This window comes from Baekduia sp. (genome assembly GCF_035685985.1).
Lineage (GTDB): Bacteria > Actinomycetota > Thermoleophilia > Solirubrobacterales > Solirubrobacteraceae > Baekduia.
Genome location: NZ_DASRZV010000022.1, coordinates 1 through 54579 on the forward strand (window position 1 = coordinate 1; position 54579 = coordinate 54579).

56 protein-coding genes, 1 tRNA gene and 1 riboswitch (1 of these 58 only partly in view) are annotated in these 54579 nt (G+C 73.7%); of the genes, 25 read left to right on the forward strand and 32 right to left on the reverse strand.

Going from position 1 to position 54579, the window contains the following annotated elements:
• Positions 1 to 93: 93 nt before the first annotated feature.
• Both VFG42_RS11500 and thrC read right to left on the reverse strand, forming a co-directional pair.
• Positions 94 to 369: a ubiquitin-like small modifier protein 1 gene (locus VFG42_RS11500; protein WP_324908461.1), complete on the reverse strand. Its 276-nt coding sequence runs from the start codon at positions 367 to 369 to the stop codon at positions 94 to 96.
• Between the two features lie 16 nt (positions 370 to 385).
• Entirely contained in the window at positions 386 to 1654 is a 1269-nt protein-coding gene (gene thrC, locus VFG42_RS11505; protein WP_324908463.1) for a threonine synthase, read from the reverse strand.
• Positions 1655 to 1726: 72 nt separating this feature from the next.
• A riboswitch (SAM riboswitch) is annotated at positions 1727 to 1817 on the reverse strand.
• Positions 1818 to 1949: 132 nt separating this feature from the next.
• Here thrC and VFG42_RS11510 point away from each other — a divergent pair.
• From VFG42_RS11510 to VFG42_RS11530, 5 genes are all read left to right on the forward strand, one after another.
• Complete coding sequence (locus VFG42_RS11510; protein ID WP_324908465.1) at positions 1950 to 2951, forward strand: magnesium transporter CorA family protein; 1002 nt, start codon at positions 1950 to 1952, stop codon at positions 2949 to 2951.
• Between the two features lie 15 nt (positions 2952 to 2966).
• On the forward strand, positions 2967 to 3812 hold the full coding sequence (locus tag VFG42_RS11515) for an LLM class F420-dependent oxidoreductase (RefSeq protein ID WP_324908467.1): 846 nt from the start codon (positions 2967 to 2969) through the stop codon (positions 3810 to 3812).
• Positions 3809 to 4228, forward strand: a complete 420-nt coding sequence (locus VFG42_RS11520) for a TIGR03668 family PPOX class F420-dependent oxidoreductase (RefSeq protein ID WP_324908469.1) — start codon at positions 3809 to 3811, stop codon at positions 4226 to 4228. The genes VFG42_RS11515 and VFG42_RS11520 overlap by 4 nt, the downstream gene beginning before the upstream one ends.
• A gap of 412 nt (positions 4229 to 4640) precedes the next feature.
• Positions 4641 to 5630, forward strand: a complete 990-nt coding sequence (locus VFG42_RS11525; protein WP_324908471.1) for a diacylglycerol/lipid kinase family protein — start codon at positions 4641 to 4643, stop codon at positions 5628 to 5630.
• A complete protein-coding gene (locus VFG42_RS11530; protein WP_324908473.1) occupies positions 5627 to 6271 on the forward strand; it encodes an MSMEG_1061 family FMN-dependent PPOX-type flavoprotein in 645 nt (214 codons plus the stop codon). Before VFG42_RS11525 ends, VFG42_RS11530 begins: the two co-directional genes overlap by 4 nt.
• Before the next feature lie 16 nt (positions 6272 to 6287).
• Here the strand turns inward: VFG42_RS11530 and VFG42_RS11535 are convergent, their stop codons facing one another.
• The 6 genes from VFG42_RS11535 to VFG42_RS11560 all read right to left on the reverse strand — a co-directional run bounded on the left by VFG42_RS11535 (position 6288) and on the right by VFG42_RS11560 (position 16159).
• Positions 6288 to 7424 (reverse strand): M24 family metallopeptidase, encoded by a 1137-nt coding sequence (locus VFG42_RS11535; protein ID WP_324908476.1) that lies wholly within the window; start codon positions 7422 to 7424, stop codon positions 6288 to 6290.
• A 44-nt stretch (positions 7425 to 7468) separates the two neighbouring features.
• A complete protein-coding gene (locus tag VFG42_RS11540) occupies positions 7469 to 9748 on the reverse strand; it encodes a bifunctional (p)ppGpp synthetase/guanosine-3',5'-bis(diphosphate) 3'-pyrophosphohydrolase (RefSeq protein WP_324908477.1) in 2280 nt (759 codons plus the stop codon).
• 77 nt (positions 9749 to 9825) lie between these two features.
• Complete coding sequence (recJ, locus tag VFG42_RS11545; RefSeq protein WP_324908479.1) at positions 9826 to 12351, reverse strand: single-stranded-DNA-specific exonuclease RecJ; 2526 nt, start codon at positions 12349 to 12351, stop codon at positions 9826 to 9828.
• Positions 12352 to 12452: 101 nt separating this feature from the next.
• A complete protein-coding gene (locus VFG42_RS11550; RefSeq protein ID WP_324908481.1) occupies positions 12453 to 12725 on the reverse strand; it encodes a hypothetical protein in 273 nt (90 codons plus the stop codon).
• A 2-nt stretch (positions 12726 to 12727) separates the two neighbouring features.
• On the reverse strand, positions 12728 to 15646 hold the full coding sequence (secD, locus tag VFG42_RS11555) for a protein translocase subunit SecD (protein ID WP_324908483.1): 2919 nt from the start codon (positions 15644 to 15646) through the stop codon (positions 12728 to 12730).
• A 63-nt stretch (positions 15647 to 15709) separates the two neighbouring features.
• A complete protein-coding gene (locus VFG42_RS11560) occupies positions 15710 to 16159 on the reverse strand; it encodes a hypothetical protein (protein ID WP_324908486.1) in 450 nt (149 codons plus the stop codon).
• 144 nt (positions 16160 to 16303) lie between these two features.
• On the opposite strand from VFG42_RS11560, the gene VFG42_RS11565 reads away from it, so the two are divergent.
• Complete coding sequence (locus VFG42_RS11565) at positions 16304 to 17224, forward strand: hypothetical protein (RefSeq protein ID WP_324908488.1); 921 nt, start codon at positions 16304 to 16306, stop codon at positions 17222 to 17224.
• Here VFG42_RS11565 and VFG42_RS11570 read toward each other — a convergent pair.
• From VFG42_RS11570 to ruvC, 5 genes are read right to left on the reverse strand one after another with little or no spacing between them, the layout of a single operon-like run.
• A complete protein-coding gene (locus tag VFG42_RS11570) occupies positions 17169 to 17576 on the reverse strand; it encodes a hypothetical protein (protein ID WP_324908490.1) in 408 nt (135 codons plus the stop codon). The genes VFG42_RS11565 and VFG42_RS11570 overlap by 56 nt on opposite strands.
• Positions 17566 to 18108, reverse strand: a complete 543-nt coding sequence (locus VFG42_RS11575) for an RNA polymerase sigma factor (RefSeq protein WP_324908492.1) — start codon at positions 18106 to 18108, stop codon at positions 17566 to 17568. The genes VFG42_RS11570 and VFG42_RS11575 overlap by 11 nt, the downstream gene beginning before the upstream one ends.
• Positions 18109 to 18168: 60 nt before the next feature.
• Entirely contained in the window at positions 18169 to 19188 is a 1020-nt protein-coding gene (gene ruvB, locus VFG42_RS11580) for a Holliday junction branch migration DNA helicase RuvB (RefSeq protein ID WP_324908494.1), read from the reverse strand.
• Complete coding sequence (ruvA, locus tag VFG42_RS11585) at positions 19185 to 19781, reverse strand: Holliday junction branch migration protein RuvA (protein WP_324908496.1); 597 nt, start codon at positions 19779 to 19781, stop codon at positions 19185 to 19187. The genes ruvB and ruvA overlap by 4 nt, the downstream gene beginning before the upstream one ends.
• Positions 19778 to 20269 (reverse strand): crossover junction endodeoxyribonuclease RuvC, encoded by a 492-nt coding sequence (gene ruvC / locus VFG42_RS11590; RefSeq protein ID WP_324908498.1) that lies wholly within the window; start codon positions 20267 to 20269, stop codon positions 19778 to 19780. The genes ruvA and ruvC overlap by 4 nt, the downstream gene beginning before the upstream one ends.
• Positions 20270 to 20400: 131 nt before the next feature.
• On the opposite strand from ruvC, the gene VFG42_RS11595 reads away from it, so the two are divergent.
• Positions 20401 to 21555 (forward strand): diguanylate cyclase, encoded by a 1155-nt coding sequence (locus VFG42_RS11595; protein WP_324908500.1) that lies wholly within the window; start codon positions 20401 to 20403, stop codon positions 21553 to 21555.
• 499 nt (positions 21556 to 22054) lie between these two features.
• Here the strand turns inward: VFG42_RS11595 and VFG42_RS11600 are convergent, their stop codons facing one another.
• Positions 22055 to 22654, reverse strand: a complete 600-nt coding sequence (locus VFG42_RS11600) for a TetR/AcrR family transcriptional regulator (protein ID WP_324908502.1) — start codon at positions 22652 to 22654, stop codon at positions 22055 to 22057.
• 22 nt (positions 22655 to 22676) lie between these two features.
• On the opposite strand from VFG42_RS11600, the gene VFG42_RS11605 reads away from it, so the two are divergent.
• A complete protein-coding gene (locus VFG42_RS11605; RefSeq protein WP_324908504.1) occupies positions 22677 to 23798 on the forward strand; it encodes an adenylate/guanylate cyclase domain-containing protein in 1122 nt (373 codons plus the stop codon).
• Here the strand turns inward: VFG42_RS11605 and VFG42_RS11610 are convergent.
• The 3 genes from VFG42_RS11610 to VFG42_RS11620 all read right to left on the reverse strand — a co-directional run bounded on the left by VFG42_RS11610 (position 23737) and on the right by VFG42_RS11620 (position 25969).
• A complete protein-coding gene (locus tag VFG42_RS11610) occupies positions 23737 to 24981 on the reverse strand; it encodes an MFS transporter (RefSeq protein ID WP_324908506.1) in 1245 nt (414 codons plus the stop codon). The genes VFG42_RS11605 and VFG42_RS11610 overlap by 62 nt on opposite strands.
• A gap of 91 nt (positions 24982 to 25072) precedes the next feature.
• Entirely contained in the window at positions 25073 to 25828 is a 756-nt protein-coding gene (locus VFG42_RS11615; protein ID WP_324908508.1) for a YebC/PmpR family DNA-binding transcriptional regulator, read from the reverse strand.
• Positions 25829 to 25840: 12 nt separating this feature from the next.
• Positions 25841 to 25969: a hypothetical protein gene (locus tag VFG42_RS11620; protein ID WP_324908510.1), complete on the reverse strand. Its 129-nt coding sequence runs from the start codon at positions 25967 to 25969 to the stop codon at positions 25841 to 25843.
• Between the two features lie 278 nt (positions 25970 to 26247).
• On the opposite strand from VFG42_RS11620, the gene VFG42_RS11625 reads away from it, so the two are divergent.
• Positions 26248 to 28575 carry a putative bifunctional diguanylate cyclase/phosphodiesterase gene (locus tag VFG42_RS11625; RefSeq protein WP_324908512.1) on the forward strand — a complete coding sequence of 776 codons (2328 nt, stop codon included), beginning with the start codon at positions 26248 to 26250 and terminating at the stop codon, positions 28573 to 28575.
• Between the two features lie 9 nt (positions 28576 to 28584).
• On the opposite strand, the gene VFG42_RS11630 is transcribed toward VFG42_RS11625, so the two are convergent.
• Both VFG42_RS11630 and VFG42_RS11635 read right to left on the reverse strand, forming a co-directional pair.
• Complete coding sequence (locus tag VFG42_RS11630) at positions 28585 to 29295, reverse strand: NAD-dependent epimerase/dehydratase family protein (protein WP_324908514.1); 711 nt, start codon at positions 29293 to 29295, stop codon at positions 28585 to 28587.
• Positions 29292 to 30032, reverse strand: a complete 741-nt coding sequence (locus VFG42_RS11635; protein WP_324908516.1) for a sugar phosphate nucleotidyltransferase — start codon at positions 30030 to 30032, stop codon at positions 29292 to 29294. The genes VFG42_RS11630 and VFG42_RS11635 overlap by 4 nt, the downstream gene beginning before the upstream one ends.
• A gap of 134 nt (positions 30033 to 30166) precedes the next feature.
• On the opposite strand from VFG42_RS11635, the gene VFG42_RS11640 reads away from it, so the two are divergent.
• The 4 genes from VFG42_RS11640 to VFG42_RS11655 are packed head-to-tail and all read left to right on the forward strand — an operon-like array spanning position 30167 to position 33658.
• Positions 30167 to 30820, forward strand: a complete 654-nt coding sequence (locus VFG42_RS11640; protein ID WP_324908518.1) for a hypothetical protein — start codon at positions 30167 to 30169, stop codon at positions 30818 to 30820.
• Between the two features lie 23 nt (positions 30821 to 30843).
• Positions 30844 to 32229: a phosphomannomutase/phosphoglucomutase gene (manB, locus tag VFG42_RS11645; protein ID WP_324908520.1), complete on the forward strand. Its 1386-nt coding sequence runs from the start codon at positions 30844 to 30846 to the stop codon at positions 32227 to 32229.
• Positions 32226 to 33206 (forward strand): MBL fold metallo-hydrolase, encoded by a 981-nt coding sequence (locus tag VFG42_RS11650; protein ID WP_324908522.1) that lies wholly within the window; start codon positions 32226 to 32228, stop codon positions 33204 to 33206. The genes manB and VFG42_RS11650 overlap by 4 nt, the downstream gene beginning before the upstream one ends.
• Before the next feature lie 5 nt (positions 33207 to 33211).
• The gene (locus VFG42_RS11655) at positions 33212 to 33658 is read left to right on the forward strand and encodes a GNAT family N-acetyltransferase (protein ID WP_324908702.1); all 447 of its coding nucleotides are present in this window, start codon (positions 33212 to 33214) and stop codon (positions 33656 to 33658) included.
• On the opposite strand, the gene VFG42_RS11660 is transcribed toward VFG42_RS11655, so the two are convergent.
• Together VFG42_RS11660 and VFG42_RS11665 are read right to left on the reverse strand one after the other, a co-directional pair.
• Positions 33645 to 34322 carry an MOSC domain-containing protein gene (locus VFG42_RS11660; RefSeq protein ID WP_324908524.1) on the reverse strand — a complete coding sequence of 226 codons (678 nt, stop codon included), beginning with the start codon at positions 34320 to 34322 and terminating at the stop codon, positions 33645 to 33647. The genes VFG42_RS11655 and VFG42_RS11660 overlap by 14 nt on opposite strands.
• Positions 34319 to 35479: a glycosyltransferase family 1 protein gene (locus VFG42_RS11665; protein ID WP_324908526.1), complete on the reverse strand. Its 1161-nt coding sequence runs from the start codon at positions 35477 to 35479 to the stop codon at positions 34319 to 34321. Before VFG42_RS11665 ends, VFG42_RS11660 begins: the two co-directional genes overlap by 4 nt.
• On the opposite strand from VFG42_RS11665, the gene VFG42_RS11670 reads away from it, so the two are divergent.
• The 7 genes from VFG42_RS11670 (at position 35467) to VFG42_RS11700 (ending at position 43448) form a co-directional block, all read left to right on the forward strand.
• Complete coding sequence (locus tag VFG42_RS11670; RefSeq protein WP_324908528.1) at positions 35467 to 36789, forward strand: hypothetical protein; 1323 nt, start codon at positions 35467 to 35469, stop codon at positions 36787 to 36789. The genes VFG42_RS11665 and VFG42_RS11670 overlap by 13 nt on opposite strands.
• Before the next feature lie 65 nt (positions 36790 to 36854).
• Positions 36855 to 38210: a hypothetical protein gene (locus VFG42_RS11675; protein WP_324908530.1), complete on the forward strand. Its 1356-nt coding sequence runs from the start codon at positions 36855 to 36857 to the stop codon at positions 38208 to 38210.
• A 102-nt stretch (positions 38211 to 38312) separates the two neighbouring features.
• Positions 38313 to 39467 carry a sensor histidine kinase gene (locus tag VFG42_RS11680; protein ID WP_324908532.1) on the forward strand — a complete coding sequence of 385 codons (1155 nt, stop codon included), beginning with the start codon at positions 38313 to 38315 and terminating at the stop codon, positions 39465 to 39467.
• Positions 39464 to 40069, forward strand: a complete 606-nt coding sequence (locus tag VFG42_RS11685) for a response regulator transcription factor (RefSeq protein WP_324908534.1) — start codon at positions 39464 to 39466, stop codon at positions 40067 to 40069. The genes VFG42_RS11680 and VFG42_RS11685 overlap by 4 nt, the downstream gene beginning before the upstream one ends.
• A 50-nt stretch (positions 40070 to 40119) precedes the next feature.
• Positions 40120 to 41334, forward strand: a complete 1215-nt coding sequence (locus VFG42_RS11690) for a hypothetical protein (RefSeq protein WP_324908536.1) — start codon at positions 40120 to 40122, stop codon at positions 41332 to 41334.
• Positions 41335 to 41426: 92 nt separating this feature from the next.
• On the forward strand, positions 41427 to 42857 hold the full coding sequence (locus tag VFG42_RS11695; RefSeq protein WP_324908538.1) for an MFS transporter: 1431 nt from the start codon (positions 41427 to 41429) through the stop codon (positions 42855 to 42857).
• Positions 42858 to 42860: 3 nt separating this feature from the next.
• On the forward strand, positions 42861 to 43448 hold the full coding sequence (locus VFG42_RS11700) for a helix-turn-helix domain-containing protein (RefSeq protein WP_324908540.1): 588 nt from the start codon (positions 42861 to 42863) through the stop codon (positions 43446 to 43448).
• Here the strand turns inward: VFG42_RS11700 and pdxT are convergent.
• From pdxT to VFG42_RS11715, 3 genes are all read right to left on the reverse strand, one after another.
• Positions 43412 to 43993, reverse strand: a complete 582-nt coding sequence (gene pdxT / locus VFG42_RS11705; RefSeq protein ID WP_324908542.1) for a pyridoxal 5'-phosphate synthase glutaminase subunit PdxT — start codon at positions 43991 to 43993, stop codon at positions 43412 to 43414. The genes VFG42_RS11700 and pdxT overlap by 37 nt on opposite strands.
• Positions 43994 to 44004: 11 nt before the next feature.
• Complete coding sequence (gene pdxS / locus VFG42_RS11710) at positions 44005 to 44889, reverse strand: pyridoxal 5'-phosphate synthase lyase subunit PdxS (protein ID WP_324908544.1); 885 nt, start codon at positions 44887 to 44889, stop codon at positions 44005 to 44007.
• 165 nt (positions 44890 to 45054) lie between these two features.
• Positions 45055 to 45942 (reverse strand): MurR/RpiR family transcriptional regulator, encoded by an 888-nt coding sequence (locus VFG42_RS11715; RefSeq protein WP_324908546.1) that lies wholly within the window; start codon positions 45940 to 45942, stop codon positions 45055 to 45057.
• A 259-nt stretch (positions 45943 to 46201) separates the two neighbouring features.
• On the opposite strand from VFG42_RS11715, the gene VFG42_RS11720 reads away from it, so the two are divergent.
• Complete coding sequence (locus VFG42_RS11720) at positions 46202 to 47329, forward strand: FUSC family protein (protein ID WP_324908548.1); 1128 nt, start codon at positions 46202 to 46204, stop codon at positions 47327 to 47329.
• A gap of 58 nt (positions 47330 to 47387) precedes the next feature.
• Here the strand turns inward: VFG42_RS11720 and VFG42_RS11725 are convergent, their stop codons facing one another.
• The 4 genes from VFG42_RS11725 to VFG42_RS11740 all read right to left on the reverse strand — a co-directional run bounded on the left by VFG42_RS11725 (position 47388) and on the right by VFG42_RS11740 (position 51766).
• Positions 47388 to 48428, reverse strand: a complete 1041-nt coding sequence (locus VFG42_RS11725) for a sensor domain-containing diguanylate cyclase (RefSeq protein WP_324908550.1) — start codon at positions 48426 to 48428, stop codon at positions 47388 to 47390.
• Between the two features lie 122 nt (positions 48429 to 48550).
• Positions 48551 to 48799 carry a hypothetical protein gene (locus VFG42_RS11730; RefSeq protein WP_324908552.1) on the reverse strand — a complete coding sequence of 83 codons (249 nt, stop codon included), beginning with the start codon at positions 48797 to 48799 and terminating at the stop codon, positions 48551 to 48553.
• Positions 48800 to 48923: 124 nt separating this feature from the next.
• Positions 48924 to 51284 (reverse strand): EAL domain-containing protein, encoded by a 2361-nt coding sequence (locus VFG42_RS11735; protein WP_324908554.1) that lies wholly within the window; start codon positions 51282 to 51284, stop codon positions 48924 to 48926.
• A 104-nt stretch (positions 51285 to 51388) separates the two neighbouring features.
• Positions 51389 to 51766 carry a VOC family protein gene (locus VFG42_RS11740; protein ID WP_324908556.1) on the reverse strand — a complete coding sequence of 126 codons (378 nt, stop codon included), beginning with the start codon at positions 51764 to 51766 and terminating at the stop codon, positions 51389 to 51391.
• Between the two features lie 16 nt (positions 51767 to 51782).
• Between VFG42_RS11740 and VFG42_RS11745 the strand changes: the two genes are divergently transcribed.
• Together VFG42_RS11745 and VFG42_RS11750 are read left to right on the forward strand one after the other, a co-directional pair.
• Positions 51783 to 52172: a cupin domain-containing protein gene (locus VFG42_RS11745; protein WP_324908558.1), complete on the forward strand. Its 390-nt coding sequence runs from the start codon at positions 51783 to 51785 to the stop codon at positions 52170 to 52172.
• Between the two features lie 9 nt (positions 52173 to 52181).
• A complete protein-coding gene (locus VFG42_RS11750; RefSeq protein ID WP_324908560.1) occupies positions 52182 to 52724 on the forward strand; it encodes a carboxymuconolactone decarboxylase family protein in 543 nt (180 codons plus the stop codon).
• Here the strand turns inward: VFG42_RS11750 and VFG42_RS11755 are convergent.
• Positions 52721 to 53185: a hypothetical protein gene (locus tag VFG42_RS11755; RefSeq protein ID WP_324908562.1), complete on the reverse strand. Its 465-nt coding sequence runs from the start codon at positions 53183 to 53185 to the stop codon at positions 52721 to 52723. The two genes, VFG42_RS11750 and VFG42_RS11755, sit on opposite strands and share 4 nt — an antisense overlap.
• 177 nt (positions 53186 to 53362) lie before the next feature.
• On the opposite strand from VFG42_RS11755, the gene VFG42_RS11760 reads away from it, so the two are divergent.
• Positions 53363 to 53533 carry a hypothetical protein gene (locus VFG42_RS11760; RefSeq protein WP_324908564.1) on the forward strand — a complete coding sequence of 57 codons (171 nt, stop codon included), beginning with the start codon at positions 53363 to 53365 and terminating at the stop codon, positions 53531 to 53533.
• Here VFG42_RS11760 and VFG42_RS11765 read toward each other — a convergent pair.
• From VFG42_RS11765 to VFG42_RS11775, 3 genes are all read right to left on the reverse strand, one after another.
• Positions 53530 to 53877 (reverse strand): DUF1883 domain-containing protein, encoded by a 348-nt coding sequence (locus VFG42_RS11765; RefSeq protein ID WP_324908566.1) that lies wholly within the window; start codon positions 53875 to 53877, stop codon positions 53530 to 53532. The genes VFG42_RS11760 and VFG42_RS11765 overlap by 4 nt on opposite strands.
• A gap of 73 nt (positions 53878 to 53950) precedes the next feature.
• On the reverse strand, positions 53951 to 54196 hold the full coding sequence (locus VFG42_RS11770; protein WP_324908568.1) for a hypothetical protein: 246 nt from the start codon (positions 54194 to 54196) through the stop codon (positions 53951 to 53953).
• 69 nt (positions 54197 to 54265) lie between these two features.
• Positions 54266 to 54339: transfer RNA gene (locus VFG42_RS11775), tRNA-Ile, on the reverse strand.
• 48 nt (positions 54340 to 54387) lie between these two features.
• On the opposite strand from VFG42_RS11775, the gene VFG42_RS11780 reads away from it, so the two are divergent.
• Positions 54388 to 54579 carry the 5' portion of a hypothetical protein gene (locus VFG42_RS11780; protein WP_324908570.1) on the forward strand. 174 nt of this gene lie beyond the right edge of the window, so only the first 192 of its 366 coding nucleotides appear in the window; the start codon lies at positions 54388 to 54390; the stop codon falls past the right edge of the window.

Sequence of the window (54579 nt, forward strand, 5' to 3'; positions counted from 1 at the left end):
CGGTGGTGGCCATGGACAGAGAGGGTAGTCAGACCGCGCCCAGGCGGGGCCCCGCGGCTGAACTCAAAGTCAGCCGCGGGGAGGAAGCGCTGCTCAGCGGCCGCCGGCCACGGCCGGGAGGATGGTCACCTCGTCGCCGTCGCTGACCGGGGTATCGAGCCCGGACAGGAACCGGATGTCCTCACCGCCCACGTAGACGTTCACGAAGCGGCGCAGACCGCCATCCTCGGCGATCCGGGTTCGCAGCTCTCCGTAGCGGTCATAGAGGGAGTCGAGGACCTCACCAACGGTGGCTCCGTCCACCTCGGCCACGGCCTCGCCGTCGGTGGCGGGCCGCAGCTGCGTGGGAATCTTGACGCTCACTGCCATGTGGCGCACATACTTATCAGGCTGCGACGACAAGACGCTCCCTGGCCGCCTCGAACGAGTCGGTCGAGGGCTCGATCTGCCAGGCCTCGAAGGTCCCCCGGGCGCATTCGAGCGTCTTCAGGCCCTCGCCGGTGATCACCGCCACCACCCGCTCGGAGCGGTCGATGTCGCCTCGCTCAGCCAGCTTGCGCAGCACGGCCACGGTCACGCCGCCGGCCGTCTCGGTGAAGATCCCGGTGGTGGTGGCCAGCAGCCGGATGCCCGCCCGGACCTCCTCGTCGGAGACGCTGTCGATCGCGCCGCCCGTGCGCCGGGCCAGGTCCAGCGCGTAGGGGCCGTCGGCCGGGTTGCCGATGGCCAGCGACTTGGCGATCGTGTCGGGCTTGACCGGGCGGCAGACATCGGTGCCCTCGGCGTACGCCGTGGCGACCGGCGAGCAGCCGAGCGCCTGCGCGCCGTTCATCGCGGGCGCGTCGCCCTCGATCAGGCCCAGCTCACGCCACTCGTCGAAGCCCTTCGCGATCTTGGTGTACAACGACCCGCTCGCGATCGGCGCGACCACGCGGTCCGGCGTGCGGAACCCGAGCTGCTCGGCGATCTCGTAGGCCAAGGTCTTGGAGCCCTCGGAGTAGTACGGGCGCATGTTGACGTTCACGAACGCCCACGAGTCCTGCTCGCCCGAGACCTCGGTGCAGAGCCGGTTGACGTCGTCGTAGTTGCCCTTCACCTTGACCAGGTTGGTGCCGTACACGCCGGTCGCGAGGATCTTCTGCTCCTCGAGGTCCGACGGGATGAAGACGTAGGACGGCATCCCGAGCGCGGCGGCCGCCGCGGCGACGGCGTTGGCGAGGTTGCCGGTCGAGGCGCAGGCCAGCGTGTCGAAGCCGAGCTCGCGGGCGCGGGCGGCGGCGACGCTCACCACGCGATCCTTGAACGAGTGCGTGGGGTTGTGCGCGTCGTTCTTGACCCAGACCTCCTTGAGGCCCAGGCGCTCCGCGAGGCGGTCGGCGCGCACGAGCGGCGTGCAGCCGGCCGGGAGGCCGACGCGCGAGAGGATCTTCGCGCTGGGGCCCGGCTGGCCGTCGACCAGCGGCAGGAAGTCGACGTAGCGCCAGATGTTCTGCGGGCCGGAGGTGATGCGGCGGCGCAGCGAGGCGACGTCGTCGGCCAGCGCGCTGTGGTCGTACTTGACCTCCAGCGGGCCGAAGCACTTGTGGCAGACGTACTGCGCCGTCAGCTCGTACGCGGTGCCGCATTCGCGGCAGGCCAGGTTGGTCACAGCCATGGGTCTTTGAAGCTCCTTGTTCTTCGCCGGTCGTGCCTGCGTGTGACGAAGAAGGTGTTGCGCTTCAAACGCCACACGTCTCCAGGAATTGGCACCATCCCGCACGAATGCGGAGGTTGCCGGGGCTTCATCGGGCCAGTCCCTCCACCCCTCTGGACGTGTTCAGCTATGTGGTCGGAACCATAGCACTAGGACTTGAGGTCGCAACCGGCCGTGCGCGGGAGGGCGACCGCTTGCCGGGTCGGTAAACTGGATGACGCCGTGATCCCGACCGTCGACGAGCCCCCCAGTCGCCATGCCGAGGCTGCCCCGCCCGCCTCTGCGTCGCGCTGCCCGCTCTCGAGCGGACGGATCGCTCGCGCACGTCGCTGAGCCCGACACCCCGAACGTCGACGAGGTCGAGTCCGAGGGCCTGCGCTGGATCAACATCGAGCGCCCGCGCGCGGTGGATCGCGCCTGGCTCGAGGAGCACTTCGACTTCCACCCGCTGGACTACGAGGACGTCTTCTCGCGCAACCAGCGTCCGAAGGTCGACGAGTACCCCGACTACCTGTTCGTGGTCCTCCACTTCCCGGTCTACGACAAGCGCGTCAACCGGCTCAACGCGGCCGAGGTCGACATCTTCGTCGGCCCCGACTTCCTCATCACGCTGCCCAACGAGCCGCTGGCGCCGCTGCAGTACGTCTTCGACCGCTGCCGCACCAACGAGGACGTCCGCGAGGACATGTTCAACAAGGGCGCCGGCTACTTGTTGTACAAGGTGATCGACGCGTGCGTGGACGCCTCGTTCCCGATGCTGCGCAAGATGGGGTTGAAGCTGGAGCGGTTGGAGGAGGCCATCTTCGAGGAGGAGGCCAACCGCGAGGTCGTCCGCGACCTCTCCAACGCCAAGCAGGAGATCATCAACTTCCGCAAGATCGTCCGGCCGCAGCGCGCCGCGCTGAAGGACCTGGAGCGCACGAAGCGCTACGTCACCGGCGAGCTGGACATCTACTTCGACGACATCAACGACGCGTCCGAGCGCGTCTGGGACATGTTGGAGAACTTCAAGGAGGTCATCGAGGGCCTCGAGGCGACCAACGAGTCGGTGTTGTCGCACCGCCTGAACGACTCGATCCGCGTGCTGACGGCGTTCAGCGTGATCATGCTGCCGCTGACGCTGATCGCCTCCGTGCTGGGCATGAACGTCGGCGTCCCGGGCGAGGGATCGATCCACGCCTTCTGGGTCACGATCGTGATCATGTTGTCGGTGTTGACGGGCATGATCCTGTGGTTCCGCAAGCGGGGTTGGCTCTAGCGCTACCGTCGGGGGATGGACGCCGGCATCGCGTACTTCCCCACCCACGACGGGCTCGGGCCCGCGGAGATCGCGAGGCTGGTCGAGGAGCGCGGTCACCGGTGGCTGCTGTGGGCCGAGCACACGCACATTCCCGCGTCGCGGGAGTCCCCGTGGGGCGGCAGTGAAGGAGCCCCGCCGCTGCCGCGCAAGTACGCGCGGACGTACGACCCGTTCGTGGCGTCGGCGTACGCGCTGAGCGCCACGCGGGCGCTGCGGGTCGGCACCGGCATCGCGCTGATCCCGCAGCGGGATCCGATCGTGACGGCCAAGGAGGTCGCGTCGCTGGACCACCTCAGCGGCGGGCGCTTCGAGCTGGGCGTCGGCGCCGGGTGGAACCGCGAGGAGATGGCCCACCACGGCGTCGACCCGCGCACGCGGATGCGGCGGATGCGCGAGCACGTGCTGGCCATGAAGGAAATCTGGACCCGGCACGAGGCGACGTTCCACGGCGAGTTCGTGAACTTCGACCGCGTCTGGAGCGACCCCAAGCCGTTGCAGCGGCCGCACCCGCCGATCCTCGTCGGCGGCAACGGGCCGACGGTCCTCGATCGCGTCCTGGAGTACGGCGACGCGTGGATGCCCAACCACGGGCCGGGGATCGCGAAGCGGATCGGCGAGCTGCGCGAGCGCGCCGAGCGGCCGATCGAGGTCATCGTCATGGGCCCGGAACCCGAGCCCTCGCTGCTGGCCAAGTACGAGGAGGCCGGCGCCGACCGCGTGCTGTTCTGGCTGCCGTCGGGCCGGCGGTCGATCGTCGAGGCCGAGCTGGACCGCGTCGAGCGGGCGATGTTCGAGCTGCACGACGTCGGGCTGGGATGAGCGCCGGCGGCGACGCGCGCGCCTGGGAGCGGCTCGCCGCCGCCCGCGTGGCGCGCTTCGCCACGACCGCGCCGCGGATCGTGCCGGTGACGTTCGTCGTCTCCGACGGCGCGGTCTTCCACGCGGTCGACCACAAGCCCAAGTCCACCCGGGCGCTCGCGCGGCTGGAGGACCTGCGCCGGGACCCGCGCGCGTCGCTGCTCGTCGACCAGTACGACGAGGACTGGTCGGCGCTCTGGTGGGTCCGGGCCGACGGACGCGCGGCGATCCTCGCCGGCGACGACCCGCGCGCCGCGCCCGCGCTCGACCTGCTCGTGGAGAAGTACCCGCAGTACGCGGACCGGCGGCCGGAGGGACCGGTGATCGCGCTCGACGTGGAGCGGATCGCGTCCTGGTCGGCAGCGGGTCCGGAGTAGATGAGCACTCGCGCGAAGGAGCCCCCTGGGCGAGTTCGCGCACGGCAGGCGAGCCCCCTGGGCGAGCCCTGCCGCGCGCACCGACCGCGCTCGCCCGGACGCGGAGGCGTGCGAGCGAGCGCGACCGGCCCTAGGGCGCGGACTGGAGGCCGACGCCTGCCGCGCCGTGCGAGGACGGCGATGGTGTCGTTGATCCGGCGGCGGCGTCAGCGATCCCGGCGGCCACGATGATGGAGCCCGTCACCAGGAGGAGGGCGACGAGCTCTCGGTGGGAGTTCCGCGGGGAGGTCACGGAGAGCATTCAATCCCCCGAGGGGGTGGGGTTCAGTGGTGGTCGCCCGCGTCTGGCGGGTGCGGAATCCCGCACCCCGGACTCGTGTGACCCGGAGGGTCCTGTGGTGTACCCAGAGACGTGCCCGCCGCCAGCCTCTCGTCGCTCGAGACCCTCGGCGACCAGTTCGCGTTGAACGCTCCCACCGAGCGCAAGCGCATGCTGGTCATCGTCAACCCCTATGCCACCACGGTCTCCGACCGCCTGCGCAACCTCGTGGTCTACGCCCTGCAGGGGCGCTACGACGTCACCGCGATCGACACCGAGGCCCGCGACCACGCCACGGCCTTGACCCGTGAGGCGGCCGGCGAGGGCTATGACGTGGTCGTCGCCTTCGGCGGCGACGGCACGGTCAACGAAGCGGCCAACGGCCTGCGCGGCTCCTCCACCCCGCTGACCTGCCTGCCCGGCGGCTCGACCAACGTGTACGCCCGGATGCTCGGCATCCCCAACGACATCGTCGACGCGACCGAGCAGCTGCTGCGGATCGCCGACGACTGGCGCCCGAGCGAGGTCCACATGGCGGTGGTCAACGAGCGGCGCTTCCTCTTCTCCTCGGGCCTCGGCCTCGACGCCAGCGTCGTCGCGCGCGTCGACGCCCACCCGCACCTCAAGGCCCGCTTCGGCCCCTACTACTTCGCCTACTGCGGCTTCGGCGAGTTCCTGGGCAAGTACGTGGCCAGGCCGCCGCGGCTGGAGACGATCACCGACGGCGGCGCGCCCGTGCCCGGCGTGACCGTGTTGGTGCAGAAGGGCGAGCCCTACACCTACTTCCGGCGGATCCCGATCCACGCCGCCCACGGCGCCGAGCTGACCGACACGACGCTGGCCGGCGTCGTCCTGCGGTCGACCCGCCCGACGGTCATGCCGGGCGTGATGTATCGGCTGTTCAGCGCGAAGGCCAAGCTGGAGCGCCACCGCCAGGTCGACGGCTTCAGCGGCTCCCGCGACGTCGTCGTGCGCTCGGTCGACGGCCGTCCCGTCCCGCTGCACGTCGACGGCGACTACATCGGCGACGTGACCGAGGCGCGCTACGCGGTTGACGAGCGGCCGCTGCTCGTGGTGTCGTGAGGCGGGTGAACGCCCCCGATCCCTTCGCCGGCGCGCTGACCTCGCTGGACGAGCTGCTCGCCCGGTACCCGGAGCCGAACCCGAAGGCGTGGACCAAGGACATCGGGACGCTCGACGCGGCGGCGCGGGCGCTCATCGCGGCCTCGCCGCTGGTCGTCGTCGCGTCCCACGACGCCGACGGCCGCGCCGACGCCACGCCGCGCGGCGGCCGGCCCGGCTTCGTGACCGTCCTGGACGACGGGCACCTCGCGATCCCCGACGCCACCGGCAACAACCGGTTGGACACGCTGCGCAACATCGTCGACACGGGGTACGCCGGGCTGCTGTTCCTGATCCCGGGACGCGACCAGACGCTGCGGGTCAACGGCCGCGCCCGCGTGACCGAGGCCCCGCACGTGCTGGAGCGGATCGAGGCGGTCGGCAAGCCGCCGCGGACCGCGATCGTCGTCGCGACCGACGAGGTCTACGCCCACTGCCCCAAGGCGCTGATCCGCTCCAAGCTCTGGAACCCGGACGCCTGGCCGTCGCTGGACGACGTCCCGACCGCCGCCGAGGTCATGCGCGTCCACGGCCGCCAGGACATGTCGCTGGCCGAGGTCGAGGCCTACCTGGACGAGTCGATCCGCACGCGGCTGGCCTAGGCCTCCGGCCGGGCCGCTACGGCTTCAAGTCGTACGGGTAGTCCGTCAGGACCTCGCAGCCGTCCTCGGTGACGAGAAAGAGGTCCTCGAAGCGGACGCCGCCGATGGCGCGCTCCCAGAGGCCGGGTTCGGAGGCGATGACGTCGCCGACGACCAGCGGTGAGCGGCCGGACTGGCCCATGCCGGGATCCTCGTGGACCTCGAGGCCGACGCCGTGGCCGAGGGAGAACTGGAAGCCCTCGTTGGGGTCCTCGCCGGGACCGGTGCGCTGGGTGCGGTGGCCGGCGGCCTCGAAGACGTCGCAGACGATCGCGTGCAGCTCGCGGCCGGTGATGCCCGGGCGCACCGCGTCGCGGGCGGCGAAGTGGGCCTGCTTGACCAGCTCCTCCTGCGCGCGGGTCGCGGCGTCGGGCTCGCCGACGACGAACGTACGGGTCATGTCCGCCCAGCAGCCGGTCTGCTCGTCGCGCGGCCAGAGATCGATCTGGATCGGCAGATTGGCGGGCAGCGGGCCCGAGCCGGACTCGTGGCCGAAGCCCTGCCAGACCGAGGCCACGATGATGTCGGCCGGCGCGGGCGCGCCGTGCGCGGCGCAGGCGGCGCGGATCGCGTCGCGGACCTGCTCGGCCGTGACCGGCTCGCCGTCGAGCACGATGCGGTCGCCCTCCGGGACCGCCCGGCGCAGCAGCGCCGCGGCCGCCGCCATCCCGGCCTCGGCCGCCTTCTGCGCGCGCCGGATGCCCGCCAGCTCGGCCTCGGACTTCGCGCGGCGGCGCGCCGCGAACGTGTCGTGGTCGGGCGTCAGGGTCACGCCGTCGGCGCGCAGCCGGTCGGCGACGGCCAGCGGGAAGTCCGGGTCGACCAGCGCGGACCTCAGCCCGGTCTTGGCGACCGCGCGCGAGATCATCTCCAACAACATCTGGTCGCGGGGCAGCCCGCTCTCCAGCAGCTCGTGGAACCCGACGTCGGCCCACTCGATCATCTCGGCGTCCGGCCGCGCGGCGGCGATCCGGTCCAGCTCCAGCGACGACGTGAACACGTACACCTTGCCGCCGACCTCCGCGTAGCCGAACGGATCGGGCACCGAGATCGGGATCTCGTGCCGCATCGCGGCGCTGCGCTCGGTGTCGTTGTAGAGGAGGACGTCGGCCATGCGCCGACCCTAGCGGGCCGGCGCGGCCGTCCGGAGACGCGAGGTCAGCTCGCGCCCGGCGTGATCCTGTAGGCGTCGAAGACGCCTTCGATGTTGCGCAGCCGCGACACCGCCTGCTTCAACCCCTGGGTGTCCGGCACCTCGACGACGAAGCGGTTCTGCACCATCGGCGAGTTGACGATGCAGCGGGCCTCGACGATGTTGAAGCCGGCCTCCGCGAAGGTGCGGGACAGGTCCTCCAGCAGCCGGTGGCGATCCCAGGCGTCGACCTGCAGCTCGACGCGGAACGCGGTCTGGTGGTCGCCCTCCCAGTGGACGCGCACGAACCGCTCGGGGTCCTTGCGCAAGGCCACCGTGTTGGGGCAGTCGTCGCGGTGGATCGTGATGCCGCGCCCCAGCGACACGTAGCCGACGATCGGGTCGCCGGGCACCGGGCGGCAGCACTTGGCCAGGCGGACGAGCACGTCCTCCACCCCGTCGACCCGGATCCCGTAGGACCCCGCCTTGCCGGTCGGCTGGCGCCGCGCGCGGCGCGTCGAGACCAGCGCCTCGGCGGGATCGGTCTCGTCCTCGGCCGCCTCGCCCTGCTTGAGGCGCTGCATGACCTTGTTGACGACGACCTTGGGCGAGATCTTCGCGCCGCCCAGCGCGATGTAGAAGTCGTCCGCCTTGCGGAAGCCCATCTCGCGGATGACGTCGGCCAGCAGCGGCGAGGAGACGATCTTCTGCGGCGGCAGCCCCTGCTTCTTGAGGTGCTCCTGCAGCAGGTCGCGGCCCGTGTGCTCGGTGTCCTCGCGCGACTCGGCCTTGAAGAACTGCTTGATCTTGTTGCGGGCGCGCGTCGTCTTGACCAGCGCCAGCCAGTCGCGCGACGGGCCGCGGTCGCGCTTGGAGGTCAGGATCTCGACGATGTCGCCGGAGGACAGCGCGTAGTTCAGCGGCACGATCTTGCCGTTGACCTTCGCGCCCACGCAGCGGTGGCCGACCTCGGTGTGGACCTCGTAGGCGAAGTCCAGCGGCGTCGCGCCCTGCGCCAGCGACTTGACCTCGCCCTTGGGCGTGAAGACGAAGACCTCCTCGTCGAACAGGTCGACGCGGAGCGTCTCCATGAACTCCTTGGGGTCCGCCAGGTCCTGCTGCCAGTCGAGCATCGACCGCAGCCACTTCAGCTTGTCGTCGCCCTCCAGGCTCCCGTTCTTCTTCGTCGGGTCCTGCTTGTACATCCAGTGCGCGGCGACCCCGAACTCGGCCATGTCGTGCATGTCCTTGGTCCGGATCTGGATCTCCAGCGGCAGGCCCTCGGGCCCGATGACCGTCGTGTGCAGCGACTGGTACATGTTGAACTTCGGCATCGCGACGAAGTCCTTGAAGCGGCCGGGCAGCGGCTTCCAGAGCGAGTGGATGACCCCGACGGCGCCGTAGCAGTCCTTGACCGAGTCGACGACCACGCGCATGGCGGTGAGGTCGTAGATCTCGTTGAACTCCCGGCCCTTCTTGGTCATCTTGGAGTAGATGGAGTAGAAGTGCTTGGCGCGGCCGGAGATGCGGGCGCTGATGCCGAGGGCCTCCAGCTCGTGGGCCAGCTCCTCGCCCGCGGCCTGGACGTAGTCCTCGCGCTCCTCGCGCTGCTGGTTGACCAGGCCCTTGATCTCCTGGTACTTGCGCGGGTGCAGCGCGGCGAACGCGAGGTCCTCCAGCTCCCACTTGATCGCGTGGATGCCGAGGCGGTGCGCGATCGGCGCGTAGATCTCGAGGGTCTCCTTGGCCTTCTCGATCTGCTTCTGCTTGGGCATCGCGTCGATCGTCCGCATGTTGTGCAGGCGGTCGGCGAGCTTGATCAGGATGACCCGGACGTCCGAGGCCATCGCGACCATCATCTTGCGGTAGTTCTCGGCCTGGGCCTCGTCGCGCGAGGTGAAGGTGATGCCGGTGAGCTTGGTGACGCCGTCGACCAGCGTGGCGACCTCGTCGCCGAACAGCTCGCGGACCTCGTCCAGCGACGCGGTCGTGTCCTCGACGGTGTCGTGCAGGAGCGCGGCCACCAGCGTCTCGGTGTCCAGGCGCAGGCCCGCGCAGATCTTGGCGACCGCGGCGGGATGGACGATGAAGTGCTCGCCGGACTTGCGGCGCTGGTCGGCGTGGTGCTCGCACGCGAAGACGAACGCCTCCTCGACCCGCGCGCGGTCGATCGGCAGCGCGGCGTCCTCGGAGTGCTCCTCGACGATCGCGAAGAGATCGGAGAGCAGCCGCTGCTCGGACGGGTTGAGGTCCGCGCGCGAGACGGCGGAGCCCGGATGCTCCTCGGGATGGATGATCGTGTCCACGGGAGTACGGTCCCCGTGGTCGCCCAGATCGTTACCGCCGGCCGCCGGGGCGTGTCCGCCCGGGCCGCCGCTGGGCGTCACGCCGCTTGCCGGGTCCCGCTCGCGCTGGTCAGCCATGCCGTCCCCTCCGCGTGGCGCCGCTTCGCATGCCGGTAGGCGAGGGAGCGCTCCAGGTCGGTCGGCGCCACGTCGGGCACGAGCGCGACCTGGCCGTCGTCGCCGACGGTGACGAGCCCCAGCTCGACCAGGACGGCGAGCAGCCGTCCCGCCGCGACCACGGGCCGATGCCCGAGGGCGTCGGCCGCCGGGCGGCCGTCGCGCAGCGCGCGGTAGGCCGCCACGAGCCCGGGTCGCAGATCGTGATCTCGCTCCAGCACATCCCTCGAATAGCGTAGCTCAGGCTCGCCCCACGCCAGGTGGGCCATCTGGGCCGGATGGCCGGTGACCAGGAGCGCCTCCTGGGCGGGATGCAGCGGCGGGTCGAGAGCCACGAGGTGGTGGTACCCGTCCGCGAGCGACGGGTTGCGCTCGACCGCGTCCCAGGACGCGATCGCGAACCCGCCGAGCCGGCCGGTCAGCTGGCGCGCCCGCGCGGGGCCGTCGGCGGCGAGGACGAGCACGGGCTCTCCGGTGTGGACGAGCGCGGCGATCGTGCCCGCGAGGCCGGTGGCGCGGCGGTCGCGCGGCGTGCGGCCGCCGCCGCGGGCGGCGCGCGCGTGCAGGCCGTCCAGCGTGGACGCGGGATCCGCGAGCGCGAGGCCGTCCAGCTCGGCGGTCACCGCCGCGTGGGCGGCGCCCGCGGCGCCCGCGGCACCCGCCAGCGCGAGCGCCGGCGCGGTGGCCAGCGCGCGGACCTCGGCCTCCCACTCCGCGGTCGCCGGCGCGGGCTCGCCGACGAGCGCCGGCGCCTCGGCCTCGGCGGGCAGCAGCTTGCGCAGGACCAGGCGGGGCTCGATCGTGCCCTGCCACTCGTTCAGCTCCAGCGTGAACGTCGCGTGCAGGCGGCCGTCGGCGGCGCCGTCGGGCAGGCGCGAGACGTTGAAGGCCACGGCCCGGGCGCGGATGCCGCCGGCCTCGACCGTGAACCGGACGTGCTTGCCGTCGGACATCGGGTGCGCGTCGACCAGGCGCGCCGCCGGGACGAGCAGGCTCACCGTCGGGTTGCCGATGCCGAACGGCGCCAGCCGCCCCAACTCCTCGGCCAGCGACGTGCCCAGCTCGTCGCCGGAGACCACGGCGTCGACGCGCTCCAGCGGCACGAGGTCCTCGGCGCTCAGCGCCGACCCCGCGTGCGCGACGAACGCCGCGCGGAACGCGTCCAGCGACCCGCGCGCGATCGTGCAGCCCGCCGCCGCGCGGTGGCCGCCGTGGCGCAGCAGGTGCGCGGAGGCCGCCTCCAGCCCGCCGAGCAGGTCGAAGGCCGGGATCGAGCGGCCGGAGCCGGTGCCCTCGGCCTCCCCCTCGCGCAGCGCGATCATCACGACCGGCCGGTGGTGGCGCTCGGCGATCCGCGAGGCCACGATCCCGATCACGCCCGCGTGCCAGCCCTCGCCCCACAACACGTACGCGGGTTGGTCGCCCAGCTCCGCGACCTGCGCCTCGGCCTCGAACCGGATGCGCTCCTCGACGAAGCGCCGGTCGGCGTTGGCGCGGTCCAGCTCCTCGGCGATCTGCTTGGCCCGCTCCTCGTCGTGGGTCAGCAGCAACTCCAGCGCGGCGTCGGCGCGGTGCAGGCGCCCGGCGGCGTTGATCCGCGGCGCGAGCTTGAAGCCGACGTCGTGGCCCTGCACGCGCGACGGGTCGACCTTCGCGACCCGCATCAGCGCGCGCAGGCCGACCTTCTCGGTCCGGCCGATCGCCAGCAGGCCCGAGCGCACCAGGCGCCGGTTCTCGCCGACCAGCGGCACGCAGTCGGCGATCGTCGCCAGGGCCACCAGGTCGAGGTCGGCCAGCGCGATCGACGCGTCGTGGCCGGCGGCCTGCAGCAGCGCGCCCGCCACCTTGTGCGCGACGCCGCCCGCGCAGAGGTCGGGGCACGGGTAGCCGCAGTGCGACGGGTGCACGATCGGCGCGTCGGGCACGCGGCCGTCGGCGCGCGGCTGGTGGTGGTCGGTGACCACGACGTCCAACCCCAAGGACTTGGCCAGCGCGACCTCGTCGACCGCGGTGATCCCGCAGTCGGTCGTCACCAACAGCTTCGTCCCGCGCGCGGCGAGCTTCTCGACCGTCGCGGCGGAGAGCCCGTAGCCGTCCTCCGAGCGGGACGGCAGGTACCAGTCGACGTCGGCGCCGACCGCGCGCAGCGCGCGCACGAGGATCGCCGTGGACGTGACGCCGTCGACGTCGTAGTCGCCGTGGACGGTGATCCGCGTCTTCGCCTCGGCGTGGCGCAGGAGCACCGCGATCGCCTCGTCCAGCGCCGGCCCGAACGCGTCCGCGCCGTGCTCGTCGGCGCCCGCCAGCCACGCGCGGGCGTCCTCGAGCGTCGCGATCCCCCGCCGCACCAGCACCTGGGCGACGGGGAACGACATCCCGAGATCGCGCGCCAGCGACAGCGCCGCGGCGCTGTCGCACGGCGGGACGTCGAGTCGCGGCGTGAGCATCGGCGTCCAGGGTGCCGGCGACACCGGACGCCACGACGGCGCTCACCCCGCAAATACCGCAAGACTCCGGAGGATTCGCGGGCGCGCGGCCCGCGGATCCGTCAGAGCTCGAGGACCGGGATCTTGCGCCGGACGCCCTCGTAGTACACGAGCAGCATCCCGATCACGGCGCCCGGCACGGCCTCGAGGGCCTGCAGGACGTGCGTCTCGTGCTCCCCCGGGATCGAGAACCCGTTGAGGAGCAGGCCGGTCAGCACCCCGCCGATCAGCGCGCCCAGGAACGCGCCGACGATGCCGCCCCAGAAGCGGTCCGGAATGAAGATGGCGAAATGCCAGAGGGCGATGCCCATCATGACCCACGCGAACATGGCCATGGCTAGCGAGGCCTCCCGTGCCGCTTGTTCCGGGACCGCTTCGGCTTGTCCCGCTTGTCGTCCTTCAACACCAGGTCCTCGGGGCGCGCGTCGGCCGACGGATCGACCTCCGGCTTGGGCGCGGGACGCTCCCGCTCCTTGGTCTTCGTCTTGGCGGCCACACGCGACGGCGCGGTCTCGTGCTCGATGTCGGCGACCATCTGCTGGAACTCGTCCTGCGAGACGCCCTGCGACGGGTCCTCCGGCGCCGTGATGCGGCGCCCGGGCCGCTTCGGCCCCTTCGGCTCGACCGTGACGCCGTGCGCCGCGGTCGCGTACGCCGGCACGACGCCGCCGTTGTCCTCCGCGATCCGCAGGCGCCGACGGCGGTACAGCTCCTCGCGCTCCTTCCAGTGCGCGAGCACCGGGGAGGCGATGAACACCGACGAGTACGCGCCCGAGATCACGCCGATCATCAGCGCGAAGGCGAAGTCCTTCAGCGTGTCGCCGCCGAAGAACAGCAGCGCGAGGATCGGCAGCAGCGTGCAGAACGACGTCGCCAGGGATCGCGTCAGCACCTCGCTCATCGACCGGTTCACGATCTGCGTGAACGCGGCGCGCGGCATGCGCGGCATGTTCTCCCGGATCCGGTCGAACACGATGATCGTGTCGTAGAGCGAGTAGCCCAAGATCGTGAGCAGCGCCGCGACCGTCGACGTCGTCACCTCCCGGCCGGTGAGCGAGTAGACGCCCGCCGTGATCAGGAGGTCGTGCATCAGCGCGATCAGCACCGGCACGGCGAACTTCCACTCGAACCGCAGCGCGATGTAGACGCTGATGACGAGCAGCGACGCGATGATCGCGAAGATCGCCGATTTCGCCACGGTCTTGCCGAACGTCGGCCCGATCGAGTCCTGCTGGTAGGTCTTGGTCGCCCCGAACTTCTTGGTCAGGACCTGCTCGACGCCGGAGACCTTCGCCCCCGTCTCGGCCAGCGAGATCTGGATCCCCTCGCCCTTGAGCTCCTTGTCGCCCTTGACCTTCTGGACCTCGGGGTTCTTGAAGCCGGCGGCCTGCAGCGCGTCGGCGACCTTCGTCTCCGACGGCACGCCGTCCACGAACGCGGCCTTGGCGCGCGTGCCGGACTCGAAGTCGATGCCGAAGTTGAGGCCCTTGCCGCCGATCGCCAGCGCGCCGATCAGCAGGATCACGCCCGAGGTGGAGAAGAACCACTTCGCGGCGCCCATGAAGTCCTGCGTCCAGCGGCGCTTGGCCTCGCCGGCGCCGAGCGCGCTCGGGTGCGTGATGAGCGGCGAGCGCTGCATCGTGCCCAGGACGGCCTGGGTCGCGAGGACCGCGGTGAACAGCGAGGTCATCGTGCCGATGCCCAGCGTGAAGGCGAAGCCTCGGACGCCCGCCGTCGCGACGACGAACAGGATGAAGGCCACCATGATCGTCACGACGTTCGCGTCGACGATCGCGGCGATGCCCTTCTTGTAGCCCTGGGCGATGCCGGCCGGCACGGATCTGCCGGCGCGGATCTCCTCCTTGACGCGTTCGAAGATGACGATGTTCGCGTCCGCCGCGACGCCGATCGTGAGGATCAGGCCCGCGATGCCGGGCAGCGTCATCGTGATCGGGATCAGCTTGATCAGCGCGAACAGGTAGATCGCGTAGATGAACAGCGCGCCGACCGCGACGACGCCGAGCACGCGGTAGAAGACCAGCAGGAAGAGCGCGACGATCGCGAAGCCGACGATGCCGGCGATGAGGCCGTCGTGCAGGGCCTGCTGGCCGAGCGTCGCCGAGACCTGCGACTGCGAGATCAGCTCCAGCCGGATGGGCAGCGCGCCCGTCTTGATGAGGTTGGCCAGGCGCTGGGCCGACTTGATCGTGAACGAGCCCGAGATCTGCGACCCGTTGGACCCGTCGATGCCGTCCGGGTTCTGCTGCGGGTCGATGTACGGGACCGAGATCAGCTTGTTGTCGAGGACGATCGCGAAGTGGTTGGCGACCTGCGACGCGGGCACGCCCGGCAGCTCGGCGGCCTGGCCGCGCTGGGCGATCTCGCGCGTGACGTTCTGCCACTTCTTGCGGCCCGCGGAGGTGAAGTCGAACGTGACGTCGGGCTGGCCGGTCGTCGAGTCGATGTTCTGCTGCGGGTTCTTGATGTCCCGGCCGAGCAGCCCCGGATCGTCCTTGAGGATGAAGTAGGCGTCGCGGGCCAGCGCCTGGGAGGCCTTGGAGGTGTCGTCGGACTCGGCCTGGACGATCAGGTAGCCCTGCGGGACCTCGACGTACTTCGGCGCGGTCTTGCCGTTGTTCTCGCAGGTCTGCTGGGCGTCGGACTCCGACGTCGCGGGCCCGCAGACGACCGCCTTGGTCATCGGGTCGATGCCGTACCACGTGCCCTGCGTCGTGTCGTCGGGCTCGTCGGTGCCCTGGCAGTTCTTCGCCGCGCGGGTGACCGCCTCGTAGTAGGTCATCGACCCGGCGCCCGGCTGGCCGGCCTGCTGGCCGCCCGTCACCGCGGCGTCGGTGGGCGCCGCCTTGCACTCCGGGCTGCGGACGTTCTTCTCCCAGTCGTAGAACGCCAGGACCGCCGTCGTGCCCACCTGCTGCTGGGCCTGATCGGCGTTCTTGACGTCCGGCAGCGACACCTCGATCTGGTTGTCGCCGGACTGCTGGATCTCGGGCTCGGAGACGCCGAGCTGGTCGACGCGCTCGCGCATGATGTCCATCGTGCGCTGGAGCGAATCCGAGGTGACCTTGGAGTACTTGGTCGGCTTGGCCTCGTATACGAGGCTTGTTCCGCCCTTGAGGTCCAGGCCCTGACGGGTCGGCTTTGACAGAGGCGACCCCGGGATGATCACCAGCAGCGAGCCGATGAGCAGCAGGGCGACGAGCCCGAGGATGAGGTAGTTGCGGCGACGGTCGGTCATGCGAAGCGGACGGCAGCGTACTGCTCTGGGACAGGGACGAGGTGAACGAGCCCTAGCCGAACGTCACTTGTCCGGCGTGAGGACGAGCAGCATGCCTCCGTCGTCATCGTACGCGGGGAACAGATCGGCGGTCGCCTGGGCGGGCAGATCGCCCTCGGCGTGGACGGCGACGGGCTGCTTGAGCTTGCGGACGCCCCACTCCAGGACGGTGCCCACGGGGTCGTCCCCGTTGGAGAACTGGAGCCCGAGGACGTCCCGCACCGGACGACCGATGACCTTCTCGTCGTCCAGGCCGGTGAGCTCGAAGGATCCGCGGCCGCAGGCGATGACGTTCCCGTGGGCGTCGCAGGCGAAGAACGCCGCGTCCGGCGCGGGGTAGTAGTCGTCGAGCAGCTCGAAGAGGAAGCCGAAGCCGCACTTCGAGCAGCCGCGCGCCTCGCGCCGGAAGCCGGCGTTGCGTTCGGTCTCGGTCGTGCGGTGTCCGCAGTTGGGGCAGATGAAGAGGTGAGCCATCGTCTCGGTTCGGAAGGGTATCCGGAGCGGTGCGCGGCTTCATCTGAGCGCAACACGATGGACGCCAGGAGGCCTCGCGCCGGGTCCTCTGCTAGACAGCCGAGCGATATGGAGAGCTCCGGCCCGCGGCCGACAGACCCCGAAGTGCCCCTGGCCGACGCCGCGATCGCGACGGAGATCGCGACCGTGGCCGCGCGCGGCCGGGGCGCGGACCGCGCGCCGACGCTCGAGCAGCTGCTGGCGGCGTTCGGCGAGACGTCCCCCACCCCGGCCGCGCGGGCCCGCGTGGCGGCCGCGCTGCGGGTGGCGGGGATGGGCGTCAAGCCCGACCTGGCGTCGGCGGAGCCCGGGCAGCGCCTGCTGCTGCTGCCGCCGGGCGTGAGCGAGGGGCGCTCGCGCGGACGGGCGTTCTTGGGGATCTTGGGCGTGGCCGCGGTGCTCGTCGCGGCGGCGGTCGGGGCGTCGGCGCTGCAGGGCGGCGGCGGGGACGACGACGTGGCTTCGAACCTGCCTGCCGGCGAGACGTCGACGACGACGACCCCGTCGTCGAGCGCGGCGGTGCCGGGGACGACGGAGACGACGGACACCGGGACGACCGACACCGGGACGACGCCGACCGACACGACCGCGACCGAGACGACGTCCACCGACAGCACGTCCACCGAGACCACCGACACCACCGCGACGGACACGACGTCCGCCGACGAGCAGGCGGCGGCCGAGCGGCGGCGCAAGGCGGCCGCCAAGCGCCGGCAGGAGCGCGAGGCGGCGGCCAAGCGGAAGGCCGCGGCGGCGTCCAAGCTCGTGACCGTGCGGGTGGACGCGAGCGGCCGTCCGACGTTCCTCTGCGTGGACGACGGGTCCGGCCAGGTCCTGTTCAGCGGGACGCTGGACGGCAAGAAGGTGTTCAAGTCCGAGCGCGTGCGCATGAACATCGGGTTGAAGTCCACGTACATCACGGTCAACGGCAACCCGATCACGCTGACGAGCTCCCCCGCGGGCCTGGACATCACGCGCAAGGGCGGCGCACGGGAGCTGCCGCTCGGGAGCCGGCCGTGCGGCTGAGCCCCGGCGTCCCGGGCAGCGCGCAGCGGTAGACGATCCGGCCGCGCTGCGGCGTGGCCGAGCAGCGGCCGACGCTCGCGACGCCGGTGAGCAGCACCGCGGCGGCCCCGACGGTCGTGCCGCCGTCGCAGCGGAAGACGTGGACGCCCCGCTCCTGGCCCTTGCCGGTCGTCGCGTGCAGCGCGACCGCGGAGGGCACGGCGAGGGCCAGCAGCGTGACGGCCAGCGGTGGGGTACGGCGCCACCAGCGGGCGCGGGGTGCGGCGTCGGCGGCCTCGGCGGCGCGCATGGCCTGCGCGACGTCGGCGGTGAGGCGATCCAGGGCGGGGAAGTCGTGGCGGTCAGCGGGCATCGATCGCCTCCTGCATCGGCGTGATCGCCGCGGTCAGGGCCCGCAGGCCGCGGGAGACGCGGGCGCGGGCGGTGTCGGGGGTGATGCCGAGGCGGGCGGCGAGGTCGTCGTAGGACAGCTCGTCGACGACGCGCAGCCGGACGGCGTCGCGCTGGGCGGCCGGGAGGTTCGCCAGCTCGCGGGCGACGGCGGCGCGGAGGTCGGCGAGGCCGGCGAGGTCCTCGACGCGGCGGCGCTCGTCCTCCCCCATCGGCGGCGGCTCGACGCCCAGGCGCTGAAGCGCCCGGCGCTCCACCCCGCGCCGGCGGAACTGGTGGTCGAGCACCGTGCGCGTGATCGCGTACAGCCAGCCGACCGCCTCCTCGCGCGTGGCCCCGCGGAACTTGGAGCGTCGCTCGAACGCGGTCGCGAACGCCTCGCCGACGACGTCCAGCGCCTGCTCGGCGTCGAACGTCCGCCGCGTCGCGAACGCCAGCAGCTTCGGGCCTTCGGCCTCGAACAGCTGGGCGAGCGTGTCGGCGTCGAGCCTCATGCGCCCCGTAAGACCCGCAAGGCGCGGATCCTGTGACGGCGCGCCGGCACCGCGCGGGCGCTAGAACAGCCCGGGATCGCGCTCGGGCGGCGCGTCGAGGCCGAGGTGGGCCCAGGCGCGGGAGGTCGCGACGCGGCCGCGCGGCGTGCGCTTGAGGAAGCCGCACTGCAGCAGGTAGGGCTCGTAGACGTCCTCGATCGTGTCCTGCTCCTCGGACACGGTGATCGCGAGCGTCGAGAGGCCGACAGGGCCGCCGTCGAACTTCGTGCAGATCGCGGTGAGGATCTCGCGGTCGAGCGGGTCGAGGCCGAGGTCGTCGATGCCGAGGAGGTCCAGCGCGGCGTTGGCCGAGGCGACGTCGACGACGCCCGCGCCGCGGACGTCGGCGTAGTCGCGGACGCGCTTGAGCAGGCGGTTGGCGACGCGCGGCGTGCCCCGGGAGCGGCGGGCGATCGCGGCCGCGCCGCCCTCGTCGATCGCGCAGCCGAGGATGTGGGCGCTGCGATGGATGATCGCCGCCAGCTCCGGCCCGCCGTAGGGCTCCAGGCGGTGCTGGATGCCGAAGCGGTCGCGCAGCGGCGTGGTGAGGAGCCCGGCGCGGGTCGTCGCGCCGACCAGCGTGAACGGCGGCAGCGGCACGTCCATGACGCGGGCGCCCGCGCCCTGGCCGACGGTGATCGGCAGCTTGCGGTCCTCCATCGCCGGATAGAAGGTCTCCTCCAGCGCGCGGCTGAGGCGGTGGATCTCGTCCACGAAGAAGATCGAGCGCGGCTCCAGCGCGCCGAGGAACGCGGCGATGTCGGCCTTGCGCTCCAGCGCGGGGCCGGCGGTCTGGACGAACGGGACCTCCAGCTCGGCGGCGAGGATCTGCGCCAGCGACGTCTTGCCGAGGCCGGGCGGGCCGGCCAGCAGCACGTGGTCGAGCGCCTCGCCGCGCAGCCGGGCGGCCTGGAGCGAGACGCTCAGCTGGTCCTTCAGCGCGTCCTGGCCGACGAAGTCGTCGAGCGTGCGCGGGCGCAGCGAGCGGTCGAGGTCCTCCTCGAAGGCCTCGTCCGGCGTCTGGATGCGCAGGCCGCTCACGCGCGCGCCGCCCGCAGAGCCTGTTGGAGAAGGTCCTCGGGCGTGTCGCCGCTGGCGCCCGCCAGCAGGCGCTCGGCCTCCTCGACGCTGAAGCCCAGCTCGACGAGGCCGTCGCGCGCGAGCGTGCGCGGGTCGTCGGCGCGGCGGACGGTGATCTCGGCGCCATCGCCGGCCGGGACGTCCTCCAGCGCGCCGACCTTCTCGCGCAGCTCGACGATGATCCGCTCGGCCGTGCGCTTGCCGATCCCGGGCACCGCGGTGAGCCGCTTGACATCGCCCGCCGCGACGCTCGCGATCAGCTCGCGCGGCGAGCCGCCGCTGAGCACCGCGACCGCCATCTTCGGGCCGACGCCCTGCACGCCGATGAGCAGGAGGAAGAGGTCGCGCTCCTCCTCGGTGGCGAAGCCGTAGAGCGACAGCGCGTCCTCGCGGACGACCAAGTGCGTCAACAACGAGACCGACTCGCCCGCGGCGGGCACGTGGCGCAGCGTCTCGGCCGACACCGCCAGGCGGTAGCCGACGCCCGACGCGGTCTCGATCACCACGTGGTCCGGGCGGCGGACGGAGACGTCCCCCGCGACGAGCGCGATCACCGGGCGATCACCGCCGCCAGCGGCGCGTGGTTGGCGTGGCAGACGCCGACGGCCAGCGCGTCGGTCGCGTGGTCGGGCAAGGGCTGGTCGGGCAGGCCGAGCATCGTCATGACCATACGCGCCACCTGGTCCTTGGCCGCGCGGCCGGTGCCGCAGACCGCCTGCTTGACCTGCTGGGGCGTGTAGGACGAGCACGGGACGCCGCGCCGTCCGGCGGCGAGCATGACGACCCCGCGCGCCTGGCCGACGGCGAACGCGCTGCGGGCGTTCTGCCCGAAGAACAGGTCCTCGAGCGCGACGGCCTCGGGCGCGTGCTCGACCAGCAGCGCGTCGACGGCCTCGAAGATCGTGGCCAGCCGCTGCTCCAGCGGCGTGTTGGCCGGGGTCGCGATGACGCCGCCGTCGCGGGCCACGAAGCGCATGCCGCGCCGCGCCACCACGCCGTAGCCGGTGTTCGCGAGGCCGGGATCGATGCCGAGGACGGTCACTGCAGACGGCATTCTGCGGGTCCGGTCGGACACCTCCATGCGAACCCGCGTTCGCACCGGTCGATCACGCGTCCACGTTCGTGACGGCACGCACGAGCAGTGTTGCGCGGGAGCCGACACGTCGTCCCAAGATGTTCACGGAGAACCGCCGCCTCCGCGATGAGCTGCGCACCACGCACGCGCGCATCGCCGCCCTCGAAGCCGAGCGCAACGACTACCTGCGCAAGGACCGCCGTGCCGGGGTCCTGACCTTGGACGCCTTCCGGGAGGCCGCCGCCGCGGCGCTGCGCGGGTCGCAGCGCCGCGGCGAGCCGGCCGCGCTCGTGTTGGTGGACATCGACGGCTTCCGGGCCTTGAACGGCCGTCGCGGTGCCGCGGTGGGCGACGAGGCGCTGGCGACGGTCGCGCTGCGGCTGCGCGAGCTGGTCCGCGGCGGGGACGTCGTCGGCCGCACGGGCGCCGACGAGTTCGCGGTCGTCATGCCGGGCGCGAACCTGGCGGGCGCGCGCGGCGTCGCGGAGCGCCTGGTCGCGGTGCTGGAGCAGAGCGGGCCGGTGACGGTCAGCGCCGGGATCGCGGTCGACGGCGGCACCGGGCAGCTCGACGGCCTGATGGCCGACGCGTCGGCGATCCTGGAGCGCGCCCGGATCGCCGGCGGTGGGCGCGTCGGCGCGCCGGGGCGTCAGCCGAGCGTGGAGCCGTCGCGCGGCGCCATCGGCGCCCTGGCGCTGGCGCTGGCCGAGCGGGACCGCGGGACGGGAGAGCACGCCGAGCAGGTCGTCGCGCTCGCGGGCGCGGTGGCGCGGCGGATGAACCTCGACGGCGAGGAGGTCGAGCGCATCGCGGCCGCCGCGCTGCTGCACGACATCGGCAAGGTCGCCGTGCCGGACTCGATCCTCAACAAGCCGGGCGCGCTGAACGACGAGGAGTGGGCGGTCATGCGCGAGCACTCGATCGTCGGCGAGCGCATCCTGCGCGCGGTCCCGGGCCTCGGCCCGGTGGCGCGGATGGTGCGCCACGGGCACGAGAGCTGGGACGGCTCGGGATATCCGGACGGGCTGGCCGGCGAGGCGATCCCGCTGGGATCCCGGATCGTCCTGGCCTGCGACGCCTACGACGCGATGACGTCGGAGCGGCCCTACCGCCCCGCCATGGCGCCCCCGGAGGCGGTGGCGGAGCTGGTGGCCGGCGCGGGCGGGCAGTTCGACCCGCGGGTGGTGGAGGCGTTGGTGGGCTACTTGGAGGACCGGACGCCGCTGGAGTACGCGGCGCGGACGCCGGCGTAGGAAGAGGCCGCGGGCGCATGGCGGCGCGAGGCGTTGGTGGCGTCCGGCGCGGGCGTTTGGTGGTGGCGCGGCGCGCTGGTGGGCAAGCTCATCGAGAGGGTGAGCGCTTGAGGCGGTGCCGGCGCTGCGGGTCGTCCGTGGGCTTGGGGTTGCGACCTGCGTGGGCGTTGCCGGGGCGAGGGTGGTGCTTCTCTCATCCAGACATCACACCCGGCTCGGCTCTGCGCGGACGAGTGGCACATCGGGGTCGTCTGGCGACCCCGATGTGCCATCGATCTCGAGGGTGCGCCACATCGAGCCGGGATTCAGGTCTGGATGCGGGTCCCGCCCCCAGCGTCCCGCGCCCTCGTGGAGCCCGGCGCCCGGCCCACGGACGACACCAGACGCCGGCCACGCCCACCCGGCCTCACTCCCTCGATGAGCTTGCCCACCAGCACCCCGCGCCACCCGCACAGCCCGCGCCGGACGCCACCGACGCCGGCGCCAACGCCGACGAGCCTCAGGCGCCGGCGCTGGACGCCAGCCCGTCCCAGACGACCTCCATCACGCGGTCGACCAGCTCGGCGCGGGGGACGTCGGCGTTGGCGCCCCACCAGTTGGCCAGCGACTGGCAGGCGCCCGACACGAGCTGGGCGTAGATCTCGGCCTGCTGCTCCGATCCGCCCGGCGGCACGAGCGACACGATCGCCTGGGTCGCGGCGGACTGCAGCTTGTCGATCAGCGGCCGCAGCTCCGGGTCGGCGGCGTCGCGGAAGAGCGCGCGCCAGGCCTCCTGGCGCTCCTGCACCCACGCGAAGAAGACGTCGATGCCGCGGCGGAGGCGCTCCTCCCCCACGACGCCGGAGGCGGCGTTGGCGGCGAAGCGCCGGGCCAGCTCGGAGGCGTGCTCGGTGATCAGCGCGTCGTGGAGCGTGCGCTTGGAGTCGAAGTGCTCGTAGATCAACGCCTTCGAGGTCCCCGACGCGCGAGCGATGTCGTCCAGCGAGGACCCGTGGTAGCCGCGCTGGGCGAAGACCTCCTGGGCGGCGGCCAGGATGCGCTCGCGGCGCTCGGCGGCGGGCAGGCGTCGGCGGGGCGGTGCGGGACGGTCGGTGGACACCCCCGCAGCGTAGGCTCCGCGCGTGGACTTCGCGGCCGAGGGGTTCTTCGAGGGGTTGGACGAGCACGCGCGCGGCGAGCGGCGGGAGCTGCTGGACTGGCTGACCGCCGAGGGCTTCTCCGACGACCAGCTGCGGCGCGCCCATCGGCGCGGGCTCCTGCTGTTCCTGGCCTCCGAGCGCGAGGTCGGCGGCGCGGCGCGTTTCACGGCCGACGACGTCGCCCGCGAGTCCGGCGCCGACCCCGAGCTGCTGGCGCGCCTGCGCCGCGCCCAGGGCCTGGCGATCCCCGAGCCGGGCGCCGTCGAGCTGACCGACGTCGACCTCGCCGCCGCGCGCACGTCGGCCGCGTTCCTGGACCTCGGCCTGACCGAGGAGCAGATGGTCGCCACCTCGCGCGTCCTGGGCCGCAGCCTCTCCACCGCCGCCGAGGCGATGCGCTCGGTGATGCTCGAGGTCGTCCTGGAGCCCGGCGACTCGGAGGCCGAGCTGGCCCAGCGCTACGCCGCCGCCGTCCACGAGATCATGCCCCTGGTCGGGCCGATGGTCCTGCAGATGCTCAGCCAGCAGCTGCGCAACATCGTCCAGGGCGAGATGGTCGGCGCCGTCGAACGCGCCACCGGCACGTTGCCCGGAGCCCGCGACCAGGCCGTCGCCTTCGCCGACCTCGTCGGCTTCACGCGCCTCGGCGAGGAGATCGCGCCCGAGGACCTCGGCACGGTCGCGACGCGACTGGAGGCGATCGCCCGCGAGGTCGTCGCGCCGCCCGTCCGCCTGGTCAAGACGATCGGCGACGCCGTCATGCTCACCGCGGACGAGCCCTCAGCGCTGGTCGACGCCGCGCTGCGGCTCGTCGACGCCTCCGACGCCGAGGCCACCCGCGGCGGCGCCTTCCCCCAGCTGCGCGTCGGCCTCGCCTACGGCCCCGCCGTCGGCCGCGGCGGCGACGTCTTCGGCCGCGCCGTCAACCTCGCCTCGCGCGTCACGCAGATCGCCCGCGCCGGCTCGGTGCTCGCCACGCGCGAGGTCCGCGACCGCGCCGGCACCGACGCCTTCTCGTGGTCCAGCGCGCACGCGCGCCGGCTCAAGGGGCTGCCGGATCCGGTGCCGCTGTACCGCGCACGGCCGCGCGCGGCAGGTTCCTGACCGCCGGCACCGCCAGGCACAGCAGCGCCGCCCCCACCCCGATGACGCTCATCGCGCTCAGCGTCGGATGGATCCCGACCGCGCCGGCGACCGGCCCGGCCGCGATCGTCCCGACCGGCATCACGCCCGCGCTGGCCGCGTAGTCATAGGACGACACGCGCGACAGCGACCCCTCCGGGATGTGCTCCTGCAGCGTCGTCTCCCACAGCGTGAACGCCGCCGACACGCCGATCGCCGCGCAGAACTCCACCGCGGCGATCGCGAGGATCGGCAGCCCGGAGCCGATGATCACCGCCTGGCAGGACGCGAAGGCCAGCGCGACCGTCGCCGCGCGCAGCGCGAACCGCGGCCGCCAGCGCAACAGCACCACGTCGGCCACGATCGACCCCGCGCCGAACGCGGTCACGACGATCGCCCACGACGTCGCGCCGTCCAGCTCGTCCTTCATCAACACCGGCCCGAGCACCCAGATCGAGGGCAGCACGATCACGTGGTAGACGACCATGGCCAACAGGAACGACCAAACCCATGTCCTTGCCTTGACCTCGCGCCACCCGCCGCGCAGGCCGGACGAGAACGGCTCGGGGTCCCCGCGCTCCACCACGCGCGGGCGCAGCATCAGCAGGCACGCGACCGACACCGCGAACGTCCCGCCGTCGGCCAGCAGCGCGCCGCCCTCGCCGATCGTCGCCACCAACAACCCGCCGAGCACCGGCCCGACGATCGACCCGGTGGAGAACGACATCCCCCGCAACGCGTTGGCCTGCTGGAGGTGGTGCGGCTCGGCGATCGTCAGCGGCAGCAGGCCCGTGAACGCCGGCGAGAAGAACGAGTCCGCCGCGCCGAAGACCGCCGCCAGCGCCGCGAGGTGCCAGACCTCCGCGCTCCCGGACACCAGCAGCACGCCCGCGCACGCCTGCGTGGCCAGCCGCACGAGGTCGGAGGCGATCAGGATCCGGCGGCGCTCCACGCGGTCGGCGAGCACGCCGCCGATCAACCCCAGGACGATGAACGGCAGGAAGCCGGCGGCCGCGACGATCCCGACGTCGGTGGCGCTCCCGCCGATCGACAGCACCGCGAACGGCAGCACGACCTGCGTCATGCGGTCGCCGACGACCGACAGCGCCTGCCCGAGGAACAGCAGCCGGAACTGGCGCTCCTGACGCAGGACCGCGGGAAGCAAGGCGAAGCCTCGCCCCGGGGGCTCGCTTCGCGGCGGACGCTCGCCGGGAGGGCTCGCCTCCGCGGCATGGGGCGGCGTCATCGCCCAGGCGCTACGAGGCGGCCATGAGGCGCTCGAGCACCTCGGCGTCGACGTCGAAGTTCGCGTGGACCGCGTCGACGTCGTCGTTGTCCTCGAGGTTGTCGATCAGCCGCAGCAGCTTGGCGGCCGTGTCCTCGTCGACCGGGACCAGGGCCTTCGGCCGCTGGATGACCTCGGCGTTCTGCAACTCGATCCCGGCCTCGTCGAGCGCGGCGCGCACGGCGGTCAGGTCCGACGGCTCGGTGACGATCTCGAAGACGTCGCCGTCGAGCGAGATGTCCTCGGCCCCCGCGTCGATGGCGACCATCAGGTCGTCCTCGCCGTAGCGCTCGCCGTCGACCGCGACGACGCCCTTCTTGTCGAAGTTGTAGGCCACGCTGCCCGGCTCGCCGAGCGACCCGCCGCCCTTGGACAGCAGGTGGCGGACGTCCGCGCCGGTGCGGTTGCGGTTGTCGGTGACCGCCTCGATCAGCAGCGCGACGCCGCCGGGGCCGTAGCCCTCGTACATGACGTTCTCGAGCGCGTCGACATCGGCGCCGGAGCCGGTGCCCTTGGCGATCGCGCGCTCGATGTTGTCCTTGGGCATCGACGCGTCCTTGGCCTTCTGCACGGCCAGCGCCAGCGACGGGTTGCCGTCGACGTCACCCCCGCCCTCCTTGGCCGCGACCGTGATCGCACGGGCGAGCTTCGTGAAGAGCTTGCCGCGGCGAGCGTCGACGATCGCCTTCTTGTGCTTGATCCCTGCCCACTTGGAATGTCCGGCCATACGCGCCTGATTCTAACGACGGAGCGTGAGGTACCGGTCGACGAGCCTCGTGTTGCGGGCCCAGTCGCGGATCGCCAGGTGGATGCGGACGCGGTGGCCGCCCATCGAGCGCAGGGCGCCGCGTCGCGGCGCGATCAGCACGCGCAGCGTCCCGGGGCGCTCGGCGGTGCCGAACCCGAAGCCGCGATAGGAGCGACCCAGGCGCGCCGAGCCGACCGTCTGGCCGGCGCCAGGCCCGCCAGCGCGACGGCGGCGGCGACCGAGGGGGTCTTCGGGAAGAGGGTCATGCCCCGGCCAACGAGGCGGGGCGCGCCAAGGCGACGCGACGGACGGCCGACCTTGGCGCACATGCGGTTGAAGAACAACGCTCACCGGCCGATCACCGGGACACGGCGCGGGCGTTCCGCCCGCGCCAGGGGATGAGCAGAGCGACCACGTTGAAGGCATCACCAGCACCACGGCTGTCCTCGCGGCTCACCGGCCGCCGCGCCCGCCTGTTCAACCTCCTCACCGGTGCCGCGATCGCGCTGGCCGCCGCCGACGTCCTCGCGCTGACCAGCAGCCGCCTGGCCGACGCGGACGCCGGGCGCGTCGCGCTGCCGGTGGCCACCGCGCTGGTCGCCGCCGCGGTGGCCTACTCCCGGCTGCTGTTCGCCCATGGCGACCGCCTGCTGTGGATCCTGCTGTCGGCGGGCCTGACCGCGACGCTCGCCGGCGGCCTGACGACCGCGCTGGGCGGCGGCCACACCGACCACGCGGGCGTCTCCGACCTCCTGTGGCTGCTGGCCTACCCGCCGTGGTACGCGGCGCTGGTCGTCATCTCCCGCCACTACCTCGGCGACGCCCACCGGTCGTTCTGGCTGGACGGGCTGCTGATCGGCCTGGCGTCGGCGACCTACGTCTCGGCGCTCTTCCTCGACGACCTGACCGGCCTGGACGGGACCACGTTGATGGTCAACGTCGCCTACCCGGCCGCCGACCTCGCGCTGCTGGGGATCCTCTTCGGCACGCTGCTGATGATCGGGCGCCCGTCGCAGCAGGGGCTGATGCTCGCGGCCGGGCTGCTGCTCACGCTGGCCGCCGACACGCTGCGCGTCGTCTCGCTGGCCGACGGCGGGCGCCACGCGACCGCCGCGATGGGCGTCTGCTGGTCGCTGGGCCTCCTGCTGCTGGCGGCGGCGTCCTGGGCCCGCCCCGCGCCCGGCCGCGTGCTGCCGGTCGGCGGCTGGTGGGAGCTGACCTCGCCCGCGTCGATCGCGACGCTGGCCGCCGCCGTCCTGGTCTACGACCACTACCACCGGCTCCCGAGCGCCGCGATCCTGCTGGCCGCCGCGACGTTCGCCTGCGCGCTGGCGCGCCTGGTCTGGACGCTGCGCGAGGTGCGCTCGCTGGCGCTGCACCGCCGCGAGGCGCTGACCGACGACCTCACCGGCCTGCCCAACCGGCGCGCGCTCTTCCGCGAGCTGGAGGTGCTGACGGCGGCGGGCGAGCGCTCGTCGCGGCGCTTCGCGCTGCTCCAGCTCGACCTCGACGGCTTCAAGGAGCTCAACGACACGCTCGGCCACGCGGCGGGCGACGAGCTGCTGATCGCGGTCTCGCGGCGCCTGGAGGCCGTCGTGCCGGGGACGCTGGCGCGGCTGGGCGGCGACGAGTTCGCGGCGATCGTCCCCGAGGGCCACGACGCGCGGGCGGTCGCCGCGCTGATCGGCACCGCGCTGCACGTGCCGGTCGGGATCGAGGGCGTGGACGTCGCGGTCAACGCGTCGGTCGGCATAGCGCACTTCCCCCAGGACGCCCACGACTCCCACGAGCTGGCGCGGCGCGCCGACGTGGCGATGTACGACGCCAAGCGCCTGGGCACGGTGGTCGCGGGCTACATGGCCGAGCACGACGACCACTCGCTGGACCGCCTGGCGCTGGCCACCGACCTGCGCAACGCGTTCGACCGCGACGAGCTGTGGCTGGCCTTCCAGCCCCAGGTCGACATCGCCACCGGCCGGATCTCCGGGGCCGAGGCGCTGATCCGCTGGAAGCACCCGCAGCGCGGCGACGTCCCGCCCGGCGTGCTGCTGCCGATCGCCGAGCGCACGGGCCTGATGCCGCAGCTCACGCTGTGGGTCCTGGAGGCCGCGGTCGCCCAGGCGGCGGCGTGGCGGCGCGTCGGGCTGGACATCCACGTCGCGGTCAACGTGAGCGCGATCGTCCTGGTCGACGCGACGCTGCCCGACCGGATCGCCGAGACGCTGACGCGCCACGCGCTGACGCCGGACAACCTCTGCGTCGAGGTGACCGAGGACGCGGTGATGCGCGACACGTCGCGGGCGATCGCGATCCTGGAGCGGATCAAGGCCTCGGGCGTGGAGATCTCGGTCGACGACTTCGGGACCGGGCAGTCGTCGCTGGAGCAGCTGAAGAACGTGCCCGCCGACGAGCTGAAGCTCGATCGCTCGTTCGTCCTCGGGATGGTCGAGGACCCGCAGGACGCGGCGATCGTCGGCTCGGTCGTCGGCCTCGGCCGGGCGCTGGGGCTGCGCGTCGTGGCCGAGGGCGTCGAGACGCCGCAGGTCTGGCAGCGCCTGGCCGAGCTGGGCTGCGACGTGGCGCAGGGCTACGGGCTGGCGCGGCCGATGCCCGCCGCGCAGTTCGAGCGCTGGGCGCGCGAGCCCAGCGACCGCGCGCGGCTGCTGGTGCCCCAGCTGCACACGTCGCGGGCGCAGTGGCGGCCGCGACGGCGCGGCGTGGCCTAGCCGCGTGGCCTAGATGCGCCGCAGGCCGTCGGCCAGCGCGATCGCGGGCCGCCAGCCGGTGGTCGCGGTGATCTTGGTGAGGTCGGCCCAGCGGCTGGAGCGGTCGACGTCGTCCTCGTCGTAGACCGGATGCAGCGGGCGGCCGACGGCGCGCTCGAAGAGCGCGACGACCTGGCGGACGGGCGTCGCGACGCCGGTCCCGATGTTGTAGGCCTCGCCGGGCGTGCCGCGCTCGGCCAGCGCGATCAGCGCGCTGGCGGCGTCGTCGGCGTGCAGGAAGTCGCGCGCGGGCGACCCGTCGGAGCGCAGCCGCGGCGACGTGCCGTCGCGGGCGGCGCGCTGGAGCGTCGGGACCAGGCGGTCGGGGCGCAGGTCCCCCGGCCCGTAGGTGTTGGTCAGGCGCGCGACGATCGCGCCGTCGCGGGCGTCGGCGCGGGTGTGGTCCTCGCGCAGCGCGCCCTCCGCGTCGCCGTAGACCAGCACCGAGGAGGCGAGCACGACGCGCGGCGCGCCCGCGGTCAGGACGGCGGACGGGTCGGCGGGCGCGAGGTGGAAGATCGTCCGCGCGCCGGCGGCGGCGCGCGCGACGGCGTCGGGGTCGGTCGCGTCGCCGCCCTCGGTGCGGGTGAGCGTCGTGACGTGGTGGCCGCGCTCGCGCAGCGCCCGGACCAGCGCGCCCCCGATGACGCCGCCGGCGCCGGTGACCAGGGTGGCGGTCATGACCAGGTCTTCCACGGCGGGGCGCCGGAGGCCCAGAGGTCGTTGAGCAGGACCGCGTCCTTGTAGGTGTCCATGCAGTCCCAGAAGCCCTCGTGGCGGTAGGCGCGCAGCCGGCCGTCGGCGGCCAGGCCCTCCAGCGGCTCGTGCTCCAGGACGTGGTCGGGCCGGAGGCGGTCGAGCACGTCGGCGTCGAAGACGAAGAACCCGCCGTTGACCCAGTGCTCGCTGCGGGGCTTCTCGCGGAAGCCGCGCACGCGGTCGTCGCCGTCGAGGTCGGTGATGCCGAACTGCAGCTCGGGCCGGACGACGGTCATCGTCGCCGCGCCGTCGTGGGCGGCGTGGAAGGCCAGCAGCGCGCGCAGGTCGACGTCGGCGACGCCGTCGGCGTAGGTCGCGCAGAAGACGCCGGTCCCGTCGCCGTCCGCGGGGCGCAGCGCGTCCGCCGCCGCGTGCAGGCGCCCGCCGGTCGGCGTGTCCAGGCCGGTGTCGACGCACCGCACGGTCACGCCCTCCGGCCAGGCGTGGGCGGCGACGAACGCCTCGACCTGGTCGCCGAGGTAGCCGGTCAGCAGCACGAAGTCGCGGAACCCGGCCTGCGCGTAGAGGCGGATCACGTGCCAGACGATCGGCAGGCCGCCGATCTCCACCAGCGGCTTGGGGATCGTCCGCGTGTGGTCCTGCAGCCGGGCGCCGCGCCCGCCGCAGAGGATCGCCACCGGAGGGGTCGGGTCCGTCACGCGCGGGAACTCTGCCGGACGGCGGCCCGCGCGCGTCGTCACGTGCCCGCGCGAGCGGAGCGCCCGTCGCGGCGTTGTTGGTGCGGACCATGGTGCGACGGCGCGAGGGCGGACGAGGCGGACGAGCGGGCGCGGTGTGGCTGACGGCGGTGGCCGTGGCCGCGATCGTCGCCGCGCGCGAGGCCTGGACGATCGCGGTCGCGGGCGCGCTGCTGGTCGCGGCCGTCCTCGTGTGGCGGCGCTCGGCGCCGCTGGGGCTCGGGCGCCCCGACCTGCCGTGGCGGCGCGTGGCGGCGGGCGTCGGCCTGCTGGCCGCGCTGGTCGTCGTCGCCAAGCTCGCCGGGGTCCTGCGCCGCGACGACGGCGAGGCGGCGGGCGCCGCGACCCACCACTACGGCCGTCGCCTGCTGCCGCCCCTCCCCCGCGACCGCGCGGCCTACGCGGCGACGCTGGCCGACGGCTCCGAGGTCCACGCGTGGCGCACGTCGGCCGGCACGCTGCACCTGCGGATCGACACGTCGGCCGCGCGCTGCAGCGGCGGCCCCTGGCGCGAGTGGTGGCACATGGCGGACTTCGCGCGCCTCTCCGTGGCCGCCGATGGCGCCTTCGCGGGCCGCGGCGGGCGCGTCGAGCGCCGGCCCGCCGATCTGCACACCGCGGCCTTCGCGGTGCGGGGCGTCGCCGCGGGCGTCGCGATCCGCGGGACGCTGGTGCGGACCGACCGCTATCGCGGGCACGTCGCGGGCGTGTGCCGCCGTGTGGTCCACTTCACGGTGCCGCGCCGCTGAGCGGCATGAGAGGATCTGAGGCGATGAACGTCCCCTCGGAGATCTTCAAGGCATACGACATCCGCGGCATCCACGGCGAGCAGCTGGGACCGGAGGCGGCGGAGCTGATCGGCCGCGCCTTCGCGCGCGTGATCGGTGAGCTGGAGGGCAAGCCGACGAGCGAGCTGCGGCTGGGGCTCGGCCGGGACATGCGGCTGAGCGCTCCGGAGATGGCCGCGCGCTACCGCGACGGGATGGTCGCCGAGGGCGCCACGGTCATCGACGCCGGCCAGGTCGGCACCGAGATGTTGTACTGGCTGGTCGGCTCGCGCGAGCTGGACGGCGGGCTGATGTGCACCGCCTCGCACAACCCGAAGGCCTACACGGGCGCCAAGCTCGTCAAGCGCGGCGCGATCGCGCTCAGCGGTGACGAGGGCATCCAGGACATCCGCAAGCTCGTCCAGGAGGACGGCGCGCTGGGCGAGCCGGCCGCGACGCCGGGCTCCGTCGAGGAGGTCGACCTGTACGAGGACTTCCAGGCCGCCGCGCTGAAGGCCATCGACCCGAGCGACGTGAAGCCGTTGAAGGTCGTCGTCGACGGCGGCAACGGCATGGCCGGCCCGATGGCGGGCCCGGTCCTGCGCGGCCTCGGCCTCGACCTCGTCGAGACGTACTTCAAGCCCGACGGCAACTTCCCCGACCACGAGCCCAACCCGTTGTTGGAGGAGAACCGCAAGTTCATCATGGAGAAGGTGGTGAGCGAGGGCGCCGACCTCGGCATCGCCTGGGACGGCGACGCCGACCGCTGCTTCTTCATCGACGACACCGGCCGCTTCGTCGACGGCGACTTCCTCACCGCGATCCTGGCCGAGCACCTGCTGGCCAAGACCCCCGGCGCGGACATCCTCTACGACGCGCGCGCCTCCCGCGCGGTCCCGGACACCGTGACCGCCGCCGGCGGCACGCCGCACATCAACCGCGTCGGCCACGCGTTCTTCAAGACCCGCATGCGCGACGAGGGCGCGATCTTCGGCGGCGAGGTCTCCGGCCACTACTACTTCCACGACTTCTACAACGCGGACTCCGGCACGCTGCCCGCGCTGCTGGTCCTGGAGAAGCTCAGCGTCGAGGGCAAGAAGATGTCCGAGCTGCTGGAGCCCTACAAGTCCAAGTACTTCATCTCGGGCGAGATCAACTCCGAGGTCTCCGACGGCGCCGCCAAGATGGCCGAGCTGGAGGAGCACTACGGCTCGCGGCCCGGCGCGAAGGTCACCCACGTCGACGGCGTGTCGGTGGACTTCGACGACTGGCACTTCAACGTGCGGCCGTCCAACACCGAGCCGCTGCTGCGGCTGACGCTGGAGTCGCTGGTCAGCGAGGCCGACATGGAGGCCAAGCGCGACGAGGTGCTCGGCCGGATCCGCGCGTGACCGACGCCTCCATCAAGGTCCTCCCGGTCCCGACGCCGTTCGCGGTCGGGCGCGTCAACACCTATCTGATCGAGGACGACCCGCTGACGCTGGTCGACGCGGGGCCGAACTCGGGCACGTCGCTGACGACGCTGGAGGCCGCGCTGGCCGAGCACGGACGGCGCGTGGAGGACCTCGAGCGGATCGTCCTCACCCACCAGCACATCGACCACATCGGGCTGACGCAGATCCTCGCCGACCGCTCGGGCGCGGAGGTCTGCACGCTGGACGCGCTGGCGCCGTGGCTGGCGCGCTACGGGTCGGCGATGGAGGAGGACGACCGCTTCGCCGAGCAGCTGATGCTGCGCAACGGCATCCCCAAGGACATCGCGATCGCGCTGCGCGCGGTGACCGGCCAGTTCCGCGCCTGGGGCTCGGCGGTGGCGGTCGGCACGCCGCTGGCCGACGGCGGCACGCTGGGCTTCGCGAACCGCACGTGGCGCGTCCTGCACCGGCCCGGCCACTCGCCGTCGGACACGGTCTTCCTGGACGAGGCGACCGGCGACCTGCTGGCCGGCGACCATCTCATCAAGCACATCTCGTCCAACCCCTTGATCTCGCGGCCGCTGGACGGCTCGGTGCCCGAGGGCGGCCGACCGCGCGCGTTGTTGATGTACCTGGAGTCGCTGCGCGCGACGCGCGAGCTGGAGCTGCGCACGGTCCTGCCCGGCCACGGCGACCCGATCGACGACCACCGCACGCTGATCGACGAGCGCCTCGCCGCCCACGAGCGGCGCGTGCGCAAGATCGCCGGGATCATCGCCGGCGAGCCGAAGTCCGCGTTCGACATCGCCCAGCAGATGTGGGGCAACGTCGCGGTGACGCAGGCCTACCTGACGCTGTCGGAGGTCCTCGGCCACGTCGACCTGCTGCTGGAGCGCGGCGAGATCGTCGAGCGGGAGGACGAGGGCGTCGTGCGGTTCGCCACCGCGGCGTGACGACGATGCGCCGCGCGCGGCCCGACGAGGCGCGGGCCGTCGGCGCGCTGGTCGAGGCCGCCTTCGCCCAGCACGTCGAGGCCGTCGGGCGGCGGCCCGCGCCGATGGACGACGACCACGCCGCGCACATCGCCGCCGGGGAGCAGTGGGTCAGCGACGACCCCGACGGCGTCGCGGGCCTGGCCTCCGCGATCGTCCTGACCGCGCACGACGACCACCTCCACGTCGACAACGTCGCGGTCGCGCCCGCGCTGCACGGCCGCGGGCTGGGCCGGGCGCTGCTGGCCTTCGCCGACGACGAGGCGCGGCGGCGGGGCCTCGGCGAGGTCCGCCTCTACACCAACGCGGCGATGAGCGACAACTTGATCTTCTACCCCAAGCTGGGGTTCGTCGAGGCCGCGCGCTACGAGCAGCACGGCTTCAGCCGCGTGCTGTTCGTCAAGCGCGTGTGAGCAGGTGGTCGAGCGCCCGGCGCCACTGCTCGGCCAGCTCGGGCACGGCGCGGACGTGGCGCATCGCGGCGGCGTCGTGGCGGTCGCGGTAGGTGACGCGCAGGACCTCGGCGACGGTGACGTCGGACACGCGGTCGGCGAGCGTCAGCGCGTCGCCGACGCCGACCGTGCCGGGCGCGAGGACGCGGAGGTAGAACCCGGCCTTCAGGTCCTCCCCCATGAGCCGCACGAGCGCCTTGGAGGACCAGCGGACGCCGACCTTGTAGCAGGGCCCGCGCGGCTGGCTGACCTGGACGACCGCGCCGTCGTCGCCCAAGGTGTAGGTGTCGCCGATGTGGGCGTCGTGCTCGGTCAGCCCGGCGAGCGTGAGGTTCTCGCCGAAGGCGCCGTCGCCGATGTCCGGGTGGATCGCCTCCCGCCAGTGGCCGAAGTGCTCGGACGGGTAGCAGCAGACCGCCTTGTCGGGCCCGCCGTGGACGCTGAGGTCGGCCTGCTCGTCGCCGGGCAGCCCGTCGGCGGTCAGCGGCAGGCGGCCGTCGACCGCGTCCTTGTAGATGCCCGAGCGGACCATGTGCCCGCGGAACGGCAGGACGGGCCCGGCGCCGCCGACGCGCAGCGAGATCACGCGGGCGGGCGCCGGCGCCGGCGCCGGCGCCGAGGTCATCCGACCAGCTCCGCGAGCACCGCGTCCACCCCGCGCGCGGTCGCCTCCCAGGTCAGCGGCGCGGCGCGCGGCGGGCCGGCGGCGCGCCACGGCGCCGGGTCGTCCAGCGCGCGCTCCAGCGCGTCGGCGATCGCCTCCGCGTCGTCGGGGTCGACGAGCTGGGCGGCGTCGCCGCAGACCTCGGGCAGCGCGCCGCGATCGGCGGCCACGACCGGGACGCCCGCGGCCAGCGCCTCCAGCGCGGTCAGGCCGAAGCCCTCGTAGAGCGACGGCAGCACGAACGCGGCGGCGCCCGCGTAGAGGCCGGGCAGCAGCGCGTCGTCGACGTGGCCCAGCGCGCGGACGCCGGCGCGGGCCGCGCCGTCGGCGTCGTCGTCGCGGAACTGCGGGCGGTCGCCGCCGGCCGCGACGAGGTCCACCCCGCGCGCGGCCAGGCGCCGCGCGGCGAGGTCGAGCACGTTGAGGTTCTTGCGCGCGGTGCGGCTGGCGACCGTCAACACGTAGGGCTTGCCCGCCAGGCCGAGCGCGGCGCGCGCCGCGTCGGCGCCGGCGTCGGGCGCGAAGCGCGCGTCCACCCCGCCCGGCACCACGGAGACCCGCTGATCGGGCACGCCGAGCAGCTCCACCACCTCGCGCTTGGAGAACGCCGACGGCGCGATGATCCGCGCCGCGCGCCGGGCGATCCGCGGCAGCACCGCGCGCTGGTACCGCACGTACAGCTCGGAGTACCAGCCGGGCTCGCGCAGCGGCGCGACGTCGTGCAAGACCACCACGTTGCGTCGCCCGGCCAGCGGCGCGAGGTTCGCCGGGCAGAGGATCGCGCGGGCGCCGCGCGCGCTCAGCGGCAGCACGAGCTGCTCCCACCCGTGCCCGGCGCGGTGGGCCAGCGCCCGCGGCGGGCGGGCGACGGCGTAGCGGCCGGGCGCCAGCGCCGGCAGCCGCGCGCTCAGCTCGCGCGCCCAACGCTCGACGCCGCCCAGCTCGGGCCGCGCCGCGGCGCGGGCGTCGATGACGACCGGCGGCGCGCTCAGCGCTCGGCCTCGGTCGCGGCCACCACGGGGCGCTCGTCGGCGGCGGGAGCTAGACGCATTGTCATCGAGTATGACGCCGCGACCTCCCGAAAAGCCCGTACGTTCTTCGCGCCATGCGCCGCTCACCGACCCTGACCGCGCTCGCGGCCCTCGCGCTCGCGCCCGCCACCGTGCACGCCGCGCCGTGGACGGCGCCGCAGACGCTCTCCGCGCCCCACGCCTCCCAGGGTCCGGTCGGCGTCGCCTCGCTGGCGCTCGGCGGCCTCGTCGCGGGTTGGCGCTGGCGGGACGACGCGGGCGGCGACGCCTCCAGCGGCGCGGCCATCGCCACGCGCGCCCCGGCCGCCCGGGGCTTCGGCGCCCAGAGCCCGACCATCGACGGCCTCGTCGCGCTCGGCCCGCTCGGGCTCCGGCAGACGGTCACCGTCGGCGCGCGGGCCGTGCCCACCTCGCGCGGCCCCGCCGGCACGATCCTGCGCGCGTCGCTCGGCGGCGGGCCCGCCCGGACGCTCGCGGTCGCCCGGATCTGGGGCCGGCCCGTCCTCGCGTCGGCGGCGGGCGGGTCCGACGCGCTGATCGCCTACGTCGAGCGCACGCAGACCGCCTCCGGCACCCGCCGCCGGGTCGTCCGGGCCATCGAGCGCCGCCGGGGCACCTGGACGGCGCCGTCGACGCTCTCGGGGACCGGCCGCGCGGACGTCCTGGCCGCCGCGCAGAACCCGCTCGGCGACGCGGTCGTCGCGTTCGTCCGCGACGGGACGCTGGTGGCGCGCCTGCGCCGTCCCGGCCGCCGCTGGGGACCGATCCAGCGGCTGGCCCGGTCGTCGGGCCCCACCGCGTGGACGGTCTCGACGTTCCTCGACCGCGCCGGGCGCGCCCGCGTCACCTGGCGCCGGCATCCGCACGGCGGCGTCTCGGAGCTGAGGACCGCCGTCGTGCCGCGCGGGCGCGACACGTTCACCGCGCCGCAGACGCTCGTCGCCGACGGCGCGTCGGCGCGGTTCGCGGTCGCGTCGACCCTGACCGGCTGGGTCGTCGCCGACGTCGAGCCGACGCGTGCCGGACCGCGCCCGATGCTGCACCGGACGCCGCGCTTCGCCGGGGCGCCGTGGACGAGGCTGCCGGTCGCGCCCGCCGGACGCGGCATCCGCGGCGCCGACGTCGCCGGCAACCTCAACGGCAGCGTCACGGTCGCGTGGGTCCAGCCGGTCCGCGGTCAGGGCGGCGACGGCCGGATCCGCTCCGCGACGCTGGACGCGGACCCGAAGGCCACCGCCTTCGGCCCGGTCGAGGACGTCTCGCCCGCCGAGGCGGCGCACGAGGTGCGGCTCGCCGACGACGGAGGCCTGATCCTCGCGCTGTGGACCGCGCGCCCCGGCCGCGCTGGCCCCGACGAGCCGCGGACGGTCGTGCGCGCCGCCGGCCGCACCGGCTGACACCGGCTTGACGGCGCCGGGACGACGGCGCAACCTCCGGGGACGTCCACTCGTTGACGAAGCACATGCGCCGGTCATCGCTTCTCCCCTCCCTCGCGGCGTTCGCGCTCCTGGCCGGCACGGCCGCCGGGGCGGGCGCCGCGACCTGGAGCGCGCCCCAGACGATCTCCCAGCCCCACACGTTCGCGGGCCCGCTGATCGCCGCCACCCGCGCCGACGGCGGCGTCGTCGTCGGCTGGCCGTGGCAGGACAACGTCGGCGCCAACGCCGTCGGCGGCTGGGCCACGGCCACGCGCGCCCCGGCCGCCCCGACGTTCGGCGCGCAGACCCCGACCGTCGCCGGCCTCACCGCGCTGGGTCCGTTCGCGCGCACCCAGTCGATCGCGGTCGGCATGCAGGCGATCCCCAACTCGCCCGGCCCCGGCGGCGCGATCCGCTACCGGATCCGCGCGTCGGTCAACGGCGGGACCGCGCGGTCGCTGGCCGTCGCCGCGACCCGCGGCGCGCCCGTGCTGGCCTCCGCGCCCAACAGCTCCAGCGCGCTGGTCGCCTACATCGAGTTCCAGAAGACCTCGTCCGGCGGGATCCGGCGCATCGTGCGCACGGTCGACCGGCGCAACGGCACGTGGTCGGCGCCGTCGACGATCTCCGGGCGCGGCCACGCCGACGCGATCGCCGCCGCGATGGGCTCGCGCGGCGACGCGGTCGTCGTCTTCGTCCGGGACGGCAAGCTGCTGGCGCGCCTGCGCCGCCCGGGCCACAACTGGGGCTCGATGCAGCAGCTGGCGGTCAGCGCGCCCAGCAGCCGGACGAGCTGGTCGCTGGCGGCCGCGATCGACGGCCGCGGCCAGGTCCGCGTCGTGTGGCGGCGCCATCCGTTCCGCGGCGTCAGCGAGCTGCGGACCGCCGCGGTGCCGGTCGGGCGCAACACGTTCACCGCGCCGCAGACGCTGATCGCCGACGGCGCGGCCGCGGACTTCCGGATCGCCCCCGCCGCGCCGGGCTGGGCGATCGCCGACGTCGAGACGCCCGCCGGCCAGGCGCCGCGCCCGCTGCTCTTCACCACGACCGGCTCCATCCCGTTCGGCCCGGGGCTGACCGCCGCGCCGCCCCAGGGCGGGCTGCGCGGCGCCGTCGTCGTCGCCAACGGCGACGGCTCGCTGACCGTCGCGTGGGTCCAGCCGCTGCCCGACGAGGACTCCGACGGCCAGATCCGCGCCGCCACGCTTCCGGGCACGACCGCCGGCGCCTTCGGCCCCGTCGAGGACGTCTCGCCCGCCGAGGCCGCCCACGAGGTCCTGCTCGTCCCCGGGCAGCCGGGCCCGACCGCGGTCTGGACCGCGCGCCCCGGCGGCACCGGGCTGTCGGTCCCGATCGCCCAGCTGCGGACGCTCGTGCGCGTCGCCACGCGCACGCCGTGACACCTGTCACGCCGCGAACGGGTGATCGGCCCCCTACCGGTCGTCGGCCACAAGGGGGACCATTCGTCCATGCTGCTTCCGCCGACCCGGCACGATTCCGCTGTGAGCGCTCAGCCCTGCACACCGGAGGAGGGGCTCCTGATCGTCCCTCGCCGCGGGCAGTGGGCGATGATGTTGTCGCTGGTCTTCGTCGTCGGGCCGGCGGTCGACGCCGTCGACCACCTCGACGGCCTCGCCACCGTGGCCGCGCTGGCGGGCCTGGTGGCGTTCGTCGGCCTGTACTGGCGCACGATGATCGGCGGCTGGGTCATCCAGGACCGCTACGCCGCCGACGACCGCCAGGCGATGTACCGCGTGCTCGGCCTGGCCGCGCTGGTCGCGGGCCTCTGCGCGCTCGGCGGCGGCAACGACTGGTCGGGGCTGTGGTGCTTCGTCGGCGCCGCGACCGGCCTGCGCGTCGACCGGCGCTTCGCGATCCCGATGATCGTCGCCGAGGGCCTGGCCGCCGCGCTGGTCGCGGGCCTGGTCCACCAGGACGTCGCGACGGCCTTCAGCCTCTTCGTCGTCACCTTCGGCGTCGGCATGCTGACCGGGGGCTTCCGGCGGCTGCGCGTCGTCAACCGCCAGCTCGGCGTCGCCCGCGACGAGATCGGCCGCCTGGCCGTGGCCGACGAGCGCCTGCGCTTCGCGCGCGACCTGCACGACCTGCTCGGCCACTCGCTCTCGGTCATCGCGCTCAAGAGCGAGCTGGCCAACCGCCTGATCGACGACCACCCCGAGCAGGCCGCGACGCACATGCGCGACATCGAGGCCGTCACGCGCCGCGCGCTGTCGGAGGTCCGCGAGGCGGTCGCCGGCTACGCGCGCCCGCTGCTGGCCGCCGAGCTGGCCGGGGCGCGCGACACGCTGGCCGCCGCCGGGATCGAGGTCGACGCGGGCCCGCCGCCGGTGGTCGAGCTGCCGCCGGATGCCGAGGCCGTGCTGGCCTGGGCGGTGCGCGAGGGCACGACGAACGTCCTGCGCCACGCCTCCGACGCCCGCCGCGTCCGGATCCGGCTCGACGTGGACGGCCGCGACGCCGCGCTGGAGCTGATCGACGACGGTGCGGCCGCCACCCACGAGAACGCGCCGGGCACCGGCCTGGCCGGGCTGGCCGAGCGCGTCGCCCGCGTCCGCGGCCGGATGGACGCCGCGCCCGCGCCGGGCGGCGCCGGGTTCCGCCTGGCCGTGACGGTCCCGCTGGAGGCCGCGCGGTGATCCGCGTGCTGATCGCCGAGGACCAGGCGATGGTGCGCGGCGCGCTGGCGTCGCTGCTGATGCTGGAGGGCGACATCGAGGTCGTCGCCGAGGTCTCGCGCGGCGACGAGGTCGTGGCCGCCGCCCGCGACGCGGCGCCCGACGTCGCGCTGCTGGACATCGAGATGCCCGGCGGCGACGGCCTGTCGGCCGCCGGCGACCTGGCCGAGGCGCTGCCCGACGTGCGCGCGGTCATCCTCACGACCTTCGGCCGCCCGGGCTACCTGCGTCGGGCGATGGAGAGCGGCGCGTTCGGCTTCGTGCTCAAGGACGCGCCCGCGACCGAGCTGGCGACCGCGATCCGCCGCGTCATGGACGGCGAGCGGGTCCTGGATCCGGCGCTGGCCGCGGCGGCGCTGGCCGCCGGCGAGTCGCCGCTGACCCCGCGCGAGGCCGAGGTCCTGGCCGCGGCGCGGGGCGCGGCGCCGGTGTCGGAGCTGGCGGACGCGCTGCGCCTGTCTCAGGGCACGGTGCGCAACTACCTGTCGAGCGCGATGCAGAAGCTGGGGGCCCACTCACGGGCCGAGGCCGTCAGGGTGGCGGAGGACAAGGGGTGGCTGTGAACGAGGCTGTGGAGTACGTCCCGCTGGATGGCCGTCTAGGCTCCGCGGCGATGGAAGGCAGTTCCGAGAAGGGCGTCACGCCGGAGGGCGTGAAGGCCGGAGACCATGCCGCGCTGGCGGCGCTCGTCGAGCGCCGCGGCCCCGCGGTGGTGGCGTTCTGCGCGCAGGTCTGCGGGCCGCCGATGGCCGATCGCGCCGCCGCCGAGGCGTTCGCGCGCTTCCGCGCCGCGGTGCGCGACGCGCCCGACCTCGGCGCGCTGGACCCCGAGGCGCTGCTGCGCGGGGCCACCCGCCACGCGGCCGCGTCGCTGGCCCGCCAGCCCAGCGGCCCGCCGCCGCACGGCAAGCTGCGCTCGCGCGGCACCCAGACCTGCCAGCACGTGCCGACGATGCTCGCCGCGCGCGCCAACGGCGCGCTGGGCCAGGCCGACCTCGACCGCCTCGCCCGCCACCTCGAGCGCTGCGAGCGCTGCGACGCGCTGGCCGAGATCTTCCGCCGCGCCGAGCTGGCCTACCAGGACCCGGCGGTCGACACGCTGGGGACCGAGACGTCCTCGGTGCTGATCGGCGCGCTGGAGGCGGTGCCGACCACGCCGCAGGGCATCGCGCCCGCGCCGGCGCCCGACGCGGAGCCGGCCGGCGAGACGCTCCAGGGCGCGTTCCCGCGGCTGCCCGACCTCGACGACGAGGTCCCGATCGTGGTCGAGGTACCGCCGGTCCCCGAGGCCGAGGCCGCGGAGGCCGCCGAGCTGACCCAGGACGTCGAGGCCGGCGTCGCCGCGGCGGTCGACGCCGAGGACGCGGCCGCCGCCGAGCTGGACTTCGGCGCCACGGTCGAATGGGACAACGAGCTGCCCGACGTCGCCGCCGAGCACGAGCCGCCGGTCGACGCCGAGCCCGCGCCCCTGCTTACCGGCGGCCACACGCGCCGCTCGTCGCGGCCGCGCCCGCTGATGGTCCTCCTGCCGGTGCTGCTGGTCGTCGCCCTGGGCGCCGGCGCGGCCGCGCTGGGCGGCGTCTTCTCCGGCGACGACGGCACCGCGACGGTCTCCAAGCCGCCCGCGCCGCGCGTCCAGGCGCCGGTGACGACCCCGCTGCCGATCAAGGTGAAGGCCAAGAAGAAGCCCGCGGCCTCGACGTCGACGCCGGCGGGCACCGCGGCGACGGCCCGGACGGCCACCACCGCCGGGACGGCCGGGACCGGGACCTCCACGAGCAGCTCCACCGCGCCGGAGTCCACCGACGCGGTCGGCACAACGCCGTAAGGCGAAGCGGACTCCGGAGTCCACTTCACGCTAGGGTAGGTGGACCCCAAGGTCCACTTATGCCCGACTCCTCGCACGATCGTCCCCATCCCATGCGCAGCCTGCTCATCCTGAGCATCGCTGCCCTCGCCTTCGCCCTCGCCCAGACGACGCTGATCCCCGCGCTCGGCGTCCTCAAGGACGACCTCCACACCGACTCCTCCGGGGTCGCGTGGACGCTCACCGGCTACCTGCTGGCCGCCGCCGTCTTCACGCCGCTGTTCGGTCGCCTCGGCGACATGTTCGGCAAGCGCAAGATGTTGGTGATCTCGCTGATCTTCTTCGCGATCGGCTCGGTCGTCGCGGCGATCGGCTCGTCGCTGGGCGTCATCGTCGCCGGCCGCGTCCTGCAGGGCGTCGGCGGCGGCATCTTCCCGCTCTGCTTCGGGATCATCCGCGACGAGTTCCCGCGCGAGCGCGTCGGGCAGTCGATCGGCCTGATCTCCGCCACCCTGGGCATCGGCGGCGGCCTCGGCCTGGTCATCGGCGGCCTGCTCGTCGACCAGGCCAGCTTCCACGACATCTTCTGGCTCAGCGCCGCGATGTCGGCGGCCGCCGCGGTCGCCGTGCGGCTGTGGATCCACGAGTCGCCGGTCCGCACGCCCGGCAGGGTCGACCTGCGCGGCGCGGTCGTGCTCGGCGTCGGCCTCGTCCTCCCGATGGTCGCGATCGCACGCGCCAACGACTGGGGCTGGGGCTCGCCCAAGGTGCTGGCCCTGATCGTCGTCGGCCTGGCGATCCTCCGGTTCTGGGTGTCGCTGCAGAAGCGGACCGCCGAGCCGATGGCCGACATCGCCACGCTGCGCCGTCCGCCGGTGCTCATGACGAACATCGCGACGGTCCTCGTCGGCTTCGGCATGTTCGGGGCCTACATCTTGATCCCGCAGCTGGCCGAGGCGCCGAAGTCCACCGGCTACGGCTTCGGGCTCAGCGCCACCGCGTCCGGCGTCCTGATGCTCCCCTCCGCGCTGGCGATGCTGTTCGTCGGGCCGGTGTCGGGCATCCTCGGCGCCCGCGCGGGCAACAAGGTCCCGCTGGCGTTCGGCGGCCTGACCACGGCCGTCGGCCTCATCCTGATGGGGATCTGGCACGGCTCGCAGTGGGAGGTCCTGGTGTTCAACACCGTCGCCTCGGTCGGCATCGGCCTCGCCTACGCGGCGATGCCGAACCTGATCGTCGACGCGGTGCCGCCGGAGCAGACCGGGCAGGCGACCGGCTTCAACGCGGTCGTGCGGTCGGTCGGCTCGTCGCTGGGCTCGCAGGTCACGGCGGCGATCCTCGCCGGCAGCGTGCTCGCGTCGACCCAGCTGCCGTCCGACAGCGGCTTCGCCGACGCGTTCTACGCCAGCGGCGCGATCGCGCTGATCGCGTCGATCGCGGCGTTCCTGATCCCGTCCGACGGCGGCCACGAGCACCTGCCGATCGCCGCCGAGATCGGCGCGGCCGCTCCGCTGCCCGACCCGGCCTACGCCACGGAGCGCTGAGCGATGTCGCCCGCGACCGCGTCCGCCTCCGCCACGCGCTCCCGTCCGCGGCGCGCCGACGCGCTGCGCAACCGCGAGCGCGTGATCGAGGCGGCCGCCGAGGTCTTCGCGGCCAAGGGCCTGGACGCCGGGATCCCGGAGATCGCGGCGGTGGCCGGCGTCGGCAAGGCCACCGTCTACCGCAGCTTCCCGTCCAAGGAGCACCTCGTGGCGGCGGTCGCGGTCGAGCGGCTGGCGTGGATGACCGGCCGCGTGACCCGCGCGTTGACCGAGCCCGACGCCGGCGAGGCCTTCGAGGCCGTGCTGGTCGAGCTGGCCGAGCGCCAGGCCGACGACGGGGCGGTCGTCGGGTCGCTGGCCGCCGACATCCACCTGCCCGAGCTGGAGGCGGCGCGCGCGGCGACGCAGGCCTCCTTCGAGGCGCTGATCGACCGGGCGCGCGCGACCGGCGCGCTGCGTCCGGACGCCACCGCCGACGACCTGCGCGTGCTGTTCACCGGCGTCTCGCAGGTGCTGCGCGCCGACGGCGAGCGGGATCCGGCGACGTGGCGGCGCTACGGCCGGCTCGTGGCCGACGCCCTGCGCGCGTAGCGCGCGGCGCGCACGCGCTCCAGGAACGCCTCGTGCAGGCGCGTCTCGCCGCTGATCTCCGGGTGGAACGACAACACCATGATGTCGCCCTCGCGCGCGGCGACCGGGTGGCCGTCGACCGCGGCGAGGACCTCGACGCCGGGCCCGTGCTCGGCGATCCACGGCGCGCGGATGAACACCGCGTGCACGGGCGCGTCGAGGTCCGGGAAGTCCAGGTCGGCCTCGAACGAGCGGACCTGGCGGCCGAACGCGTTGCGCCGCGCCACGATGTCCATCACGTCGAGGTGCTCGCGGTCGAGCATGATCAGGCCCGCGCAGGTGCCGAGCACCGGCAGGCCGCCGCGGATCGCCTCCCGCAGCGGCTCGGCCAGGCCCTCGCGGGCGATCCCGAGCGTCATCGTGGTGGACTCGCCGCCCGGGATGACCAGCCCGTCGAGGCCGTCGAGATCGGCGACCGTGCGGACCTCGCGCGCCTCCTCGCCCAGCGCGCGCAGGGTCTTCAGGTGGGCGTCGAAGCCGCCCTGGAGCGCGAGGACGCCGATCACGCTCGCGCCGCCTACCAGCCGCGCGTGGAGAGGATCTGCGACTCGTCGAGCTTGCGCGCCTCCAGCGACTGCATCGCCGCGCCGAGGCCGGTCGACGCCGCCGCGACGCGCTCGGCGTCGGCGAAGTGCGTGGTGGCCTCGACGACCGCGCGGGCCATGGCCTGCGGGTCCGACGACTTGAAGATGCCCGAGCCGACGAAGACCGACTCCGCGCCCAGCTGCATCATCAGCGACGCGTCGGCCGGCGTGGCGATGCCGCCCGCGCTGAACAGCGGGACCGGCAGCTTGCCGTTCTTGGCGACGTCGCGGACGATGTCGTAGGGCGCCTGCAGCTCCTTGGCGGCGACGAACAGCTCGGTCTCGTCGAGCGTGCCGAGGCGGCGGATCTCGCCGCGGATCGACCGCATGTGGCGCACGGCCTCGACGACGTCGCCGGTGCCGGCCTCGCCCTTGGAGCGGATCATCGCCGCGCCCTCGCCGATGCGCCGCAGCGCCTCGCCGAGGTTCGTCGCGCCGCAGACGAACGGGACCTTGAACGCCCACTTGTCGATGTGATGGGCCTCGTCGGCCGGCGTCAGGACCTCGGACTCGTCGATGTAGTCGACCTCCAGCGCCTCCAGGACCTGGGCCTCGGCGAAGTGGCCGATGCGGGCCTTGGCCATGACCGGGATCGTCACGGCCTCCTGGATGCCCTTGATCATCTGCGGGTCGCTCATGCGGGCGACCCCGCCGTCGCGGCGGATGTCGGACGGGACGCGCTCCAGCGCCATCACCGCGGCCGCGCCGGCGTCCTCGGCGACCTTGGCCTGCTCGGCGTCGACGACGTCCATGATGACGCCGCCCTTCAGCATCTCGGCCAGACCGGCCTTGACCCGGAACGTCGCTTCGTCGCGCATAAGGGCGACACTAGCGCACTTTGGCCCGGTCTCAAGGGCCGCAGGGAAGGTCCAATCGAGGGCCAAACCAGGGCCAAATCGGCTTGGCCCGCCCTCTCCCCACGATCCGGGTCACTCCGAACGTCCATATGACGTCCGCAGTGACCCGCATCGCCGAGGGGGCGGTTACTTCAGTCGGAAGGCCTTGATGCGGTCCGCGTACTGCTCGGCGTCGCGCGAGTACACGCCGTAGGCCAGCGCCTGCAGCTGCGAGAGCAGCGCGGTGTGCGAGCGGATGTAGGCCGGCGAGTTGGACGAGTAGTACAACTTGATCTGCGCGAGCTTGGCGACCTCGGACAGCGTCGCGTCCACGACGGCCAGCGTCGGGGCCTTGCGGTGGCGCGCGAGCTTCATGGCGCGGACGACCAGCGGGTGCGGACGACCGGCGCTCAGGCCGATGACCAGCGTGCGCTCGTCGATGCGGCCCAGGCGCGACAGCGCCTCCTGCGACGGCGACGCCACGATCTCGGCGCGCAGGTCGAGCAGCATCAGCAGGTGGCGGAAGTAACTGGCGAAGAACGCCATCTGATCGGTGCCGCACACCAGCACGCGGTCCGCGGAGGCGATGGCGTCGATCGCGGCCTCGACGTCGGAGCGCGAGACGCGGCGCGCGGTCTCCTCGACGTTGTTGTAGTCGGCGGCGATCGCGGTCTCGAACTCGTTCTGGTCCAAGGAGAACAGCGGCTCGGGCGACGCGGCGCCCGCCCCGCTGACCTGGCCCGAGGCGACCTTGCGGCGGTACTCCTCGCGAGCGGAGTGCTGCAGCTCGGGGAAGCCCTCGAAGCCCAGGGCCTGCGAGAAGCGCACGACCGTCGAGGACGACGTGTTCGCCCGGCGCGCCAGCTCCTCGGCGGTCTGGAAGGCGACCTCGTCGAGATGGTCGACGATGTACTGGGCCACGTCCTTCTGGCTGCGCGAGAACTCGTCGAAGCGCGCCTGGATGTAGGCCGACAGGGTCTGGTGGCCACGCGCCTCGTGCGGCGGGGCGGTGATGGTCGCGGACGTCCTCTTCATGGGCGCCAGGTCTTTCGACGCCCCCGGCGCGGTCTCCTCCAAAGAGGGTGTCCCCACCAACGCGACGCGCCCGGCCGAGGTCGGTCCGGGCGCGTGCTGAGGAGACGAAGGATCGGCGGCGGGGGATATGGCGCCGAATGCCGTCCTTCGCGCTTTGGTGGTGTCCTGGAGGCCTCCCCCACGGCCCCGCGCCGGGAATCGACATCGGACCCTCCATGTCCGCGGTGGGACGGGTGGCGCGAGCGGGTATGAGCGCTCCGTGAGCTCGCGCGACGTGATCGAGGCCGCGGCCGAGCGGTCCCGCGTGTCGATGCGGGACCGCGCCCAGCGCTGGCGCCGCCTCTTCCCCACGCTGCTCATGGGCGCGATCGCCGCGGCGGTCGCGTGGCTGATCGCCCGGGAGCTCGTCGGGACGACCGGCGCGTTCTTCGCGCCGGTGGCGGCGATCATCACGCTCGGGCTGACCGTCGGCTCGCGGCTGCAGCGCGCGATCGAGGTGACGGTCGGTGTCCCGCTGGGGATCGCGCTGGCCGACGTCCTGGTGCTGAAGCTCGGCAGCGGCGTCCCCCAGCTGATCCTGATCGAGCTGCTGGCGACGTCGATCGCCGTGTTCCTCGGCGGCGGGCCGCTGCTGGTCTCGCAGGCGGCGGTCTCGGCGATCCTGGTGGTGACGCTCCAGCCGCCGACCAACGGGCTGTCGTTCACCCGCGCCGGCGACGCGCTGATCGGCTGCGGCGTCGCGCTGCTGCTGAACTTCGTGATCGCGCCGATCGACCCGATCGGGCTGGTCCGGCGCGAGGCGGTCCCGGTCCTGCGCGAGCTGGCCGCCGTGCTGGACGCGATCGCCCGGGCGCTGGAGACGCGCGACCGCGACGCGGCGATCGCCGCGCTGGAGCGCGCCCGCGCGATCGACGCGTCGACCCAGAGGTTCCTGGAGGCCGTGACGATCGGGCGCGAGACCGCGGCCGCCGCGCCGATCCGCCGCGACCAGCGCGGGCCGCTGGCCGTCTACAGCGACGCCGGCGGCCAGATCGACCTCGCGGTGCGCAACGTGCGGGTGCTGGCGCGCGGCGTGCTCCGCGCGATCGAGACCGGCGACCGCGTGCCGCCCGCGGTCGTCGAGGCGATCCAGGACCTGCGCCGGGCCGTGGTCTCGCTGGCGCCGTGGATGGAGGACGCGCGGCGCGCCGACCAGGTCGTCGACCCGGCGGTGCAGGCGGCGCGCCATGCCTCGGCGGTCCTGGAGCAGACCACCAACCTGAGCGTGTCGGTGATCGTCGGGCAGGTGCGCTCGACCGCGGTCGACCTGCTGCGCACGACCGGCATGGAGCCCGCGGAGGCGCGGGCGCGGATCCGCGGTCAGCCGGTGACGCGCGAGGGTCGCTAGCGAGCCCGCGTCGGCAGGACCACGCGGTCCTTGCCCGGCATGGATCGCGCAGCCGACGCTATCGGCGACTGGGCAGGACCACGCGGTCCTTGCCCAGGGCTTTGGCCGCCAGCAGGCACTCGTCGGCGGCCTTGAAGAGCGTGGCGACCGTGCTCGCGTCCCGCGGCGCGACGGCGACGCCGGCGCTGGCGGTGATCGGCCCGGCGATCGTCCACTCCGACGCGCGGATCGCCCCGACCAGGCGCTCGGCGGCGCGGGTGGTCTCGGCGTCGTCGGCGTTGGGCAGCACGACGGCGAACTCCTCGCCGCCGGTCCGGCAGACGACGTCGCCGGCGCGCACGTGCGCCTCCAGGACCTCGCCGAAGCGCACCAGCACGGCGTCGCCGACCGGATGGCCGTGGACGTCGTTGACGCGCTTGAAATCGTCGACGTCGAGCAGCACGAGGCCGACCGGGGACTCGTCGCGCTGGGCGCGCGACAGCTCGGCGGCGAGGCGCTCGTGGAAGTGGCGGCGGTTGAAGAGGCCGGTCAGCTCGTCGGTGCGGGCCTGCGCGGAGAGCAGCTCGCGGCGGCGCGCGTTGTCGTAGGCCAGCGCGGCCAGCGACGCGAAGCGCTTGATCAGCTGCGCCTCCTCGGGCGAGAACGACGGGATCGCGCCGGACAGCTCGGGCGCGGAGTCCTCGCGCCAGACGTTGAGCGTGCCGATCACGCGGTCGGCGACGATCAGCGGGCAGAAGACGATCGCCTCGACGTCCTGGGGCGTGTCGGCGATCTGGTGGCGCCCGAACCACGGGTGGCCGGGCTCGAGGTGCACGAGCTGGCGCGAGCGGACGACCTTGCCGCTGATCGAGTTGTCGATCGCGGGCGCGTCGGCCATCGTCTCCTCCACCCACGAGCCCTCGGCGAAGACCGGCTTGAGCCGGTTGTGCTCGGCGTCGACCTCGTAGATCGCCAGGCTCGTGTAGGGCACGATGCCGCCGAGCGCGCGCGCCATCGACTGCAGCGTCGCGGGCAGTGACTGCTCGGCGAGCACGCCGGCCACGGCGTCGATGATCGACTCGAGGCCCCTCACGACGCGGGTGGCGGAGACGGTCTGCATCGGCTCTCCCCTGAGACATCGGCCAGAGGCGGGCGGAGATTGAGAGCGATGGTCCGATCGGCCATCCTTGCGGGCGCGACGCTTGCGCGCGCAACATGCCGTTCGGGCCTCCCCTCCGCGGGTCAGCCGGCCTCGCGCCCGGCCCTGACCGCGCGCTCGGCGGGCCTCGCGGCGGCCTCCAGCGCCCGGAGGTCGCCGGTCCGCCGCGCGTGGGCGATGCGCATCCGCGCCAGCGCCTCACGCTCCAGAGTGCCCGCGCGATAGCGGCGCAGGCGGTAGATCCCGAAGGCCACCATGAAGAGCCACGCGATCGTCGAGGTGACCGCCGTCTGGACCGTGCCGGCAACGACGACGACGTGCGCGAACGGCAACCTCCGCTCCTTCCGTGACCCTCGGTGACCCAACCGCGGGCGGTAGCCTCGCTCAACCGCTCTCAGATGGCATACGTTCGAGCCTTCCTGAGCGCTCAGAGAGCAAAAGGTGTGCAAAGCCGGGTCAGCGGCGGTGCGGGGCGCGCTCGCGCAGCAGGTTCGCCAGCCGCGCGAACGGCATCGGGCGGCCGACGAGGTAACCCTGGGCCTGGTCGCAGCCCAGCGCCTGCAGGAACGCGAGCTGCTCGGAGGTCTCGATCCCCTCGGCGGTGACCGTGCGCCCGAGGGCGTGGGCCATGCCGACGACGGCGGCGACGATCGCGCCGCTGGAGGCGTCGGCGGGCAGCCCGGCGACGAACGAGCGGTCGATCTTGATGCCGTCGATCGGGCGCTCCTTGAGCATCGACAGCGAGGAGAAGCCGGTGCCGAAGTCGTCGAGCACCAGGCGCGCGCCGAGCGCGCGCAGGCCGTCGATGGCGTGGGCGGTCGCGTGGTCGCTGCCCAGCAGCGCGGTCTCGGTGATCTCGACCACGAGCGCGCGCGCCGGCAGCCCGGAGTCGGCCAGCGCGCCCTCCAGCGCGGCCAGGAACGCCGGATGGCGCAGCTGGCGCGGCGAGACGTTGACGCCGAGCCGCAGGTCGCGGCCGGTCGCACGGCGCACGGTGACGGTCTGCGCGCAGGACTCGCGCAGCACCCAGGCGCCGAGCGCGTCGATCAGGCCGGTCTCCTCGGCGATCGGGATGAACTCGTCGGGGCCGACCGCGCCGAGCGCCGGATGCGTCCAGCGCAGCAGCGCCTCGCAGCCCACGATCTCCTGGTCGCCGAAGCCCGCGATCGGCTGGGCCACCAGGTGGAACTCGCCGCGGTCCAGCGCGCCGCGCAGCGCGGCCTCGACCTCCAGGCGGCGTCCGGTGCCGTCGCCGTCGCCGTACCCGCGCCGGTGGCGGTTGCCGCCCTCCTCCTTGGCCGCGTACATCGCCTCGTCGGCGCGGCGCAGCGCCTCGTGGGCGTCGGCCTCGCCGCCGGCGATGACGGTCAGCCCGACGCTGGCGGTCGGCGTCAGGCCGTGGGCGTCGCAGGCCGACGCGGCGGCGACGGCGGCGACCACGCGCTCGGCGACCGCCGCGGCGTGGTCGGGCTCGATGTCCTCGGCGACGATGACGAACTCGTCGCCGCCGAAGCGCGCGACGGTGTCGCCCGGCCGCACGCATCCGGCGACGCGCTCGGCGACGTCGCGCAGGACCTCGTCGCCGACGTCGTGGCCGAGCGTGTCGTTGATGAGCTTGAGGCGGTCGACATCGACGAACAGGACCGCGAGCGTGGTGCCCGACCGCCGGGCCCGCGCCAGCGCGTGCGTCAGGCGGTCGAAGAGCAGCCGCCGGTTGGGCAGGCCCGACAGCGGGTCGTGCGTGGCGCGGTGGACGAGCTCCTCGGTCGCCCGCCGGCGCTCGATCGCGATCCCGGCCAGGCGCGCGGCGTCGCGCAGGAAGCCCTTGTGGCGCTCGGTCGGCGTCCGCGGCCGGTCGCCGTAGACGCCGAAGGTCCCGAGGACGTCGCCCGCGCCGCCGAGGACCGGGAACGACCAGCAGTGGCCCAGGCCGTGCTCGCGGACCAGCGGGAGGAACGCCGTCCACCTGGGGTCGGCCTCCAGGTCGGCGCTGATGATCTCGGTGCCGTGGTGGGCGGCCGCGCCGCAGGAGCCGACGTCGGGGCCGATCACCACGCCCTCGAGCTGCGCGACGTAGGAGGCGGGCAGCGACGGCGCGGCCCCGTGGTGGATCGTGCGCAGGACCGGGTCCAGCAGCAGGACGCTGCCGCGCAGCGACGGGTCGTAGTTCTCGATGCTCAGCACCACCTCGCGCAGCACGTCCTCCAGCGGCGCGTCGGCGGCGATCAGCTCGTGGATGCGGTTGTGGTCCTCGACGACGCCGTTGACGCGACGCAGGTCGCCGGCGGCGATCCGCAGCGCGATCTCGCCCGCGATCGCCTCAGCGAAGTCGCCGAGCATCGCCAGGTCCTCGTGGGTCCAGGCGCGCGGGTCGGGCTGGGCGACGCAGAGCGAGCCGATCGCCTGGCCGTCGACGCAGATCGGCGTGCCGGCGTAGGCGTGCAGGCCGTGGTCGCGGTAGATCGCGATGTCGTGCAGCTCAGCGTGCTCGCGCGTGTCGTCGACCGCCAGCGGCGCGGCGCCGGCGACGACGTAGCGGCAGATGCCCAGCTCGAGGCGCAGCGTGCGGTCGTCGAGGTCGGCGCCGACGAGGCTCTTGAGGTACTGGTGGCGCTCGTCGAGCAGCGAGACGGCGGCGACCGGCGTGCGCAGCGCGTGGGCGGCCAGCCGCGCCCAGCGGTCGAACGCCGCCTCGGGGCTCGGGTCGACCATGCCGGTGCGCCGGAGCGCGCCGAGGCGGTCGGGGTCGGCCAGCGCAGCGGCCATGCGCTGGGGATGGAAGCGTTCCGGGTCGTAGGGCACCGCTCCCGGGTTCATCGGCGACTCCTACCCGCTCGGGCATCCCGCGATCGGGTGAGCGTTGCCTAGGAAACGCCGGTGTCTCGACTCTGACAGAGGCGTGCGACGGGCTCGTCCGCCGCTCAGCCCCGCGGCGCGTAGCGGTGGTGGAGCATCAGCGCGTTGCCGTCGGGGTCGGCGAAGAACGCCATGTGGCAGACGCCGGTGTCGAACGTGTCGCCGAAGAACGTCAGGCCCTTGGCCTCCAGCGCCTGGCGGGCGGCGGCCACGTCGGCGACGTTCAGCGCGACCGGGTTGGCGTTGCGCGCGAACTCGCCGACGCCCATCTTCACCGGGTCCATGATGTTGAAGGTCACGGTCCCGTTCTCGAACTCCGCGAAGTTGCGCTCGGGCATGTAGGCGGAGCGCTCCAGCTCCAGCGTGTCGCCGTAGAAGGCCACCGACCGGTCCAGGTCGGTGGTCGGGATGGACACGAAGTCGACGCCGTTGACGATGGTCATGTAAAGACTCTGCCGCATGTCCCCCGGGCTCCTCAAGTACGACGACCACGACTGGATCACGCGGCCGCACGAGGACGGCGAGCCCGCGCGGCACGTCGCCGAGCTGAGCGAGGCCGCGGGCACCGAGTGGTCGCGCGCGAACGTGTGGCGCTACGAGCCGGGCGCGGCGGGCAAGCGGCATCGGCACCCGACGCAGGACGAGACGTTCGTCGTCGTGCGCGGCACGTTGACGATGTACTTGGGCGAGCCGCCCGAGCGCGTGGACGCCGTGCCCGGCGACGTGGTCCACGTGCCGCACGGGACGCCGCTGCAGACCGTCAACCACGGCCTGGACGATCTGGTGGTTTACGTCCACGGCTGGCCGCCGGAGGAGGAGAATGCGCAGCTCCTGCCCTCAGCGATCTGAACCGGTGCCATGTTCCTCTCCAGCGACGATCCACGCGACATCCCCAACTACGAGCGGGCGTTCTCGCAGCGCCCGGAGGTCTACGAGGCCTGGCTGGGCCTCAACGGCACGATCAAGGCGGGGATGGACCCGCGGCGCTACGAGCTGGTGAGCATCGCGGTCGCGCGCGTGCTGCGCTCGTCGTACTGCTCGCTGGCGCACGCGTCGCGCGCGCTGGCCGGCGAGCTGGCCACGGTCGACGAGCTGACCGACTCGACCGGCCTGCCGCCGGCCGACCAGGCGGTCGTCGCGTTCGCGCAGCGGATCGCGCGCGACGCGTCGGCGATCGGCGAGGCCGACGTCGACGCGCTGCGCGCGCACGGCCTCGGCGACCAGGAGATCTTCGACGTCGTCGCCGCCGCGACCGCGCGTTGCTTCTTCGCCAAGACGCTGGACGCCGTGGGCGCCCAGGCCGACGCGACCTTCGCCGCGATGGAGCCCACGGCGCTGCGCGACGCCCTGACGGTCGGGCGCCCGATCGCCGAGGCCGACGCGCCGAGCCGCCTGCGCTAGCCGCCGTCCCGCGCGTGGGCCGCGCGGGCCGCGCGGATCGCGCGGGTCTCGCGCGTCCACGCGCCGAGCAGCCGGTCCAGCGCCTTGGCGCGCTCGCGGGCGGGCTCGAGGTCGGCGATCGTCCACGACGAGGAGTGCTCGACGCGGTCGATGTTCGCGTGGCCCAGCTCGAAGCGCCGGGCGCGGAGCTGCTCGACGTGGCCGTGGCTCAGCGGGATCGGGACCGCGTCCTCGGGCGCCGCCGCGTTCTCCCGCGGATCCCAGCCGATCGCGTCGAGGGTCGCGAACGCGTCGCGGTAGATGCGCGCGAGCGCCCGCTGCGCGTCGGCGCCGAAGCGCTCGACCTCCTCGAAATAGTGATGGTTTGCCTCGAGGGTCGCGATGGACTGCTCGCGAACGACCTCGGCGACCTCGCGATCGACCGTGACGACGCAGACGTCGGTACGCTGGTTCGTGCTCATGGGAGTACGCCGCTCCTTTGGGCCATGCCCCCGGCCGTTTCCGCGGCGCGGGGGCGAATTAGTTAAGGATGTTGTGGTGGGTGGGATGTTACTCAGGGGTGCCCACGGGTTGTCAAGGTGTCTTCTGACGCAATCCCGCTTGCCGCCGGTCCGAGGCTCCCCCTACCGTCCTCGTCCGTGTCCGACGCCGACGACGACACCCCCGACCTGGCCCGCGAGCTGGAGGAGCGCGACGAGCTCCTGCTCTCCTGCCGCGAGCTGCTGCTGACCATCGGGACGCCGGCGGCCGCCGCGCTGGTCGGCCACATCAACGCGGTGCTGGACCTGGACGACGGGTTCGGGCGCTAGCGGCGACCGCTGAGCAGCTGCTGCGCCGAGACGCGCGTCGGCACGGTCGCGGTGACGTCCGCGTCGATCGGCTGGGGGTCGAGCTTGCGGACGGAGGCGCGGATGCGGCCGCGGCCGCCGGCGAGGTCGACGATCACCATCCAGCGGTCGTCGGTCTGGACCTGCAGGTGGGCCGTCGCGCCCGCCGCGACCGGGCCGCCGACGACGCGGCAGCGCTTGCCGCGCCGGTACAGCTCGAAGTTCGGCGCGTCGATGAGCAGGACGTTGCCGCCCTGCTCCGGCGTGACCTCGACGACGGTGCCCGCGGCGCAGCGCCCCAGGTCGTGCTTGACGAACGTGGCCATGCCCCAGGTTCGCGCAGCGGCACGCCGCGCGGCAACCGCCGCGGGCGGCGAGCCCTCGCCGAAGCGGCAGGTCCTAGGTCAGGTGCCAGTTGCCGCGGTTGTCGCGCTTGTTGCAGCGAAGGCCGTAGCGCTCGTAGTCCTTCTCCGCGCGCGCGGTGTGCCGGCAGAACTGGCCGCGCGCGATGCACTTGGACTGGCCCTCGATCTTCGCCCGCGTGCACGCGGCGTGGGCGACGGGTCCGCCCTGGTCGGCCATCGCCGCCCCGGCGGGGATGGCCAGGGCGATCACGGCGCCGGCGAGCGCGAGTCCTCGATGCATGGCGCGGAACCCTAGGAGAGGTGCTCACCAGTCGCACCGAAGACTGGACCATCGAGGGGGCGAATCCCATGGGCCGGCTGGGATTCGAACCCAGATCTGACAGATTATGAGTCTGCTGCTCTAACCGGTTGAGCTACCAGCCCACGCGAATCCTAGGGGTCGTTCCGGGGCGCGCGGGGTAGGCTCGGGACGTGCCCACCGAACCACATGACCTGACCTTGGCCGAGGCGGTCCGGCGGGCCGCGGAGGCCGTGGATCCCAACGGTGGCGACGACACGATCGCCCAGCTCGCGCGGCGGTTCGAGGACCGCGACGAGCCGATCCGCGGGGTCGAGGACGTCGACGAGCTGATGGCCGAGGCCGTCCGGGAGCTCGACGTCGAC

Bases quoted from the DNA above. Each gene is read 5' to 3' on its own strand.
- VFG42_RS11500 (WP_324908461.1), bottom strand. From the start codon at position 369: ATGGCAGTGAGCGTCAAGATTCCCACGCAGCTGCGGCCCGCCACCGAC.
- thrC (WP_324908463.1), bottom strand. From the start codon at position 1,654: ATGGCTGTGACCAACCTGGCCTGCCGCGAATGCGGCACCGCGTACGAG.
- VFG42_RS11510 (WP_324908465.1), top strand. From the start codon at position 1,950: ATGCCGAGGCTGCCCCGCCCGCCTCTGCGTCGCGCTGCCCGCTCTCGA.
- VFG42_RS11515 (WP_324908467.1), top strand. From the start codon at position 2,967: ATGGACGCCGGCATCGCGTACTTCCCCACCCACGACGGGCTCGGGCCC.
- VFG42_RS11520 (WP_324908469.1), top strand. From the start codon at position 3,809: ATGAGCGCCGGCGGCGACGCGCGCGCCTGGGAGCGGCTCGCCGCCGCC.
- VFG42_RS11535 (WP_324908476.1), bottom strand. From the start codon at position 7,424: ATGGCCGACGTCCTCCTCTACAACGACACCGAGCGCAGCGCCGCGATG.
- recJ (WP_324908479.1), bottom strand. From the start codon at position 12,351: ATGCTCACGCCGCGACTCGACGTCCCGCCGTGCGACAGCGCCGCGGCG.
- VFG42_RS11550 (WP_324908481.1), bottom strand. From the start codon at position 12,725: ATGGCCATGTTCGCGTGGGTCATGATGGGCATCGCCCTCTGGCATTTC.
- secD (WP_324908483.1), bottom strand. From the start codon at position 15,646: ATGACCGACCGTCGCCGCAACTACCTCATCCTCGGGCTCGTCGCCCTG.
- VFG42_RS11560 (WP_324908486.1), bottom strand. From the start codon at position 16,159: ATGGCTCACCTCTTCATCTGCCCCAACTGCGGACACCGCACGACCGAG.
- VFG42_RS11570 (WP_324908490.1), bottom strand. From the start codon at position 17,576: ATGCCCGCTGACCGCCACGACTTCCCCGCCCTGGATCGCCTCACCGCC.
- VFG42_RS11575 (WP_324908492.1), bottom strand. From the start codon at position 18,108: ATGAGGCTCGACGCCGACACGCTCGCCCAGCTGTTCGAGGCCGAAGGC.
- VFG42_RS11595 (WP_324908500.1), top strand. From the start codon at position 20,401: ATGTTCACGGAGAACCGCCGCCTCCGCGATGAGCTGCGCACCACGCAC.
- VFG42_RS11615 (WP_324908508.1), bottom strand. From the start codon at position 25,828: ATGGCCGGACATTCCAAGTGGGCAGGGATCAAGCACAAGAAGGCGATC.
- VFG42_RS11625 (WP_324908512.1), top strand. From the start codon at position 26,248: ATGAGCAGAGCGACCACGTTGAAGGCATCACCAGCACCACGGCTGTCC.
- VFG42_RS11630 (WP_324908514.1), bottom strand. From the start codon at position 29,295: ATGACCGCCACCCTGGTCACCGGCGCCGGCGGCGTCATCGGGGGCGCG.
- manB (WP_324908520.1), top strand. From the start codon at position 30,844: ATGAACGTCCCCTCGGAGATCTTCAAGGCATACGACATCCGCGGCATC.
- VFG42_RS11655 (WP_324908702.1), top strand. From the start codon at position 33,212: ATGCGCCGCGCGCGGCCCGACGAGGCGCGGGCCGTCGGCGCGCTGGTC.
- VFG42_RS11660 (WP_324908524.1), bottom strand. From the start codon at position 34,322: ATGACCTCGGCGCCGGCGCCGGCGCCGGCGCCCGCCCGCGTGATCTCG.
- VFG42_RS11670 (WP_324908528.1), top strand. From the start codon at position 35,467: ATGCGCCGCTCACCGACCCTGACCGCGCTCGCGGCCCTCGCGCTCGCG.
- VFG42_RS11675 (WP_324908530.1), top strand. From the start codon at position 36,855: ATGCGCCGGTCATCGCTTCTCCCCTCCCTCGCGGCGTTCGCGCTCCTG.
- VFG42_RS11690 (WP_324908536.1), top strand. From the start codon at position 40,120: ATGGAAGGCAGTTCCGAGAAGGGCGTCACGCCGGAGGGCGTGAAGGCC.
- VFG42_RS11695 (WP_324908538.1), top strand. From the start codon at position 41,427: ATGCGCAGCCTGCTCATCCTGAGCATCGCTGCCCTCGCCTTCGCCCTC.
- VFG42_RS11700 (WP_324908540.1), top strand. From the start codon at position 42,861: ATGTCGCCCGCGACCGCGTCCGCCTCCGCCACGCGCTCCCGTCCGCGG.
- pdxS (WP_324908544.1), bottom strand. From the start codon at position 44,889: ATGCGCGACGAAGCGACGTTCCGGGTCAAGGCCGGTCTGGCCGAGATG.
- VFG42_RS11715 (WP_324908546.1), bottom strand. From the start codon at position 45,942: ATGAAGAGGACGTCCGCGACCATCACCGCCCCGCCGCACGAGGCGCGT.
- VFG42_RS11725 (WP_324908550.1), bottom strand. From the start codon at position 48,428: ATGCAGACCGTCTCCGCCACCCGCGTCGTGAGGGGCCTCGAGTCGATC.
- VFG42_RS11735 (WP_324908554.1), bottom strand. From the start codon at position 51,284: ATGAACCCGGGAGCGGTGCCCTACGACCCGGAACGCTTCCATCCCCAG.
- VFG42_RS11740 (WP_324908556.1), bottom strand. From the start codon at position 51,766: ATGACCATCGTCAACGGCGTCGACTTCGTGTCCATCCCGACCACCGAC.
- VFG42_RS11745 (WP_324908558.1), top strand. From the start codon at position 51,783: ATGTCCCCCGGGCTCCTCAAGTACGACGACCACGACTGGATCACGCGG.
- VFG42_RS11750 (WP_324908560.1), top strand. From the start codon at position 52,182: ATGTTCCTCTCCAGCGACGATCCACGCGACATCCCCAACTACGAGCGG.
- VFG42_RS11755 (WP_324908562.1), bottom strand. From the start codon at position 53,185: ATGAGCACGAACCAGCGTACCGACGTCTGCGTCGTCACGGTCGATCGC.
- VFG42_RS11765 (WP_324908566.1), bottom strand. From the start codon at position 53,877: ATGGCCACGTTCGTCAAGCACGACCTGGGGCGCTGCGCCGCGGGCACC.
- VFG42_RS11770 (WP_324908568.1), bottom strand. From the start codon at position 54,196: ATGCATCGAGGACTCGCGCTCGCCGGCGCCGTGATCGCCCTGGCCATC.